Here is a 56962-nt window from a genome sequence, read left to right on the forward strand (position 1 = left end):
GACGCGCTCGCTCCGCACACGCGACTACGTCTACGCCTCGAAGGTCGCGGGCGAGCGGTCGTTCCGCGTCATCCTCGTCGAGATCATGCCGAACCTGCTGCCGCTGCTGGCGGCCCAGTTCCTCTTCGCGATCATCTTCGCGATCCTCGGCGAGGCCGGCCTGTCGTACCTCGGCCTCGGACCCAACTCGTCGATCACCTGGGGATCGATCCTCAACGACGCCCAGTCGGGGCAGGCGCTCGGACGTGGGGCCTGGTGGTGGTTCGTCCCGCCGGGACTCATGATCGCGCTCCTCGGCGCCGGCCTGTCGCTGATCAACTTCGCCATCGACGAGGTCATCAACCCGAAGCTGCGCAATGCACCCGAAGCCGCGCGCCGCGTGCGCAAGGCCGCCAAGACCAAGGGGGTCACCGCATGAGCGAGCCTGTGCTGACGGCGCGGAATGTGTCGATCGAGTATGAGGTGGATCCGCCGGTGAAGGCCGTGCGAAACGTCTCGCTGACGTTGAACCGTGGGGAGATCCTGGGCCTGGCCGGGGAGTCGGGGTGTGGGAAGACGACTCTCGCGTACGGCATGAACCGGTTGTTGAAGGCGCCGGCGTTGATGACGGGCGGAGAGATCGTGTTCCATGACCGGGACGGTCATGACATCGACATCGTGGGTTTGGATGGGGAGGGTCTTCGGGCGTTCCGGTGGGACAAGATCTCGATGGTGTTCCAGGGCGCGATGAACTCGTTGAATCCGGTGATCAGTGTGAGGGCGCAGATCTTCGACATCTTCGACACGCATCGTCCTGGGATGAGTAAGAAGGCGAAGACGGCGCGGGCGGAGGAGCTGCTCACGTTGGTGGGGGTGGATCCGTCCCGGTTGTCGAGTTTCCCGCATGAGTTGTCCGGGGGTATGCGTCAGCGGATGATGATCGCGATGGCTCTGGCGTTGGATCCGCAGGTGATGATCATGGATGAGCCGACGACGGCGTTGGATGTGGTCGTGCAGCGCGGCATCATCCGGGAGATCATGCGGTTGCGGGAGAAGCTCGGGTTCGCGGTGATCTTCATCACGCATGATCTGCCGATGTTGATCGAGATCAGCGACCGGATCGCGATCATGTTGCAGGGGCAGATCGTGGAGGAGGGGACGGCGGAGGAGATCTACCGTTCCCCGCAGCATGAGTACACGCGACGGTTGTTGTCGAGTTTCCCGTCGTTGAAGGGTGAGCGGGGCGATTTCGTGCGTACCGGTGTGAGCCAGGAGGGCGTCCGATGACCACCCATACGAATAGCACCGGGACGACGGTGCCGGGGACGGCGACGTTGGAGGCGCGGAACCTCGTCAAGGACTTCCACCTGCGTTCCGGGTTCAGGACGAGCATCCTGCATGCGGTGAAGGATGTGTCGTTCACGATCGAGGCCGGGAAGACGCTCGCTCTGGTGGGGGAGTCGGGGTCGGGGAAGTCGACGATCGCGCGGATGCTGATGAAGTTGGAGACCCCCACCAGTGGGGAGATCCTCCTCGACGGGAAACCGTCCGGGACTCGGGGGCGGGCGTTGGAGGCGTATCGCGCGGATGTGCAGATGGTGTTCCAGGACCCGTTCGCGTCGTTGAACCCGTTCCACACGATCGTGCATCACTTGGAGCGGCCGATCCGCCTGCATCACCCGCAGCTCTCCAGTGCGCAGGTGCGTGCCAGGGCGGTGGAGTTGTTGGAGCGGGTGCGGCTCAGCCCGGGGGAGAGCTTTGCGGAGCGTCGCCCGCATGAGCTGTCGGGTGGGCAGCGGCAGCGCGTCGCGATCGCACGGGCACTGGCCCCGGGGGCGCGGTTCATCGTCGCCGACGAACCGGTGAGCATGTTGGACGTGTCGATCCGGCTGGGCGTGTTGAACCTGCTTGCGGATCTGCAGCGGGAGGAGAACCTCGGGGTGCTGTACATCACGCACGACCTCGCGACCGCCCGGCATTTCTCCGATGAGATCATGGTGCTCTACAAGGGCGATGTCGTCGAGCGGGGCCCCGCGGACGAAGTCATCCTCAACCCGCAGCACGAGTACACCAAGACCCTCCTGGGAGCCGCGCCCGAGCCCGACAACCTCGGCCGCCTCCGCGACGAGGTCCGAACCGAACTCGGCATCAGCTGATAGCCGCACCGCACCCCGCTTTCGAATCGCGCTTTCGAATCGCGCTTTCAAATCGCGCTTTCGAATCGCGCTTTCGAATCGCGCGAATGGTCCCTTCCGAGTCCAGGATGGGACCATTCGCGCGATTCGAACGCGCGTCGAGCGAATCCGGCACCGACGGGCCGACCGGCTAGACTGAACCCACAACTGAAGACAGGCCGAATGACCCACGCGGGAGAGCCCCGGCGAACGCAGCCGGGCACCGAAGGAGCAAGCCTCCCCGCCAATCTCTCAGGTACGCGTACCGCGCGGTTCCGGCCACTCTGAAAAGCGATCCGTCTCATGTGCGGATCCGCCGACGGTGAAAACCCCGCCTCCGTGCACGGGTGAAGCTCTCAGGCCCATGACAGAGGGGGAGTTCCGAGGAACGGCGATGCCGCCGTTCCGCCCGACACAGCCCGGGAGAACTCCATGTCCGACCCCCGCTACACCCCGCTGCGCGAACGCCATGAGGCACTCGGCGCGTCGTTCACCGACTTCGGTGGCTGGCAGATGCCGGTGCGTTACACCTCCGACCTCGCCGAGCACCACGCCGTGCGCCAGAACGCGGGGATCTTCGACATCTCGCACATGGCCGAGTTCCTCGTCACGGGCGAGAAGGCGGCCGAGTTCCTCGACTTCGCGCTCGCAGGTCGCATCTCCGCCATGACGGTCGGCAAGGCGAAGTACTCGCTGATGCTGAATGAGAACGGCGGAATCGTCGACGATGTCATCGCGTATCGGCTCGCGGAGGACCGCTACCTCGTCATCGCCAACGCCGGCAACCGTGGCTTCGTGGACTCGGGATTCGCCAAGCGCGTGCGGGACTTTCCGTCGCTCGTCGAGCGGGCGTTTCCGCCGCTGGCTCCGGGGGAGGACCGCACCTTCGCCGGATTCCTGGGCGACCGCGGCGTCGATGTGGAGGATGTGTCCGACCTGTTCGCGCTGCTCGCCGTGCAGGGACCGGCCGCCGAGGCGATTCTCGCTGCGACGCCGGGCATCGACGAGCTGAGCACGCCCTGGGCGGAGCAGAAGTACTACGCCTGGGCGGACGCGCGCTTCCGCGGGGAGCCTCTGCTCATCGCACGCACGGGCTACACCGGGGAGGACGGCTTCGAGCTGCTGGTTCCTGCCGGCGACGCCGCAGCCCTGTGGGACGCTCTGCTGGCTGCCGGCGAACCGCATGGTCTCGTTCCTGCGGGCCTCGCCGCCCGGGACACGTTGCGTCTGGAGGCCGGGATGCCTCTCTACGGCCACGAGCTCAGCACCGACACCCGCCCCTCGCAGGCCGGACTCGGCCGTGTCGTCGTGACGGCGAAGGAGCACTTCGTCGGCAAGGAGGCGCTCTCGTCCTTCGAGGACTCGACAGAGGCATCGGAAGCGCCGGTCCTGGTCGGCCTCGTCGCCGAGGGCAAGCGGGCAGGACGCGCCGGATACGCCGTCGTCGACGAAGACGGATCCGTGCTCGGAGAGATCACGAGCGGCGCTCTCAGCCCGACTCTCGGCCACCCGATCGCGATGGCCTACGTGACCCCATCTTCCGCGGAAGAGGGAACCGCAGTATTCCTTGACGTGCGGGGAACCAAGATCCCCGCGACCGTGACCGCCCTGCCTTTCTATCGGAGGACCAAATGACCGACCTCGCCGCACTCCACTACACCGAAGAGCACGAGTGGATCGCCGCCGACGGCGACACCGTGACCATCGGCATCACCGACTACGCCGCCGAGAAGCTGGGCGACGTCGTGTTCGTCGAGCTCCCCGCCGTCGGCACCGAGGTGACCGCAGGTGCGGTCGTCGGCGAGATCGAATCGACGAAGTCGGTCGGCGAACTCTACGCGCCGGTATCGGGAACCGTCGTCGAGATCAACGACGCGGCCGTCGACGATCCGTCGCTGGTGAACGCCGCGCCCTTCGAGGGCGGCTGGTTGCTCAAGGTCTCCGTCGCAGCCGGTGCGCTGGACGGACTGCTCGACCGCGACGCGTACGTCGCACTCACGGAGGGCTGATTCACCAGTGGTCACTTTCGCCGATCGTCACATCGGACCCACGGATGCCGCGCAGCGCACGATGCTCGCGGCCCTGGGTCTCGACACCCCAGGGGCCGATGGCGCGCTGAACCCGGTCGAGGCGCTCATGCGCCAGGCCGTGCCCGCGTCGATCTACACCGGGCCGTCGTCCGACTCCCCGGACGCGCCTTCACACATCCCCTCTGCCGCGAGCGAGACCGAGGCTCTCGCCGAGCTGCGGGTGCTCGCCTCGCGCAACACCGTGAACCGACCCATGATCGGCCTGGGGTACTACGGCACCATCACGCCGCAGGTGATCCAGCGGAACGTGCTGGAGAACCCGTCGTGGTACACGGCCTACACGCCGTACCAGCCGGAGATCTCCCAGGGGCGTCTGGAAGCGCTCATCAACTTCCAGACCATGGTCGCCGAACTCACCGGGCTCACGACGGCCAATGCGTCCATGCTCGACGAGTCGACCGCGGTGGTCGAGGCGATGCTGCTCTCGCGGCGCGCATCGAAGTCGGCGTCGACCGTGTTCGCGGTCGACGCGGATGCGCTCCCGCAGACCAAGGCGATGCTCGCCACGCGCGCGGAAGCTCTCGGTATCGACATCGTCACGGTCGATTTCGCCGCGGGCGAGGAGCTGCCCGCCGACCTGTTCGGTGTCTTCGTGCAGTACCCCGGCGCATCCGGTCGCGTCTGGGACCCGTCGGCCGTGTTCGACGCCGCGCACCTCTCCGGCGCTCTCGCGGTCGCGGCCGCCGATCTGCTCGCTCTCACCCTCATCGCCTCTCCCGGCTCACTCGGCGCCGACGTGGCAGTCGGCACGACCCAGCGCTTCGGCGTGCCGATGGGCTTCGGCGGTCCGCACGCCGGCTACATGGCCGTCCGCTCCGGCCTCGAGCGTCAGCTCCCCGGTCGCCTCGTCGGAGTGTCGGTCGATGCCGACGGCAAGCCCGCGTATCGTCTCTCGCTGCAGACGCGCGAGCAGCACATCCGCCGCGAGAAGGCCACGTCGAACATCTGCACCGCCCAGGTGCTGCTCGCCGTCATGGCGTCGATGTACGCCGTGTACCACGGTCCGGACGGGCTGCGGGAGATCGCGACCCAGACCACGGCGAAGGCGGCGCTGCTGCGTGACTGGCTGACCGAGGCAGGGGTGGAGGTCGTGCACGCGGACTTCTTCGACACCCTGCAGGTGCGCGTGCCCGGTCGTGCGGCGGAGTTCGCCGCTCGGGCCCATGACGATCACGGGATCCTGCTGCACGTCGCCGACGCCGACACGGTCGGCATCGCCGTCGACGAGACCACGACCCTCGGCGAGCTGCACCACGTCACGGCTGTCTTCGGCGGCAAGAACGACCGCGCGTTCGGCATGTTCGGCGGGGACAAGCTGCGGGGGCTCCCGGAAGACCTGCTCCGTCAGGACGAGTACCTCACGCACCCGGTGTTCCACTCGCACCGCTCGGAGACCGCCATGATGCGGTACCTGAAGAGTCTCTCCGACCGAGACTACGCACTCGATCGCGGCATGATCCCGCTGGGCTCGTGCACCATGAAGCTCAACGCCGCCACCGAGATGGCTGCCATCACCTGGCCCGAGTTCGCCGGCATCCACCCGTTCGCCCCGGCGTCCGATGTGCAGGGCTACCTCGAGCTCATCGACCAGCTCGAGGGCTGGCTCGCCGAGGTCACCGGTTATGACGCGGTCTCGCTGCAGCCGAACGCCGGTTCGCAGGGTGAGCTCGCGGGTCTCCTGGCCATCCGCGGGTACCACCACGCGAACGGCGACACCCACCGCACCGTGTGCCTCATCCCCTCGTCGGCCCATGGCACGAATGCGGCATCGGCCGTGCTCGCGGGCATGAAGGTCGTCGTGGTCGCGACGGACGAGCTCGGCAACGTCGACCTCGACGACCTGCGCGCGAAGATCGCCCAGCACGCCGACGACCTCTCGGCTCTGATGATCACCTACCCCTCGACGCACGGTGTGTACGAGGAGCAGGTCGTCGAGATCACGGCCGCCGTGCACGACGCGGGCGGACAGGTGTACGTCGACGGGGCCAACCTCAACGCGCTGCTCGGCTACGCGCGCTTCGGTGACCTGGGCGGCGACGTCTCGCACCTCAACCTGCACAAGACCTTCGCCATCCCGCATGGTGGGGGAGGTCCCGGCATCGGTCCGGTGGCGGCGAAGTCGCACCTCGCCCCCTACCTTCCCTCGCACCCGCTCGCACAGCGCGCCGAGCACTTCGGCGGCTACACGTTCGATGGTGGTGTGATCTCGGCCGCTCCTTACGGTTCCGCGGGGATCCTGCCGATCTCGTGGGCGTACGTCCGCATGATGGGTGCCGACGGTCTTCGTCGTGCCACGGCGGCAGCCGTGCTCTCCGCCAACTACATGGCCGAGCGTCTGGGCGGCCACTTCCCGGTGCTCTACACGGGGGAGAACGGTCGCGTCGCGCACGAGTGCATCCTCGATCTGCGTCCGCTCAAGGAGGCGACCGGAATCACCGTCGACGACGTGGCCAAGCGCCTCATCGACTACGGCTTCCACGCTCCGACCATGTCGTTCCCCGTCGCGGGCACGCTCATGGTCGAGCCGACGGAGTCGGAGGATCTCGATGAGATCGAGCGCTTCATCGAGGCCATGATCATGATCAAGGCCGAGGCGGAAGCCGTGGCGGCGGGGCGCTGGCCCGCGGACGACAATCCGCTGGTGCATGCACCGCACACCGCGGTATCCCTCATCGCGGGGGAGTGGGAGCACCCCTACACGCGGGAGGAAGCCGCCTACCCCGTCCATGCGCTCGTCGCCGGCAAGTACTGGCCGCCCGTGCGTCGCATCGACCAGGCGTACGGCGACCGGAACCTCGTGTGCGCCTGCCCGCCGGTGGAGGCCTTCGCCTGAGCCGGTGCGCATCTGAGCAGACGGTGTCGCGCTTCCGTGCGGAAGCGCGACACCGTCCTGTGTTTCCCGGTGTTTCCAGGTGTTTCGCGGGTGTTACGGATGGTCACCACTCAGTAACAGTTCGTTAGCTGAAGGCGGCGGGGGGCCAAGCGGCGGGTTACGCTCAGGTATCCCTGCGTGCTCGATGATGAGCGCGCAGACTCAGCACTGTCCACAGGAGGACGAAAAGTGAAACGAAACAGGATTGCCCTCGCGGGCAGCGCTCTGCTCGTGGTCGGCGCCCTGGCGCTGGCCGGTTGCGCAGGCGGGAACGACTCCGGCGATGAGGGCTCCAAGGGCTCGGCGTCGGCGATCATCTCGGCGAACGGAGGCGAGCCGGAGAACGCGCTGATCCCGACCAACACCAACGAGGTCAACGGCGGCAAGATTCTCGACTCCGTCTTCGCAGGTCTCGCCTTCTACGACGGCGACGGTGCTCTCGTCAACGACATGGCCGAGTCGATCACGGTCGACGCGCCGAACAAGGTCACGGTCAAGCTGAAGGAGGGCAACAAGTTCACCAACGGTGAAGACGTCGTCGCCCACAACTTCATCGACGCGTGGAACTACGGTGCGCAGCTCTCCAACGCGCAACTGAACCAGTCCTGGTTCGCCGACATCGTCGGCTTCAACCCCGACGCAGACTCCGAGCTCACCGGTCTCACCGAGGTCGATGACCAGACCTTCACGATCGACCTGAGCAGTGACGTCGCCTCCGACTTCGTGACCCGCCTCGGCTACTCGGCGTTCTACCCGCTGCCCGATGTCGCCTTCGAGGACATGGACGCCTTCGGCGAGAACCCGATCGGCAACGGCCCGTACATGCTCGCCAAGGAGGGAGCATGGCAGCACGACGTCCAGATCGACCTCGTCAAGAACGATGACTACAAGGGTGAGCGCGTCGCTCAGAACGGCGGCCTGACGCTGAAGTTCTACACGGCTCCCGAGGGCGCGTACGCCGACCTGCTCGGCGGCAACATCGACGTCATCGACCAGATCCCCGAGGCTTCCCTCGCGGTCTTCGAGGACGAGCTCGGCGAGCGGGCGACCAACCAGCCCGCGGCCATCTTCCAGTCGTTCACCATCGGTGGGCAGCTCCCGCACTTCTCGGGCGAAGAGGGCACCCTGCGCCGCCAGGCCATCTCGCTGGCGATCAACCGCGACGAGATCACGAGCAAGATCTTCGCCGACACCCGCACCCCGGCGAGCGACTTCACGACGCCCGTCATCGACGGCTGGAGCGACAGCGTTCCCGGTTCCGACGTCCTGAAGTACGACCCGGAGAAGGCCAAGGAGCTGTGGGCGAAGGCTGACGCCATCTCCCCGTGGTCCGGCACCTTCCAGATCGCGTACAACTCCGATGGTGGACACCAGGTGTGGGTCGACGCGGTCTCGAACTCGCTGAAGAACACGCTCGGCATCGAGGCGTCGGGCGCACCGTACGTTGACCTCGCCACGCTCCGCGCAGCGGTCAACGCGCGTGACGACGCGGGCAAGCGCACGATCCAGACGGCGAACCGTTCCGGATGGCAGGGCGACTACCCCGCCGTCTACAACTTCCTGCAGCCGCTCTACGGCACGGGTGCATCGTCGAACGACGGTGACTACTCGAACCCCGAGGTGGACTCTCTGCTCGCAGAGGGTGCAGCGGCCACGAGCGCGGACGACGCGAACGCGGCTTACGAGAAGGTCCAGGAGATCCTCTTCAACGACCTCCCGGTCATCCCGCTCTGGTACCAGAACTCGATCGGTGGCTTCGGCGACTCGGTCGACAACGTCACCGTCGGCTGGAACTCGGTTCCGCTCTACTACGAGATCACCAAGGCCGAGTAGGCCCTTGGAGTGAACGGCAGCGAGGCGGTGGCGGCGACGTCACCGCCTCGCGTCGTGCACTCCGGCTGACTCCGACTCCACGAAAGGAGCAAGGATGCTCGCCTACACCCTGCGGCGACTTCTTCAGCTGATCCCGGTCTTCTTCGGTGCGACGCTTCTCATCTACGCGCTCGTCTTCCTGATGCCGGGTGACCCGATCGCGGCGCTCTTCGGTGACAAACCGCCGAGCCCGCAGCTGCTCGCCACGATCCGAGCGCAGTATCACCTGGACGACCCGTTCCTCGTCCAGTACTTCTACTACATCACCGGCGTCTTCAAGGGCGACATGGGAACGACGTTCTCCGGTGAGTCCGTGAGCACCGTGCTGGCACGCACGCTCCCCATCACGGGACGTCTGGCCATCATGGCGATCGCGATCGAGTTCACGCTCGCGATCATCATCGGAACGCTCTCCGCGCTCCGCAAGGGCAAGCTGTTCGACCACGCCTCGCTGATCGTCTCGCTCGTCTTCCTGTCGATGCCGATCTTCGTCATCGCCTTCCTCGCGCAGTACTTCCTCGCGATCAAACTGGGCTGGTTCCGTCCGACCGTCGGTGGCCAGAACGACTGGGGCGATCTGTGGCTTCCCGCCATCGTGCTGGGGCTGAGCCTGTACGCGACCAGCATGCGGCTCATGCGCGGGTCTGTGCTCGACACCCTCAACCAGGACTGGGTGCGCACGGCATACGGCAAGGGGCTGTCACGCAATCGCGTGATCCCCGTGCACGTGCTGCGCAACTCCCTGATCCCGGTGATCACCAACTCGGCGACGAACTTCGGTGTGCTCCTCGTCGGAGCGACCGTGACGGAGTACATCTTCAACATTCCCGGCGTGGGGCAGACCCTGTTCCAGGCGACGTTGAGGCACGAAGGACCGACGATCGTCTCCTTCGTGACGGTGTTCGTCATCATCTACGTTCTCGTCAACCTGCTCGTGGACCTGCTCTACGGGCTGCTCGACCCGAGGATCCGCTATGTCAAGTGACCGTCCCTCTCATTACGTCGCACCGGTGGTGGCCGAACAGCCGCCGACGGATGCCATCAACGTCAAAGGCAAGCCTGCGAGTCTCTGGCGGGACGCGTGGACCGATCTACGCCGTCGCCCGTCGTTCTGGATCTCGCTCGGCATCGTCGCGCTCATCCTGCTGATGGCCCTGTGGCCGACGCTCTTCACGCAGACGCCTCCGAACAACCAGTGTGAGCTCGGGAACTCCAATGCGGGACCGGCCGCCGGCCACCCCCTGGGCTACACGTTCCAGGGCTGCGACATCTGGTCGCGCATCGTCTGGGGCTCGCGCACATCGATCAGCGTCGGCCTGCTGGCGACGATCATCAGCTCGACTCTCGGTCTGATCATGGGTGCCTTCGCCGGCTACTACGGAGGATGGCTCGATGCCGTGCTCTCCCGCGTCGGCGACATCTTCTTCTCGATCCCCTACATCCTCGCGGCGGTCGTCGTGATGACGGTGTTCGCGCAGTACCGCAACGTCTTCACCCTCGCCCTCGCGATCGGTGGGTTCGCCTGGGCCGCGACGGCGCGTGTCGTCAGGGCGGAAGTGCTCAGAGTGAAACAAGCGGACTTCGTGATGGCGTCGGCCGCGCTGGGGAAGGGGCGTTTCGGCACCCTTCTGTCCCACGTGATCCCGAACGCGTTCGCTCCGCTGCTCGTACTGGCGACCCTGGCACTGGCCGGCGGTATCGTCGCGGAGGCGACCCTGAGCTTCCTCGGTGTCGGTCTCGGAAGCGACGTCATGTCCTGGGGCAACGACATCAGCCAGGCACAACGCTCGCTGCGTGTCGCGCCGATGGCACTGATCTATCCGTCGATCGCGCTCACCATCACGGTGCTCGCGTTCATCCTTCTGGGGGAACTCATCCGAGACGCCCTCGACCCGAGGGCGAGGACACGCCGATGAGTGAAGCAACGACCCCGCTGCTGAGCGTCCGCGATCTCACGGTCGCGTTCGACACGCAGAACGGCACACGACAGGTCCTGCATGGGATCAGCTTCGATGTCATGGCAGGGGAGACGGTCGCGATCGTCGGCGAGTCCGGTTCGGGCAAGTCGACGGCTGCGACGTCCATCATCAAACTGCTGGCCGGCACCGGAAAGGTCACCGGCGGGAGCATCACCCTGGACGGCGAGGAGCTCACGCACCTCTCCGAGCGGGAGATGGAGCGCATCCGCGGCAAGGCGATCGGCTACGTGCCGCAGGACCCGATGTCGAACCTCAACCCCGTCTGGAGCATCGGCTTCCAGGTCGAGGAGGCGGTCCGTGCCAACGGCCTCGCCCAGGGACGCGCGGCGGTCCGGGCTCGGGCGATCGAGGTGCTCCAGCAGGCGGGGCTCGCTGACGCGGCCAAGCGACTGCGCCAGTTCCCTCACCAGTTCTCGGGCGGTATGCGCCAGCGAGCGCTCATCGGGATCGGATTGGCCGCGGACCCCCGGCTTCTGATCGCGGACGAGCCCACCTCGGCCCTCGACGTCACGGTGCAGCGCGTCATCCTCGACCACATGGCGAGCCTGACCCGCGACCGCGGAACCTCGATGCTGTTGATCACGCACGACCTCGGACTCGCAGCCGAGCGCGCGGAGCGCCTGATCGTGATGCAGAACGGCACCATCGTGGAGTCGGGACCGAGCCGGGAGATCCTGCAGAACCCGCGGCATCCGTACACCAAGCGCCTCGTCGCCGCCGCGCCCAGCGTGGCATCGCAGCGCATCCAGGCCGTGGTCGAGGACCGCGGTGTGGAGACGCTCGAGGATCTCGCCGCCATCCCGCCCACGGTGCGCGTGGCCGGCCTCACCAAGGATTACCGCATCCGACAGGGCGGTTTCCGCAGCGAGATGTTCCGCGCCGTAGACGACGTGTCGTTCGAGATCCCGCGCGGGAAGACGCTGGCTCTCGTCGGCGAGTCGGGCTCGGGCAAGTCGACCGTCGCCAAGATGGTCCTCAAGCTGGAGGACCCGACGTCGGGGACGATCGAGATCGACGGCATGGACGTGTCCGGGTTCTCCCGCGCACAGTCCTTCGGTCTGCGCCGGCGCATGCAGCCGGTGTTCCAGGACCCGTACGGTTCTCTGGATCCGTTGCGCAATCTCGAGAACACCATCGCCGAACCGCTCGAGATCCACGGTGTGGGTGATCGCACTTCGCGTCGAGAGCGCGTGCGTGAGCTTCTGGATCAGGTGTCATTGCCGCAGGATCTGGCAACCCGCTACCCGAGCGAGCTGTCGGGTGGACAGCGCCAGCGGGTCGCGATCGCGCGTGCTCTGGCGCTCAAGCCGGACATCGTGGTGCTCGACGAGGCGGTCTCCGCTCTGGACGTGCTCGTCCAGGCGCAGATCCTCAGGCTGCTGGCCGACCTGCAGACGGAGCTGGGCCTCACCTACCTGTTCATCACGCACGACCTCGCGGTGGTGCGTGTCTCGAGCGATCTGGTCTGCGTCATGGAGCGCGGCCGGATCGTCGAGCAGGGCACGGTCGATGAGACCTTCGCGAACCCGAAGCAGGAGTACACGAGCCGTCTGCTCGAAGCGATCCCCGGTGCGTCCATCCCTCTGGGTGGCCTCTGATCGTGGCGATGCCGAACTCTCCCGAGGACGGGCGGACCTTCCGCTCGTCCTCGGGCACGGTCGTCATGGTCGTGAGCCTCGCTCTGGCGGTGTTCCTGCTCGGCGACGCCGTCGTGCGCGGAGGCTGGGGGCAGACGCTGCTCCTCGCACCGTGGGTGCTCCTCGGCCTGTGGATCATCTACGAGATCAGCTTCGTGTCGATGGTCCGCATCAGCGACGACGGGGCACTCGTCCAGAACATGCTGCGGCGCACCGAGTTCGGTTGGCACCGGGTCCGTGACATCGACCTGCAGTGGCAGCTGCGGTTCTCGCTCGACGATGACACGGAGCTCACCTGCTGGGGTGGACCGGCGCACGCGCGTCCGAGACGAAGCAAGATGCGCGACGAGGAAGTGCAAGTCTCCGCGTCGTTGCGCGGCCTGACGGACATCCGCGACCGCTGGCAGGCTGCTGCGGGTCACGCGGCGAGTGCGCCGATCCGTCGCTCCTGGGACGCCAGGGCGCTGTCAGCGCTCGGGATCATCGTCGTGTGGGCGGTCGTCGCCGTGATGATCGCCTCCGCAGGCTGAGATACTTCCCACTTCCCCGCACACGTGCCCCCTGCCGTCTCACGAGGACAGGGGGCACGTTGCAATACGGTTCGGGGCCGGTTCAGGAGTAGGAGAACCAGTACCCCGGCTGGCCGCTGCGGTGCACGCAGGAGCCGACGCTGTAGCCCTCCTGCATGAAGATCCGTCGTTCGGCCTGGCAATAGGACAGATCGGTGAACGGGCCGAACCAGCTGGCGGCCTGCGCTGCAGCGGCCCCGCCGAACACCATTCCCGTGACGAGGACGATGCCTGCGGCCGTTGCGGACAGTTTCTTCTTCATTCGAATCCCCCCGGATTGTCGTACCCACGTCGTCGTGGGTGCCCCGAGCCTAGGGGCGAGGTCCGACGGGTGTCAACGGATCGAGGCGACGGGCTGATGCCCGCCGCCTCGATCCTCGATGATGCTCAGTACGTCTGGAAGTACCAGCCTCCGGTGCCGGGGATGCAGGGGGCGGCCTTCCCCCCGCCCCTGACATAGTCGGTGCGATCGGCGTTACACTGCGCCGCCGACGAGTAGGGCCCGAAAACACTTGCCGATGCGGGCGCGACGCTGAGCAGCGTGATCCCTGCTGCGATGGCGATCGCGGCCCCCGCCTTGGTCATCCTGTTCATCTTCATGAGACTTCCCTCCGTTTTCCGTCGTTGGAAGCCTTCAGGCTAGAGCACTCCGTCAGCGAAGGGGGAGAGCCATCCCACCCGTCGTCACTCAGCCGGGGAGACCGAACAGCTCGGGCCACATCGCCGCGGCCCATGGATACCCGACGAACGCGGCCGCGTCGATCAGGAAGTGCGCGACGAGGAAGGGCATCAGCCGCCCGCTGCGGTGATACAGCCAGCCGAAGAGCAGCCCCATCGCGAGGTTGCCGACGAACGCCGGGTATCCCTGGTACAGGTGGTAGCTCGCCCGCAGGACCGACGTGGAGATGATGATCGTCCACGGACTCCACCCGAGTTGTCGCAGCCGTGTGAAGAGGTATCCGAGCACCACGAACTCCTCCTGCAGGGAAGCGCGGGCCGCCGCGAGCAGGAGAACCGGGACGGTCCACCAATACGCGTCTATCCCGGCAGGATCGATGGCCACGGTCAGTCCGAGCGCCCGGCCGGCGAGATAGAGACCGAGCCCGGGGATGCCGATCGCGAGCACGAGCAGGATGCCGCGGCCCGCATCCTTCGCGACACCGGTGCCATCCAGCCCCAGACGCGCCAGATGGGGGCGTCGCGACTGCCACAGCAGGAAGCACACCAGCACGACGGGGACGAGCGAGAACCCGATCGCGAGCACCTGGTAGATGAGGTCGAAGATCTCCCTGTCGCTCCGAGACGGGTTGAGCTTCGCCACCTGATCGGCGATCGGCACGTCGTCCGTGAGGCGGTAGGCCAGTTGGACGATCGCGTAGACCGCCGACTGGCCGAGACCCAGCGCCAGGACGATCGCGATCTCCCACCACAGTCGAGCACGGGAGGGGGCGGGGGAGAGGTCGGGGAGTTCCCACGGAGCCTGCGGTCGGGTCACGATCTCGATGCTACGACCTGCTTTTCAGGAACCGGCCCCGAGCTTGCGTTATCCTGGAACGTCGGCTTCCCGGCGAAACCCCACATCTTTTAGGACACCTGCATGGCGCACGCCCTCCGTTCTGACCTCCGCAACGTCGCAATCGTGGCGCACGTCGACCACGGCAAGACCACTCTCGTCGACGCCATGCTGCGTCAGACGGGTTCCTTCGGCGAACACGCTCACGTCGATGAGCGCGCCATGGACTCGAACGACCTGGAACGTGAGAAGGGCATCACGATCCTCGCCAAGAACACGGCGATCACCTACAAGGGCAAGCACGCCGGCGGCAAGGAGATCACGATCAACGTGATCGACACCCCCGGCCACGCCGACTTCGGTGGCGAGGTCGAGCGCGGCCTGTCGATGGTCGACGGCGTCGTGCTGCTCGTCGACGCCAGCGAGGGTCCGCTGCCGCAGACCCGCTTCGTGCTGCGCAAGGCTCTCGAGGCCAAGCTGCCCGTCATCCTCCTGGTCAACAAGACCGACCGTCCTGACGCGCGCATCGCCGAGGTCGAGGAAGAGGCGCACGACCTGCTGCTGGGTCTCGCGTCCGACCTGGTCGACGACGTGCCCGACCTCGACGTCGACGCTCTTCTCGACGTGCCGGTGGTCTACGCCTCCGGTCGTGCCGGCGCCGCCTCGCAGAACCGTCCCGCCGACGGCACGCTTCCGGACAACGACGACCTCGAGCCGCTCTTCGAAGCTATCCTCGAGCACGTGCCGGCGCCGGAGTACGACGACGAGCACCCGCTGCAGGCCTGGGTCACGAACCTCGACTCCAGCCCGTTCCTCGGCCGTCTCGCCCTGCTCCGCATCTTCAACGGCACCCTCAAGAAGGGGCAGACCGTCGCCTGGGTGCGCGCTGACGGCACGCACCAGAACGCGCGTGTCACCGAGCTCCTGAAGACCCGTGCACTCGAGCGCTACCCTGCCGAGTCCGCAGGCCCCGGTGACATCGTCGCCATCGCCGGCTTCGAGAACATCACGATCGGCGAGACCATCGCCGACCCCGAGGACGTCCGTCCGCTTCCGGCCATCACGGTCGACGACCCCGCCATCTCCATGACGATCGGCACCAACACCTCGCCGCTCATGGGCAAGGTCAAGGGGCACAAGCTCACGGCTCGCATGGTCAAGGACCGTCTCGACAAGGAGCTCATCGGCAACGTCTCGCTCAAGGTCGTCGACATCGGACGCCCGGATGCCTGGGAGGTGCAGGGTCGTGGAGAACTGGCCCTCGCCATCCTCGTCGAGAACATGCGTCGCGAGGGCTTCGAACTCACCGTCGGCAAGCCGCAGGTGGTCACGAAGAAGATCGACGGCAAGACCTACGAGCCGTTCGAGCACCTCACGATCGACACTCCGGAGGAGCACCTCGGCGCGATCACGCAGCTGCTCGCGAACCGCAAGGGTCGCATGGAGAACATGACCAACCACGGCACCGGCTGGGTGCGCATGGAGTTCATCGTCCCGTCGCGCGGCCTCATCGGCTTCCGCAGCGAGTTCCTGACCACGACCCGCGGCACCGGTATCGCGAATGCGATCTCGCACGGCTACGAGCCGTGGGCCGGCTCCATCACGACGCGTCAGAACGGCTCGATCGTCGCTGACCGTCAGGGTGTCGTCACCCCGTTCGCGATGATCGCTCTGCAGGAGCGCATGTCGTTCTTCGTGCAGCCCACGCAGGAGGTCTACGAGGGCATGGTCATCGGCGAGAACTCGCGCGCCGACGACATGGACGTGAACATCACCAAGGAGAAGAAGCTCACCAACATGCGTGCAGCGAGCTCCGACACCTTCGAGTCGATGACGCCTCCGCGCCAGCTGACGCTGGAGGAGAGCCTCGAGTTCGCCCGCGACGACGAGTGCGTCGAGGTGACCCCCGAGGTCGTGCGCATCCGCAAGGTGAACCTCGACGCGAACACGCGTGCACGCGAGACCGCGCGCCTGAAGCGCCAGGACGCGAGCGTCTGAGAACAGCCTCGGACACGCTCCGAGTGAGAGGGCCCCGTGCCGCCGAAAGGCGTGCGCGGGGCCCTCTTCTCATGTAAATCCCAGGTGAGGGATTGTTTTCGTTCAGGTTCATCGTTCAGAGTGGTTCACTTGCGCCTGGGACGAGCTCCCGATGAGTCTCCTTAAAGGGCGTACGACAACCCGAAAGTCGAACCCAATGCTTCAGAAGACCCGTGCGCTTCGGCGCGCCTCCGCGGCGGCATCAGCCCGTAACGCGGCCCACCGTCCCATGACCATCCTCGGCGTCGCATCGGCGACGCTGGTCGGCATCACGCTGAGCGTCGGTCTGGCCTCCACCCCCGCGGTGGGAGCCATGAGCCCTGCTGCGGCCGTCACCGCACCCGCACTGGCGGGCGCTCAGCCGCTGGCAGAGATCGCGGAGGATGCCTCCGCCACTCTGGCACAGGCGAAGGACGCGGTCACCGCAGCCGAGACCCTGAGCGCTGAGGTCGCCGCCGCCGGCCTCGATGTGGGAGCAGTGACTTCCGTCGACACCTCCGATCTCGAAAGCGACATCGAGAAGCTCGATGACACCGAGGTGACGCCGGTGCTGCTCGTAGGCGTCCTCGCCGACAAGGCGCAGGATGAGACCGCGAGCGTGGTCGCCGACACCGCGGAGCTGCGCGGGGCGCTGACCGCCGCCCAGCAGAAGCAGGCCGAGGAGGAGGCAGCGCGGGTCGCAGCGGAGCAGGCGGCGGCCCAGGCCGCCGCGGAACAGCAGGCCGCAGCCGCGCTGGCTGCAGCGAACACTCCCGAGGGGGCGAAGGCGGCCGCACAGCAGATCATGTCGAGCACGTACGGATGGGGCGGTGACCAGTTCTCCTGCCTGAACTCCCTGTGGAACAAGGAGTCCGGCTGGAACTACAAGGCGTACAACCCCAGCGGTGCCACCGGCATCCCGCAGGCGCTCCCCGGAAGCAAGATGGCCTCCGCCGGCTCCGACTGGCAGACGAACGCGGCCACGCAGGTCGCGTGGGGTCTCGGGTACATCTCGTCGGTGTACGGCACTCCCTGCAGCGCATGGTCGCACTCCCAGGCGATGAACTGGTACTGATCCCCTCCGCAACGCTGCACATGCTCTAGGTGAAGGCGGTCGTCGAGCGCTACGGTGACTCTGACGGCTGGGGGACGTCACGGATCCGAGGAGGAGATGTGCTCGACCCCCCAGCATGGCACGGCGTCCCGCAGGAGGCGTCCACCGGCGCGCTGCCGGGGTGGGACCGCGTCGAGGAGGTGGTGCGCGATGCTCACGCCCGCTACGCCGACGAGCGCCGCGGGAGCGTCGCGGACTACATCCCGGTGCTCGCGGAGGTCGATCCGGAGCTGTTCGGTCTGGCGGTGATCGAGGTCGGCGGCGGGCTGCACGACGCCGGTGATGCGTTGCATCCGTTCTCGATCCAGTCGATCTCGAAGATGTTCGTGTACGCCCTGGCCATCCAGGAGCACGGCCATGAGCGCGTGCGCGAAGTCGTCGGGGTGAACAACACCGGCCTGGCCTTCAACTCCGTGATGGCGCTGGAGCTCAACGACGGCCACCCGATGAACCCCATGGTCAACGCGGGGGCGATCGCCACGACAGCGCTCATGCCCGGTGCGACACCCGTGGAGCAGTGGGAGCGGATGCGGGAGGGGCTCTCGGCGTTCGCCGGCCGGCCGCTGAGCCTCGACGGCGTCGTGTACGCCTCGGAGGCCGCGACCAACGACCGCAACCGTGCTCTCGGACGCCTACTGCGCAGCTACGGGCGACTCGCGGGTGACCCGGACGAGGTGGTCGATGTGTACACGCGCCAGTGCGCGCTCGGGGTCACGGCTCACGACCTCGCGGTCATGGGCGCCACACTCGCCGACGGGGGAGTGAACCCCGTCACGGGCGAGCGGATCGTCTCGGCGGACGTGTGCCGCGACACGCTCGCGGTCGTCGCATCGACGGGCCTCTACGAACGCTCCGGCGACTGGCTGTTCGAGATCGGACTCCCCGCGAAGTCCGGAGTCGCGGGAGGCATCGTCGCGATCGCGCCGGGAAAGGGCGCCGTCGCGGGGTTCTCTCCTCGACTCGACGAGGCGGGCAACTCCGTCCGCTCGCAGATGGCCATCGGCTACCTGTCGCGGGCGCTCGGGCTGAACCTGTTCGCCTCGTCGGCCGTCCCCCATCCTGCGTCTTCTCCCGCCTCGCCCTCCGCACCCCTGGAGCTGTCATGACCCAGATCCCCGCACCGCAGACCCCGATCAAGACCTCGTGGCTGCCGATGGTCAGCCTCTTCCTCGCGCAGGTGCTGATGTCGTTCAACGTCGCCGCGCTGCCGATCTCGCTCGGGGGCATGGTGAGCGAGTTCGGAGTGCCGCCGACGGTCGCGAGCACGACCATCGTCATGTACGGCCTCGCCGTCGCGGCGCTCGTGATGACCGGCGCGAAGCTCGGGCAGCGGATCGGCTGGGTCGTGATCTTCCGGATCGTGATCGCGTTGTTCGCCGGTTCGTCGATCATGATGATCCTCGCTCCCACCGTGTGGTGGGCCATCGCGGGGCAGGCCGTGGCCGGGGCGGCTGCCGCGATCATCGTGCCGTCGATCGTCGCTCTCATCGCCGAGAACTACCGGGGGCCTCAGCAGGCGACCGCCATCGGCGCCATCGGTTCGGCGCGCGCGATCTCGGGCGTCAGCGCCTTCCTGATCGGAGGGACGCTGGGCACGTTGGTGGGCTGGCGACCGATGTTCTTCATCGTGCTCGGCATCGCCGTGGTGGTGTTCGCCCTGAGCTTCACCCTGCGGGGGGATCGCGGCGACGCGTCGATCCGCATCGACCTCGTCGCCTCGTTGCTCATCGGCGCGGCGATCGTGCTGCTGACCCTCGGGTTCAACAACCTGAACTCGTGGGGTGCCGTGGCGGCGACGGCCGATGCCCCCTTCGCGGTGCTCGGCCTCTCGCCGGCCCCCGTGTTCATCGTGGTCGGCCTCGTGCTCGGCCAGGCGTTCTTCCTGTGGACGAGGAAGCGGATGGCGGAGGGAAAGGTGCCCCTGATCGACCTGAGCGTCCTCGGATCCTCTCGCGAGCGCGCCGCCGTGTACGCGATGTTCATCGTGGTGGCGCTGGAAGCGTGCGTGAACTTCACGATCCCGCTCTACATCCAGATCGTGCAGGGGAGGACGCCGTTCGACACCTCGATGGCCATGATGCCGTTCAACTTGACGGTCTTCGTCACCGCCACCCTCGTGGTGCGGCTGTACAAGCGGTTCCCACCGCGCACGATCGGCGTCGTCGGGTTCATCCTCACCACGGCGGCCCTGGTGTGGCTGTCGTTCGTGGTCAACAACAACTGGGAGACGATCCCGACGATCCTGGGCCTGATCGTCTTCGGCATCGGGCAGGGGGCGCTGGTGACCCTGGTGTTCAACGTGTTGGTGACGGCGGCTCCGGCCGAGCTCGCGGGGGATGTGGGGTCGCTGCGAGGCACCACGCAGAACCTCGCTTCGGCGGTGGGCACCGCGCTGGCCGGAGCGCTGCTGGTGTCCCTCCTCGGCCTCAGCGTCGGTCGTGCGGTCGTCGAGCATCCCGAGCTGCCGCCGTCCCTCGTCGCCCAGGTCGACATGGACAACATCAACTTCATCAGCAACGACGATCTGCGCGCCGCGCTCGAGGCGACGGACGCGACGCCCGAGCAGATCGACGCCGCGGTGGTGGTGAACGAGGAGTCGCGCCTGGGCACTCTCAAGCTCGGACTCCTTCTGCTGGCGGGGATCAGCGCGCTCGCGATCCTTCCGGCTTCCCGGCTACCGCAGTATCGGCCGCACGAGATCCCCGATCCGTCGCCGGTCTCGGGAGGGGAGTGAGGCTCAGCGCAGCTCCGAGATGAGCACGGCTCTGGTGCCCGCCACGGTCGCCTCGAAGACATGGGGCGCATCGCCGGCGTAGGTCAGGTAGTCGCCGGGGTCTAGGAGGACGGGATTCTCCGCCGGGCCGATGCGCGCCTGGCCGGCCATCAGGACCACGTGCTCGATCGTCCCGGGGTGATGGGGATCCGACCGGCGTGCGTCGCCCGGCTCGGCCTGGATCAGGTAGACGTCGCGGCGTGCGCCGGGCGGGCTCGCAGACAGCAGGGTCGCGCTGTAGGCGGCAGCGGAGGACGGCACCCCGGACAGATCGTCTGCGCGGATCAGCTTCGGTGCGTTGGACTGCTGGTCGACGAGCACGGCGAACGGCACCCCCAGTGCGACGCCGAGGGCCCACAGCGTCTCGACGCTGGGGTTGCCCGAGCCGCTCTCGAGCTGGGACACCGTCGCTTTGGAGACCCCGGCCCGTCGAGCGAGTTCGGACACCGACAGGCTCGCCGCCTCACGTTCCCGGCGCAGGGTGCGGGCGATGCGCGTACGAAGTTCCTCCATACGTTCATCATGTCAAACGATCGTTCGCTTGACTATGCCGCAGAACGTGTTCAGAATTATGACCATGTGTTCACTGAAGCGAACGGCAGCTCTTGGGCGGCGCGATGACCGCGGAGCGTGAGGTCTGGCGTGAGGCACTCGGCGTGGTGCTGGCGACCAGTGCGTACGGGGTCTCTTTCGGCGCGCTCGCCGTGGCGTCGGGGCTCGACGTCTGGCAGACCTGTGTGCTGAGTCTGCTGATGTTCACCGGGGGGTCCCAGTTCGCCTTCGTCGGCGTCTTCACCGCTGGGGGATTGTCGGCACTGCCTTCCGCGATCGCCTCGGCTGCGCTCCTCGGTGTCCGCAACGTCGCCTACGCCATGCGGATGTCACCCATCATCGGGGGCGGACCGGCTCGCAAGGCCGCAGCTGCGCACTTCACGATCGACGAGTCGACGGCCGTGGCGATCTCGCAGGGTGATCCTCGGCTGCGGCGGGTCGGCTTCTGGGTGACCGGGATCGGCATCTTCGTCGGGTGGAACATCACCACCCTCGTCGGGGCGCTCGTGGGCGACGTGCTCGGCGACCCCAGGACATGGGGACTGGATGCGGCCGCAGCCGCGGCGTTCCTCGCTCTCCTCTGGCCTCGGCTCCGGCAGCGGCAGGCCGTCGCGGTCGGCGTCGCAGCGGCTGTCGTCGCCGCGGCCTTCACGCCGTTCCTGATGCCGGGCCTTCCGGTTCTGGTGGCTGCGGTCGTCGCGATCGCCGTCGGCTGGTTCGACTGGTGGGGTCGTCCCGCGGCCTCGACCGACGGTGGAGCGGACCGGGGTGCGGGGGCGGCCTCGTGACCGTGTGGAGTGCGATCCTCCTCGCCGCCCTGATCTGCCTCGCCCTCAAGGCGGCCGGATACCTGGTGCCCCCTCGGGTGCTGGAGGCGCCGCGCACCGCCCGCATCTCCGATCTGCTGACAGTGGGTCTGCTCGCGGCTCTCGTGGCCGTGCAGACCCTCGGCGACGGTCAGGCGATCACGGTCGATGCTCGCGTGCCCGCGCTGCTGGTCGCCGGCGGCCTCCTGTGGCTGCGGCAGTCCTTCCTCGTGGTCGTCGTCGCGGCGGCGGCGGTCGCAGCCCTGTTGCGTCTGTTCGGGATCGCCGCATGACCCACCTCCCCGATCCCGTCCGGCGGGGGCTCGTCGGTAAGATCGACAGGTGCGCGTGAGCTGGGTGTCGAGAGTGTTGTCGTGGATCGCTGCCGCCCTCGTCGGCGGTGTCTACGGCGTCGCCGGCACCATCAGTCACAGTGTGATGTGGGGCCCCATCCCCATCGGCATGATCATCGCGGCCATCGCGTGCGCTGCCATCCTCATCGCCGTCCGAACCCTCACGCATGACAGGGGCGCCGCTGTCGCGGCCGGACTCGGGATGATCGGCATGCTGGTGCTGATCTCCGGGGAGGGGCCGGGCGGATCCGTCGTCGAGCCCGCCTCGTTCCTCGGGCAGATCTGGACCTATCTGGTCGCCGGAATCGTCCTGCTCGTCGTCGCCTGGCCCTCCGTCCGACGCCTCCCGGTGCGCACGGAGGCGCCTGCCGCGCAGGAACCCGAGCCGCGCGAGTCGTAGACTGAGGGGGTGACGTATGTGATCGCCCTCCCGTGCGTCGATGTCAAGGATCGCGCCTGCATCGACGAGTGCCCCGTTGACTGCATCTACGAGGGCGAACGCTCGCTCTACATCCACCCGGACGAATGCGTGGACTGCGGCGCCTGCGAGCCCGTGTGTCCCGTCGAGGCGATCTACTACGAAGACGACCTGCCCGATGAGTGGCAGGACTACTACAAGGCCAACGTCGAGTTCTTCGACGAGATCGGGTCGCCCGGTGGCGCCGCCAAGGTGGGTGTCTACTCGTTCGATCACCCGATCGTCGCGGCTCTGCCGCCTCAGGGCGAGTAGGCGCTGGCTCCGTGAGCGTCCGCGATCTCGCCGACTATCCGTGGGATGCCGTCGTCCCGTTCCGTGAGCGCGCGCAGCAGCACCCGGACGGACTGATCGACCTCTCGGTCGGTTCTCCGGTCGACCCCACCCCCGACATCATCCGCCGCGCCCTGGCCGAGGCCACGGATGCGCATGCCTATCCGCAGACGGTGGGCACACCCACCCTGCGGGAGGCGATCGTCGAGTGGTACGCCCGGCGCAGGGGAGTGCCCGACCTCCGGGTCGACAACGTGCTCCCGACGATCGGGTCCAAGGAACTCGTCGCGCTGCTGCCCACACTGCTCGGTCTGGGGGCCGGAGACATCGTCGTCCACCCGCGCGTGGCCTACCCGACCTACGAGGTCGGGGCACGCGTGGTTGGAGCGACGCCCCTTCCCGCGGACGATCCAGCCGACTGGCCGGAGGGCGCCAAGCTCATCTGGATCAACACCCCGGGCAACCCGGACGGACGCACCTGGACCGTCGATGAGCTCGCCGCTGCCGTGCGTCGTGCTCGTGAGCTCGGTGCCGTGCTCGCGAGCGACGAGTGCTACGCCGAGCTGGGCTGGGACGGCGTCTGGGCGACCGAGTCGGTCCCGTCGGTCCTCGACCCGCGGGTGACGGGCGGAAGTCGTGCGAACTTGCTCAGTGTCTACTCGCTGAGCAAGCAGTCGAACCTCGCCGGCTACCGTGCGGCGTTCGTGGCCGGGTGCGCTCGTGTCGTCGGCGAGCTTCTCACTGCCCGCAAGCATCTCGGGCTGATGCCCCCGGCACCGGTGCAGCACGCGATGGCGGTGGCGCTCGCGGACGACGAGCACGTCGCCGTCCAGAAGGCTCTCTACCGCACCCGCCGCGATGCCCTGCGTCCCGCGCTGGAGGCCGCAGGCTTCCGCATCGACGGTTCGGAGGCCGGGCTCTACCTCTGGGCGACCGAGGGGCGCGACTCCTGGGAATCGATGGGACGACTGGCCGATCTGGGCATCCTCGCCGGTCCGGGTCCGTTCTACGGCGGTGAATCCGGGCAGCATGTCCGCCTGGCCCTCACCGCATCGACGGCTCATGTGGCCGAGGCCGCGCGCCGTCTCACTGTGGCCGATATGTAGATTCCCTCCTCGGAGGGGGCGTCCCTTTGGCGGATGTCACAGTAGGCCTGTGCGACTACTAGGCTGTAAAGGCGATTCGGTCGTGACCCGACCTGGCGCCTGAGCGCCGTGAGATCGCCAGTTCAGGCTTGATCAAGATCTTGTTCGAACCCACCGCGACGAGCGGGGGCGGACACTACGAGGAGGTCCGCGTGAGTGCAGCGGCAGACCAGACGGCGAAGCTGACGATCGGCGACACGACCGCTGAATTCCCGGTGCTGCGCGGCACGGCGGGGCACGACAGCATCGATTTCTCGACGTTGACGCGGCAGACGGGCTACACCGGCCTGGACTACGGTTTCGTCAACACGGCGTCGACGAAGTCGGAGATCACGTACATCGACGGCGACAAGGGCATCCTGCGGTACCGCGGATATCCGATCGAGCAGCTCGCGGGTTCGACGAGCTACCTCGAGGTCGCGTGGCTCCTCATCTACGGCGACCTGCCCTCCGCCTCCGAGCTGGCGGAGTTCGACGAGAAGATCCGCCGGCACACCCTCCTGCACGAAGACCTCAAGCGCTTCTTCTCGGCGCTTCCGCACACGGCGCACCCGATGTCGGTGCTGTCCTCGGCGGTCGCGGCGCTCTCGACCTACTACGAGGGTCAGACCGACCCGCACAACCCGGAGCACGTCGAGCTGAACATGGTGCGCATGCTCGCGAAGCTCCCCGTGATCGCGGCCTACGCGCACAAGAAGAGCGTCGGCCAGGCCTTCCTGTACCCCGACAACTCCCTGAGCTTCGTGGACAACTTCCTGAAGCTCAACTTCGGCGTTCACAGCGAGGAGTACGAGGTCAACCCGGTGATGTCGAAGGCTCTCGAGCTGCTCCTCATCCTGCACGAAGACCACGAGCAGAACGCGTCGACGTCCACGGTCCGCCTGGTCGGTTCGACCGGGGCCAACCAGTTCGCATCCGTGTCCGCCGGTATCCAGGCTCTCTCCGGTCCGCTCCACGGCGGGGCGAACGAGGCCGTGCTGACCATGCTCGGTCAGATCCGCGACTCCGGGCAGAGCGTCTCGCGCTTCGTCGAGCGGGTGAAGAACAAGGAAGAGGGCGTGAAGCTGATGGGCTTCGGGCACCGGGTCTACAAGAACTACGACCCCCGTGCCAAGCTCGTCAAGGACGCGGCCGACGAGGTGCTCTCGTCGCTGGGCGTCACCGATCCGCTCCTCGACCTCGCCAAGGAGCTCGAAGAGCTGGCGCTGGCCGACGACTACTTCCGGGAGCGTCGCCTGTACCCGAACGTCGACTTCTACACCGGCGTCATCTACAAGGCGATGGGCTTCCCCACGCGCATGTTCACCGTTCTGTTCGCGATCGGTCGTCTGCCCGGTTGGCTGGCCCAGTGGCGCGAGCTGCAGCTCGACCCCCAGACGAAGATCGGTCGTCCGCAGCAGCTGTACACAGGATCGCCGGAACGTCAGTTCCCCACGCGCTGAGCGCGTGACGAGAAAGCGCCCCTCCCGCCGTAGCGGAAGGGGCGCTTTCTTCTTCGCCGTGCAGCGGGGTCAGCGACCCTGCGAGCCGCGACCGCCCTGGCGGGACTGACCGCTCTGCGTGGAGTACCCGCCACCCTGGCCTGCGCCGGGACGGGGGCGACGACGGCGACGCGACGGCGGGTTGGCCGCGCTGTTCCTCTCGCCGCCGGCCGGACGCTGCTTCGAGGACTGACGCTGCTGCTGCTGCGGTGCCTGCACCGGTGCCGGGCGCACGTGCGGCGCGCGCTCGGGGACGAGCTCGGCGACCGCAGCGGCGGTGACGTCCTCGAGCGGCGCCGTGATGGCGGCCTTGCGCAGAAGATCCTTGACGTCGCGGCGCTGCTCAGGGAGCACGACCGTGACGACGGTTCCGGCAGCACCGGCGCGGGCTGTGCGGCCGGAACGGTGCAGGTATGCCTTGTGCTCGACCGGCGGGTCGACGTGGACGACGAGGTCGACGTTGTCGACGTGGACGCCGCGCGCGGCGACGTCGGTCGCGACGAGCACCCGCACGCCGCCGTCCTCAGGGGCGGTCGAGAACGCACCGAGGTTGCGCTCGCGCGCGTTCTGCGAGAGGTTGCCGTGCAGGTCGACGGCGGGGATCCCCGCGGCGGTGAGCTGCTTCGCCAGCTTCTTCGCCTGGTGCTTGGTGCGCGTGAAGAGGATGCGCCGACCGGTGCCGGAGGCGAGCTCGCGCACGAGAACGGTCTTGTTGTCGGTGGAGTCGACGACCAGCACGCGGTGCGTCATCTCGCCGACGGGAACGCTCTCCTCATCGACCTCGTGGCTGACCGCGTTCGAGAGGAAGCGGCGCGCCAGGGTGTCGATACCGCGGTCCAGCGTCGCGCTGAACAGCAGGCGCTGTCCGCCGGCAGGCGTGGCCGTGAGGATGCGGGTGACGCCGGGGAGGAAGCCGAGGTCGGCCATGTGGTCGGCTTCGTCGAGCACGGTGACCTCGATCGCGCTGAGACGGAGGACCTGCTGCTTCATGAGGTCTTCCAGGCGGCCGGGGCAGGCCACGACGATGTCGACACCGCCGCGCAGTGCCTGCTCCTGCGGGCGCTGGCTGACGCCGCCGAAGACGGTCGTGACGCGAAGGCCGGCGGCCTCGGCGAGAGGAGTGATCGTCGCGGCGATCTGAGTCGCGAGCTCACGGGTGGGGGCGAGGACGAGACCACGCGGCAGGCCGGCGCGGCGCTGACCGCCGGAGGCGGCGAGGCGGGCGACGAGGGGGAGCGCGAAGGCGATGGTCTTGCCGCTGCCGGTGCGTCCGCGACCCAGGAGGTCGCGTCCGGCGAGAGAGTCGGGCAGCGTGTCGCGCTGGATGGCGAACGCCTCGGTCTTACCCGAGTCGGCGAGAACGGCGGCGAGCTCGGCGGGAACGCCGAGTTCAAGGAAAGTAGACATGCAGAAACTCCGTCAGCGCACGAATGAACGGCGCGAGATAGGGGGTGAGGTGGGCGACGGCGCGGAATCGCGCATCGGTTCGCCGTTCGAAAGGCCAGCTCGTGCTGGTGGTGGGAGCGGTTCCGCTCGCTTCGGTCCTCGGAGACCCCGTGACGACGACGATGTTGGGTACCGGCGGTACACGCAACGGAGTCAGTCTACCAGTGCATGCATGAGCTCGGCTGCATGTCGGCTCCTGCGCGGGTCGCCGAGGCCACCTGCGTGCACTGACACCCGCCGCCCGGGGTTCTCAGGCGTGCAGGGCCTCGTTCAGCGTCACCCCGACGCCGGCGCGGCGGACGGCCTCGACGGCACCGCTGAGCGAGTTGCGGCGGAACAGCAGTCCGTCCTGACCGGAGAGCTCTCCGCCCTTCACCGTCCTCCGCCCGCCATCGGCGGTCACGGGGCCGTCGACCAGGACGATCTTCGTGCCGGCCGTCACATAGAGGCCTGCTTCGACGACGCAGTCGTCACCGAGGGAGATGCCGATGCCGGCGTTGGCGCCCAGCAGCGTGCGCGCGCCGATCGCGACGCGGTGCGTCCCTCCGCCCGAGAGCGTGCCCATGATGGAGGCGCCCCCGCCGATGTCGCTGCCGTCGCCGACGACGACCCCCTGGGAGATGCGGCCCTCCACCATCGACGCGCCGAGCGTTCCGGCGTTGAAGTTGACGAAACCCTCGTGCATGACAGTGGTGCCGGGGGAGAGGTATGCGCCGAGGCGCACGCGGGAAGCATCCGCGATGCGGACACCGGTCGGCTGCACGTAGTCCGTGAGACGGGGGAACTTGTCCAGACCCTGGATCTGGATGCCCGACCGCTGGAGGAGCGGACGCAGGCGGGCGGCGTCCGAGGGCAGGACGGGTCCCGCGTTGGTCCAGGCGACGTTCGGGAGATGAGCGAAGACGCCGTCGAGGTTGACATCGTTGGGGCGCACCACCAGGTGGGAGAGCGCGTGCAGACGAAGATAGGCGTCCGCGGTCGAAGCCGGTGCGGCGTCGAGGTCGATCTGCAGCTGCACGACCTCCACCGTGACGTTGCGTCGCTGGTCGGCTCCGGTGAGATCCGCGAGCGCGGTGACGGCGGCCTCATCCGCCTCCGCGGTTCCGGTCCGCACCTCGGGGTACCACGCATCCAGGACGGTGCCGTCTCCGGCGATCGTGGTCAGTCCGATACCCCATACCGTGCGCGCGTCGCTCATCCCTCCACGCTATCGCGCCCGCAGCGCGGTGACTGCACGCATGACGGGTAAGTAGTCTTGACCCATGGTGCTCGATCTGACCGCGTCCTCCGTCGACCTCACCCGTGCGATCTGCGATATCCCCAGCGTCTCCGGAGACGAGAAGACGCTCGCCGACGCCATCGAGGCGGCCGTCACGCCGCTGGGGCACCTGCAGGTCTTCCGCCACGGCAACACCGTCATCGCGCGCACGGATCTCGGTCGCGCGCAGCGCGTCGCGATCGCCGGGCACATCGACACGGTGCCCATCAATGCCAACCTCCCCACCCGCGACATCGAGATCGACGGTGTGCCGTACCTCTGGGGTCGTGGGACCGTCGACATGAAGGCAGGGACCGCGGTGCAGCTGAAGCTCGCTGCGGAGCTGGTCGAACCCGCGATCGACATCACCTGGATGTGGTACGACAACGAGGAGGTCGAGGCGTCGAAGAACGGCCTCGGGCTGCTCGCCGCCGTCCGCCCCGACCTGTTCGAGGCCGACTTCGCGATCCTCGGTGAGCCCTCCAACGGCGAGGTCGAGGGCGGATGCAACGGCACGATGCGGGCGATCGTGCGCACGTCGGGCGTCCGGGCGCACAGCGCGAGGGCATGGATCGGGGAGAACGCGATCCATCGTGCCGCGCCGATCCTCACCCGGCTCGCCGAGTACCGGGCCAGGGAGGTGCCGGTCGAGGGGCTGCTGTACCGCGAGAGTCTGAGCGCCGTGCGCATCGCAGGTGGCGTCGCGGGGAACGTCATCCCCGATGCCTGCGAGGTCGAGGTCAACTACCGCTTCGCGCCGAGCAAGTCCGCCGCGGAGGCCGAGACACATCTGCGCGGAGTCCTCGCGGGGTTCGACGTCGAGATCACCGACGCCGCCGAGGGTGCGCGTCCCGGCCTCGACGCGGAGATCGCGAAGCAGTTCGTCGCCGCCGTCGGTGCGGAGCCGCGGCCGAAGTACGGCTGGACGGATGTCGCCCGCTTCTCCGCTCTGGGGATCCCCGCCGTCAACTACGGTCCCGGCGACCCGCACCTGGCCCACCACGATGAGGAGCGCGTGCCGCTCGCGCAGATCGACGCCGTGGAGCGGGGCCTGCGCGCATGGCTCACCTCGCACTGAGCGCAGCGCGCCGTTGGGCGAAGGCGCCGATCGCGCTGCGCGTCGCGCTGATCTACCTCGGGGCGCGGGTCGTGACGACGGTGCTCCTCATCATCGCCGCATCGCTGTCGACCTCCTCCTCGCGCTTCGGCGCCGGGGCGGGCCTGATCGATTTCGTGCTCGGCTGGGACGCGCAGTGGTACTGGCTCGTCGCCGAGAACGGGTACCCGACAGAGCTGCCGCTCACGGATGCGGGCGACGTCGCCGAGAATGCCTGGGCCTTCATGCCGGTGTTCGCATATGCGGCCAAGGGGATCGGTCTCGTGCTCGGTTCCTGGGGAGCAGGCGCCCTCCTCCTCTCTCTCGGGGTCGGATACCTGGCGTGCCTCGTGCTGCACCGGCTGCTGCGCGAGCGCATCGGTGATTCCGCTGCGCTGTGGGCAGTGGTCTTCTTCGCGGCCGGCCCGATCGCGGCGATGTTCCAGGTGGGATACGCCGAGACGCTGTTCCTCCTGCTGCTCTTCCTCGCCCTCGACATGACGGCGCGGCGGAAGTACGCCTGGCTGTATCTGCTCATCCCGGCGATGGCCTTCACCCGCCCCGGCGTCCTCGCCTTCGCGCTCTATCTGGGATTGCACGGCGTGGTGCGCTGGATCCGTCGCCGCGACGATCCGTTGGTGGGGAGGGAGATCGCACACATCCTCGCGCTCGGGGCGCTCGCGACCCTCTGCGGATTCGCCTGGCAGGTGATCGCCGGCATCGCGACAGGGGACGCGGGGGCGTATCTCGCGACCGAGCTCGCCTGGCGTCAGCACTGGATCACCGGCGGCGTCGAAGGGTTCATCCCTTTCGAGGGGTGGATCCAGGCGTCGCAGTTCTGGTTCGGTCTCTGGGGCTTGCCGCAGTGGTGGGGGCCCATCGCCCTGGTGCTCATCGTGGCAGGTGCCGCCGCAGTGCTCCTGCTCTCACCGCAGGTACGGGCGCTCGGCGTCGATCTTCGCCTCTGGAGCGCGAGCTATCTGCTCTACCTGCTCGCCGTCTTCTTCCCCCAGTCGAGCACCTTCCGCCTGCTGCTCCCGCTCAGTCCGTTGTGGGGCGCGGTCGCCGTGCCGCGGTCTCGGCTCTGGCGTCTCGGCGTCCTGGCGGCATGTCTGGTCGGTCAATGGGTCTGGATATATCACGTGTATGGGCTCGGGAACACGTTCTGGCAGGTCCCGTGACCGTGGAGCTCGACCCAATTGTTGCTCCGTGACCTCCAGGTCCCGGTGACACCCGATAAACTCATCCCATACCACCGGAGGAAAGGGAGCCACGATGGCAGCGATGAAGCCGAGGACCGGAGACGGGCCTATGGAAGCCGTGAAGGAAGGACGACTCATCATCGTGCGCGTTCCACTCGAAGGCGGCGGCCGCCTGGTCGTCTCCGTGAACGACGCCGAGGCCAAGGAGCTTCACGACGTGCTTGGCGCCGTCGTGGCACCGGCCTGATCGACCAGGGATCCGCGTCAGCGGATCCGAAAGGGCGGTGGTTCCTCGGAACCACCGCCCTTCTTCCTGGGTCGGCACCTGCGTGGTCGGCGCCGCCTCCATCGGGAATCCGTGCGATCAGCCGCGCTCTGCGAGGCTGATCAGCTGCAGCAGGCCTTCGCCCGCGGGGGAGAGCGTCGCGAGCACGGCCGAAGACTCCTGCGTCTCCTGCACGAGGGATCGGTAGGCGGCCGTGATCTCGTCGCGCTGCACCGGGTCGGCGACGCGGCCGCCCGCCAGGACACGCGGCACGAGCACGAGGCCACCGGTGCGTGCGAGACGCAGACCGTGCTCGACGTACTCGATGACGTGCTCGGGGTCGGCGTCGACCAGCACGATGTCGTAGGAGTTCTCGTTCATGCGCGGGAGCACGTCGATCGCACGCCCCGTGATGAAACGTGCTCTCGTGGAGGGGATCTTCGCGTCGGAGAAGGCCTGCCGCGCGGCGGCGAGGTGCTCCGGTTCGTTGTCGATCGAGGTGAGCACGGCCTGGGGCGCGCCGCGGAGCAGCCAGAGTCCGGAGACACCGGCACCGGTGCCGATCTCGACGATCGACCTGGCGCCGGTCGCGGCGGCGAGCACAGCGATCTGAGAGCCGACGGACGCGCTGACGGGCATGGCCCCGAGCTCGAGCGCGTGCGCACGGGCGCGAGCGATGGCGTCGGGTTCCACGATGGACTCGCGCAGAAAACGCGCGTTCGCGTCATGCTCGCTCATGGCCTGTATCTCCCTGCCTGCCTGTGATCTTCTCCAGCGTATTCGGTCCGCGAGTGCGGGGACCGCAGGCGCGGCGGTAGCCTGTAGAGATGACGTTCGGGCTCACCTTCGAGAAGCTGTTGCTGATCGGCCTCATCGCGGTTCTGATCATCGGCCCCGAGCGTCTCCCGCGCGCAGCGGAGAGCTTCTCCCGCATGGTCCGCAAGGCCGGCGAGTACCTTCGTGCGACCAAGTCGAGGGTGCGCGAGGAGATGGGCCCCGAGATCGACGACGTCGACTGGCGCAAGCTCGATCCCCGCCAGTACGACCCGCGTCGGATCATCCGCGATGCCCTCATGGAAGAGCCGCAGCCGGCGACCCCGATGCAGGCCACAGCGACGATCGCGGAGCCGGTCGCAGGCTCCATCGCCCCCACGCGCGCGGTCCCGCAGGAGTTCAGTGCGACCAACCGCCCGCCGTTCGATCCCGAGGCGACCTGACCCGGTCGCGACGTCAGGGGTCCGCGGGAGAGGGCTAGGAGATCCGGGAGCGGAGAGCGGCGATGTCGTCGTCCGTCAGCAGCTCGCGGGGTATCGCGGTCGCGGCCGAGGTGTCGCGCAGCTTCAACAGCACCGCGTCCCTTCCCACGTGCATCCTCTGGAACGTGCGGTACGCGATGTCGGAGCGACGTCGCCCGCTTCCCATCTGCAGACCCTCGTCTTCCAGTGACACCCACACGCGTGTCCCGACGGGCATCGCGATCCGCACGGCGGTGCGCGCCCCCGACACCGACATGAACACGGCGAAACCTGCGAGCGCGACAATGAGCACGGGCATCCAGCCTGCCCCGTAAGGTCCCTCTTCCCCCGGAGCCACCGGCGCGGTGAGGTTGACGACGCTGAAGACGAGCGCCGCCGCGAGTGCGACCCACATGACGATGGCCGCAGGACGGGTCAGCGAGTAGATCGCGGCGTCGCGTGCCATCCGTCGCAGCAGGCTCTCGTCGACGGTCAGGGAACGTGCAGGCATCCGAGCATCCTCCCAGTCCCTAGCGGATCGACATGGGCAGGGATCGGCCGGAGAGACCCCTGCCCCGGTGCGCGAGCGCGCTCGCGAGGCCGCGGATGGTCACGGCTGCGGCATCGTCCGTGTCGTCGGAGACGATCGGCCGTCCGGTGTCTCCGCCTTCGCGCAGGGCGGGGCTCAGCGGGATGGATGCCAGCAGCGGGACCGCGGCTTCCGGTTCGGAGAGTGCTTCGGCGACGGCCGCGCCGCCTCCGGAGCCGAACAGGTCGACGACAGTGCCGTCGGGGAGGGTGTACGCCGCCATGTTCTCGATGACGCCGATAACGCGCTGGCCCGTCTGCCGGGCGACGAGTCCGCTGCGGATGGCGACGTCGGCGGCGGCGGTCTGCGGCGTCGTGACCACGAGCACCTCCGCATGGGGGAGGAGCTGGCCGATCGAGATGGCGATGTCGCCCGTTCCCGGTGGCATGTCGATCAGCAGCACATCGAGGTCGCCGAAGAACACGTCGGTGAGGAACTGCGACACCGTGCGGTGCAGCATCGGACCGCGCCACGCGACGACGGATTCGCCGTCGCGGAGGAACATCCCGATGGAGATCGTCTTCACGTCGTGTGCGACAGGGGGGAGCATGAGGTCGTCGATGCGCGTCGGCTGCGTGCCTGCCGGGATGCCGAGCAGGCCAGGGATCGAGAAGCCGTGCACATCGGCGTCGACGAGCCCGACGGAGAGACCCTGCGCGGCGAGGGCGACCGCGAGGTTGGCCGTGACCGTCGACTTGCCCACGCCGCCCTTGCCGCTGGAGACGAGGATCACGCGGGTGAGGGAGTCGGGGCCGAACGGCATGTGCCGTGCCGGCCTGCCCGCGCGGAGCTTCTCCGTGAGCGCCTTCCGCTCGGTCGGAGTCATCACGCCGACCTCGACCTCGACCTCGGCGATACCGGGAACGGACGCTGCAGCCTCGCGCACATCCGTCTCGATCCTGGCAGCGGCGGGGCAGCCCACGATCGTCAGGACGATGCCGACGTGTGCGCGATCACCCTCCACCGAGATGTCGCGGACCATGTCGAGATCGCCGATGGGACGACGCAGCTCGGGATCCGTCACAGCGGCGACGGCGGATCGGACGCGCTCCACCGCCGTCACGATGCGGAGCCGGATCGGGTCTTCTCAGGAGACTCTTCGAGCTCGGCGAGAAGAGCCTTGAGCTCCTGACGGAGCACGTCGCGCGTCACGACCTGCGAATTGCGCTCCTCGAGCGACATCCGTAACGCCACGATCTCGCGGGCGAGGTACTCGGTGTCGGCGAGGTTGCGCTCTGCACGCTGGCGGTCCTGTTCGATCTGCACCCTGTCGCGGTCGTCCTGACGGTTCTGCGCGAGCAGGATGAGGGGTGCCGCATAGGAGGCCTGCAGCGAGAGCATGAGCGTCAGAGCCGTGAACCCGAGCGCGGCGTCGTCGAAGCGCAACTCGTCCGGCATCAGGGTGTTCCACACGATCCACAGCACGCAGAACAGGGTGAGGATCAGGAGGAACGCCGGCGTCCCCATCGCCCGCGCGACCCACTCCGTGAAACGGCCGAAGCGGTCGCGTGAGGTCGCCCTGGGGCGTGTGGTCGTGCGCCCTGGCGCGTCGAGGCGGGGGGAGCGGGGCATCAGCGCACCTCCTTCGCCGGAGCGGCGGCGTCGTCATTGTCGTGCGAGCGCCAGTCGTCGGGCAGCAGGTAGTCGAGCACGTCGTCGATGCTGATCGCTCCGACCAGGCGGTGCGCCGCGTCGATCACCGGGAGCGACACCAGGTCGTAGCTGGCCAGGAGGCGTGCCACCTCGGCGGCGGAGGCGGTGACGGGCACGGGTTCGAGACTGTCGTCGAGGATCGCGCCGAGCCGTTCATGCGGCGGGTAGCGCAGCATCCGCTGGAAGTGCACGAGCCCCAGCAGGCGCCCCGTCGGCGTCTCGAACGGGGGGAGCGTCACGAACACCGCGGCGGCCAGGGCCGGATGCAGCTCGTGGCGGCGGATCAGCGCGAGCGCTTCGGCCACGGTGGCATCGGCGGACAGGATGATCGGTTCCGGGGTCATCAGACCGCCGGCAGTGTCCGGGCCGTAGCGCAGCAGCATCCTGACGTCTTCGGCCTCCTCCGGCTCCATGAGCTCGAGGAGCTGCTCCAGACGGTCCGGTGCCAGCTGCGCGAGGAGGTCGGCCGCGTCGTCCGGCTCCATCTGGTCGAGGATGTCGGCCGCGCGCTCGTCTCCCAGGCGATCGAGGATGTGCACCTGCTCGTCTTCGGGCATCTCCTCGAGGGCATCCGCGAGGCGGTCGTCGGAGAGCTCCTCCGCGACCTCGATCATGCGCTGCTGCGGGAGATCGAGGAGGGTGTTGGCGAGGTCGGCCGCATGCAGCTCGGAGTACGAGGCGACGAGCTGCTCCGCCGACTGCGACTCGCCGGGAGCGCGCTGCTCCGTCACCTCGCTCCAGGCGGCGAAGGTCGTCGGGCCCTTCGCGAAGGGAGAGGCGCTGGTCTTGGGTCGGCGGAGGAACAGCTGGCTGATCGCCCACTCGCCGAGCCGGTTGGGCTCGATCGCGATGTCCTCGATCACGGCGGTGCCGCTGCCGTCGACGAAGCTCACCCGTCGCCCGAGCATCTCCGCCAGCACGCGGACCTCACCGGCGCGGGGGGAGAAGCGGCGCACGTTGATCAGGCCCGTGGTGATCACCTGGCCGGAGCGGATCGAGGTGACGCGTCCGATCGAGAGGAACACATGTCGTCGCCCCGGGATCTCCACGACCAGGCCGATGACGCGGGGTGCCGCGGTACTTCGATACACGACGACGACATCCCGGACCTTGCCGAGCCGGTCGCCGACGGGATCGAAGACGGCGCACCCGGCGAGGCGCGCGGCGAATACCCGTTGTGTGCTCACCTCTCCAGAGTAGTCGGCGGCTCAGGTCTCCGGCGGGATGGCCGCGCCTCGGGCCGTCCATCGGTGCGCGTGGAAGAATAGCCGGATGAGCATGCTGAACCGGCCCGCGAGCGGCACAGACACCGGCGAGATCGTCGCGTCGATGCGCGACTACGAGAGCGCGCAGAAGACGGTCTCGAAGCTGATCGCGGGGGAGGTGCCCGCGCGCGACATCGCCATCGTCGGACAGAGCGTGCGCACGGTCGAGCGGGTGACCGGCAAGCTCGGCTATGCCGCCGCAGCGCGCTCCGGCGCGATCAACGGCGTGCTGATCGGTCTCTTCCTCGCCGCGATCCTCGTGCTGGGCAACCCCGAGGTGCCGATCCAGCTCTTCCTGGGCTTCGTGCTCATCGGCGTCGCGGTCGGAATGCTCCTGAGCCTCATCACCTATGCGATCGTGCGTCGTCGCCGAGACTTCGCCAGTGTCACGCAGTTCGCCGCCGATCACTACGAGGTCACGGTGCTCTCCTCCTCGCTGGGCAAGGCCCGTCAGGTGCTCGGGGCCAACAAGGTCGCACCGGTGCGTCCCCCCGTCAACCTCGATGAACCGCCCCGCTACGGCGAGCGGATCACTCCTGGGGCGACGGTGCCGGAAGCCACGCCGGCGCCCGAGCCCGCCCCTGCGCCCGAGGCACCCGTCATCCCGCCGCGCCCGGCAGACCCGGTGGCGGAGCCGGTGGAGCCGGAGCACACTCCCGATCCCGCTCCCGACCCCCGCCCGGACTCCGACGGACTCCAGGGCGAGCGGGCATGACATCGGTGCCGGTTTCCGCCGCCTGATGGTCGAGATCCAGGTCGAGCTGCCGACCGGACCCGCGGCGGTGTCCGCCGACTGGGCCCCCGGCGACAACGGCGCGACGGTGATCGTCGCGCACGGCGCCGGGACGGGCAAGGACCATCCGTTCTTGACGGGCTACGTCGATGCGCTGAGCGAGAGCGGCTTCTCGACTCTGCGGTTCAACTTCCCCTACGTCGAGCAGGGACGACGCATGCCCGGTCCCGCCCCGCATGCGATCGCCACCTGGAACGCCGTCGTGGCCTTCGCCCGCTCGGCCGACCCCGCGGCGACCGTCTGGGCGACGGGGAAGTCGTACGGCGGGCGGATGGCGTCGATGGCGGTCGCAGAAGGGCTGCGTGTCGATGGGCTCGCCTACCTCGGCTACCCGCTTCATCCGCCGGGGCGGCCCGAGAAGCCGCGCATCGAGCATCTGCCGGACATCACGGTGCCGCAGCTCTTCGTCGAGGGGACCAACGATCCGTTCATCCAGCCCCTCTCGCAGTTCGAGGAGGCGGTCGCGAGCTGTCGGGATGCGCGCGTCGTCTGGGTCGATGGCGGCGGGCACACCTTCGAGGTCAAGGGGCGGAAGCGCCCGGCGGAGCAGATCGGAGCGTCACTCGCGCCGATCGTCGCGGAGTTCGTCCGCGCTCGCCGGTCCGGCTGAGAGCGGTCAGTCGATGAGCGCGGAGAGACCTGCATCGGCCAGCAGACGTCGCACCGTCGAGATGCCCAGTGCGCTCATGATCGGGTTCGAGGCCTCGTAGTACCAGCCGAGCCCGAGCGCCTGCTGGAGCGCCCATGCCGCGCCCCGGTGCCATTCGACGTCGTCCGCGCCGACGTCGTCACGGAGGATGCGCCGTGTCGGTGCGTCGAAGAGATGCCAGGCCGCGACGAGGTCGAGGGCAGGATCGGCGGGTCCGAAGCTTCCGCCGTCGAGCACGCCGGCCAGTCGCGTCTCATCCGCACGCTCGGCGACCAGGAGATTGAACGGGGTGAGGTCTCTGTGGCTCATCACCTCCGCGATGGGAGACGGGAGCTCCCGCAGCGCGCCCCAGAGCCTCTCGGCGCGTGGCGCATCGAACAGGTGCGCGCTCCTGGCGAGGCAGTGCGCGACCCACTCGTCGTGATCGCCGAGGCGACCGCCGCGACCGTTGCCGTCGAAGGTGCGTCCGCGGAGGTCGACGGCGCGCAGTGCCAGGATCAGCGAGGCCAGGTCGCGCGCCAACGCCGGGGCGGCGGCGGAGCGCGCAGGGTCCGCCGTCTCGCCCTCGACCCAGGTCTGCATCGCCCAGGCCGAGGGGAACTCCGGCGACGGCGCGGCGATCCCGTACGGTCGCGGCGCGGGGTAGGGACTGGCGGCGGCGAACTCGTCGAGAGCGGCGGCCTCGCCCGCGAGCTCGGTCTCCGTCGCCCCGAGTAGCGGGAACCGGGCGACGTGTTCCCCGCCCACGCGGATGATCCTGTTCACGGTCCCCGTGAGAGGCACGGCTCGCACCGGCTCTCCGCGCAGTTCGGGGAACCGCCGGGCGATCAGGCGTGCCGCCGCCGCCGTGTCGAGCGCGAGTTCCCCTTCATGCATCCGACGAGGTCAGCTCTGCAGGCGTGCGATCCACGCCTCGACCTCGTCGGCCGTGCGCGGGATGCCGGCCGAGAGGTTCACCGGACCGTCCTCGGTCATCACGATGTCGTCCTCGATGCGCACGCCGATGCCGCGGAGCTCGGCGGGCACGGTGAGATCGTCGATCTGGAAGTACAGCCCCGGCTCGATCGTGAACACCATGCCCGGTGCGAGGATGCCGTCGTAGTACATCTCGCGGCGGGCCTGCGCGCAATCGTGCACGTCGATTCCGAGGTGGTGCGAGGTGCCGTGCACCATGTAGCGCCGGTGCTGACCGCCCTTGTCGGCGTCCAGAGCCTCTTCCGCTGTGACGGGGAGCAGACCCCACTCGGCCGTGCGCTCGGCGATGACCTTCATCGCGGCACCGTGCACATCGCGGAAGCGCACCCCGACCTTGGCAGCGGCGAAGGCGGCATCCGCTGCTTCGCGGACCGTCTCGTAGACGCGGCGCTGCACCTCGGTGAACGTGCCGGAGACCGGCAGGGTGCGGGTGATGTCGGCGGTGTACAGGCTGTCCGCCTCGACGCCGGCGTCCACCAGGATCAGATCACCGGGAACCACGGTCCCGTCGTTGCGGGTCCAGTGGAGGTAGCAGGCGTGCGGCCCCGATGCGGCGATCGTGTCGTACCCCTCGCCGTTCCCGTCCTCGCGTGCGCGGCGGTGGAAGACACCCTCCACGACGCGTTCGCCGCGGGCGTGCGCCGTCGCAGCGGGGAGCTCACGGATGATGTCGTCGAAGCCGTTCGCCGTGATCTCGACCGCGCGGCGCATCTCTGCGATCTCGAACTCGTCTTTGATGAGACGCAGCTCGGAGACGAAACGGGTGAGCGCCTCGTCCTCGTCGAGCACGAGCTCGCCCTCGACCGCCTCGAGCTCGTCGAGGTGCGCCGTCGTGATCTGGAGGTCGGCGGCGACGCCGGCGAGGGAGGGGCGCGGTCCGATCCAGAACTCGCCGACCGTCGCGTCGGCGTAGAACTCCGTGGTGGTGCGGTCGGCACGCTCGCGGAAGAAGAGCGTGATGTCGTGACCGTTCTCGGTCGGCGCGAAGACGAGGACGGAGTCGGGCTCGGCATCGGAAGCCCACCCCGTCAGGTGCGCGAAGGCGGAATGCGCCCGGAAGACGTAGTCGGTGTCGTTGCTGCGCTGCTTGAGCGAGCCTGCCGGGATCACCAGACGCTTGCCGGGGAACGCGGCGGAGACGGCGGCGCGGCGGATGGCTGCGTATGAGGCCTGCGCACGCGGGGCAGGGAGCGTCTCCGGACGCTCGGCCCAGCCGGTGGAGATGGTGTCGAGGAAGCCCTGCGGGAACGGCTGCTTGCGGTTCGTCGTGCCGTTCTCGGCAGACGCTTCGACGGTGGGCTCTGCGATCGTGTCGCGCTCTCCTGTGCTCATCCCTCCAGTCTGTCACCTGGCGGGCAGGCGTGGGACTCAGCCGGCGGGCTCGAGCTGCACGACGAGGGCGCGGTGGTCGCTTCCGCCGGCATCGTCGAGCACGACGGAACCGCTCGGCGACCAGTTCTGCGACGTCATCACATGATCGATGGGTGCACCGGCGAGGGCGGGCAGCGAGCTCGGCCACGTGCCCGTGAGTCCGTTCCCGGTGCGGGCGGCCACATCGCGGCAGTATCCGATGTCGCCGCCCTCAACTCCGAGCGGAGCCATGTGATCGACGGTGGCGTTGAAGTCGCCGGCGAGGATGAAGTCACCCTGCGGGCACTGATCGGCGATCCACTGCAGATCGCTCCGCCACTGCTGCATCTCCTCCATACGGGGGGCCACCGCGTGCACCGCGACGATCGTGGGGCCGGTCCCATCGGTCGGCATGAGCACGACGCTGGGAACGGAGCCGGTGTTGCTCGTGCCGTCCTTGGCCGATTCGATCACGGAATACTCGCCGAGGTCCGGAGCGACGAGCACGGTGGTGTGCCAGGACTGCGGGCCGTCCTGCACATCCGGCCGGAACTGCACGTGATGCACCCACATCGGATGTCCCTGCTCGCGCAGCATGATGGCGATGCGCTCGCCGACGGCCTCGGTCGTCTCCGGGAGCGCGACGATGTCGGCTCCCTGATCGAGGATCCGCTGCGCGATCACCTCCGCGGAGACGGCCTCGCCCGCGGTGTTCCAGGTGAGCACGCGCACACTGCCGTCGGTCTTCTCCGGGAGCGCGGATGATCCGAAGCCGCGCACGGCTCCGATGGCCGCGGTCGCACCCGCGCCGAGCAGCGCCACGATGAGGATCGATGCGGCGAACCCCCTCAGTGGGCGGGCGAACAGGAGGAGGAGCGCCAGGGCCGCGACGACGAGGAATCCGCCGAGTACGAGACCGCGCGCCGATACCAGCTGCGCGAACGGGTACGTCTGTTCGAGACGGAAGAACTGCGGCCACACCACGATCGCCGTCGCGATCGCGAGAAGCACGGTGAAGAGGATCCCCAGGAGACGAAACATCCCCTCCAGCCTAGGAGCGCCGCCTGGGAAGTCCCTGCCTCGACATCCGTGCCGAGCCTGAGCGGGATGGGGCGCGCCTGAGCGGGCCTGGGGCCGCGGATGCTCGGTACGCTCGGAGGATGGCCACTTCGTCCCCCGGGTTCGCCGGTCCCGCCGACCTGCACCTGCACTCCAACCATTCCGATGGCACGGAGTCGCCGGCCCAGGTGGTGGCCCAGGCGCATGCGCACGGGGTGCGTACTCTGGCGCTGACCGATCACGACCGCACCACGGGGTGGAGCGAGGCCGGAGATGCGGCTGTCGAGCTCGGTATGACGTTCATCCCGGGGATGGAGCTCTCCGCGAAGCACGAGTGGCGGAGCGTCCACGTGCTCGGGTACCTCTTCGACCCGGAGGACGAGGCGCTGCGTGCGGAGACCGATCGCATCCGCGGCGATCGGATCGGCCGGGCCGAGCGCATCGTGCGCAACATCGGGCGGGACTACGACCTGCAGTGGGACGACGTGGTCGCGCAGACAACGCGGGATGCCACCGTGGGGCGCCCGCACATCGCCGACGCCCTCATCGCGCGCGGCATCGTGCGGGACCGGACGGAGGCCTTCGACGGCATCCTGCACCCTCGCGAGGGCTACTACGAGCCGCACTACGCGCCCGATCCGCTGACGGCGGTGCGTCTGATCACGGACGCGGGGGGAGTGGCGATCATCGCCCACCCCGTGACGGCGGGTCGCGACCGCATGATGCCCGTGCCGTTCATCGAGCGACTCATCGCCGCGGGGCTCGGCGGATTCGAGGTCGAGCATCGGGAGAACACGGAGTCGGGCAAGCGGGTGCTGCGTGAGATCGCCGCGAAGCACGACCTCATCGTCACCGGATCGAGCGACTATCACGGCACCGGCAAACCGAACCGCCCTGGCGAGAACACGACCTCCGAGGAGATGGTGTCCAGGCTCATAGCACGAGGCACCGGCATCGCCCCGCGTTTTCCCTGACCCTCGGCGTTCTGTCGGCGACTTCCCTGCGGGCTGTCGAACCGGACCGATACCGTCCGAGGCATGCAGCGAGCGACTTCCCTGGAGCGGCGCGTCGACGCGTGGGCTCACCGGCTCCTCCGTGACGCCCCGTCGAACGGTGTCCGCGCCGGCCTCATCGAGTTCTCGGTGTTCGTGGTCAAGCAGGCGTGGGCGTGCATCTTCGGTGGAGCGCTCCTGGTCCTCATCGTCGCCGCGCGCCTGTGGTATCCCGACGACGCGGCGCTGGCCCGCAACGACGCGCTGACGATCGCTGCGGTGCTGATCCAGATCGCGATGCTCGTCTTCCGCTTGGAGAGCGGCCGTGAGCTGTGGGTCATCGTCCTGTTCCACATCACCGGCACCGTGATGGAGCTGTTCAAGACCGATGTGGGTTCGTGGGCGTATGCCGCAGACGGGATCCTCCGAATAGGCGGGGTCCCGCTGTTCAGCGGCTTCATGTACGCGGCGGTCGGGTCGTACATGGTCCGCGTCTACCGGCTGTTCGATCTCGGGTTCACGCGGTATCCGCGACGCTGGATGACGGCGATCCTCGCCGGGGCGATCTACGTCAACTTCTTCACGCACCACTGGTGGTGGGATGCGCGGTGGGTGCTGCTCGTCGGAGTGGTGCTGCTGTGGCTGCCGACCGTGATGCACGCGCGCGTCTGGCGGCGTACGATCCGCCTTCCCCTGCTGGCCGTCTTCGCGGGTGTGGCGGTGTTCATCTATCTCGCCGAGAACATCGGCACCTGGGCGGGCGCGTGGGCCTATCCGGATCAGGCCGGAGGGTGGCAACCGGTCTCGCTGAGCAAGCTGAGCTCGTGGTTCCTGCTGATGATCATCTCGGTCGTCCTGGTGGCCTGGGTGTATCCGCCGCAGGTTCCCGGAGCGCTGTTGCGTACGACGGGGAGCGGAACCGCCAGGAGAGTGCAAGGGGGCGGCGAGGGTCGCGCCTGACGTCGTCGCCCGTGCATGCGAGAGGGCGCATGGTTCGGGGGATTTCCCGACCCATGCGCCCTCTCGGTGTGACGACTCAGGCTCCCGCGACGGGAGCGGCCCCTGCCCCGGAACCCCCGCGGCGACGGCGGCGACGGCGTGCGGGAGCCGGCTTGCCGTCGTGGTGCTCCTTACCAGCGCCATCGTGGGTCCCTGCGCCCTCGGCTCCGCGATCGGACGATGGCGCGGTCTCTCCCTCGCCGCTGGACGACGACGCGGCGCCCTCGGCGAACGTCGAGCCCACGGGCGTCGAGCTGTTGCGGCGACGCCGGCGACGACGGGTACCGCTCTCGTCGGTGCCCTCCGCCGCGGCGTCGGTCGCCCGCTCGGGGCGACGGCTGCGCTCGGTCTTGACGGACTCCGTCTTAGGCGCCGACACCAGGCGGCCCTTCGTGCCCTGGGGGATGTCGAGGTCCTCGTACAGGTGCGGGCTCGACGAGTAGGTCTCGATGGGCTCGGGCTGACCGAACTCGAGGGCCCGGTTGATGAGGGCCCACTTGTGCAGGTCTTCCCAGTCGACGAAGGTGACCGCGATCCCGGTCTTGCCCGCGCGGCCGGTACGGCCTGCGCGGTGCAGGTACGTCTTGTCCTCGTCCGGAATGGTGTGGTTGATCACATGGGTGACGTCGTCGACGTCGATGCCTCGAGCGGCGACATCGGTCGCGACGAGCACATCCTTCTTCCCCGCCTTGAAGGCGGCCATCGAACGCTCACGCTGGTCCTGGCCCATGTCTCCGTGCACGCCGCCGACGTTGAAACCGCGGTCGCTCAGCTCGTCGACGAGCCGCTGCGCCGCACGCTTGGTGCGGGTGAAGATCACGGTCTTGCCGCGCCCCTCCGCCTGCAGGATGCGGGCGATGACCTCGTCCTTGTCCATGGAGTGAGCGCGGTACACGAGGTGCTTGATGTTGGCCTGCGTGAGGCCCTCATCGGGATCGTTGGCGCGGATGTGGATCGGGTTCGACATGAAGCGACGCGCGAGGGCGACGATCGGACCGGGCATGGTCGCGGAGAACAGCTGCGTGTGGCGGATGGCCGGCACCTTCTGGAAGATCTTCTCGATGTCGGCGAGGAAGCCGAGGTCGAGCATCTTGTCGGCCTCATCGAGCACGACCTCGGTCGCGTTCGAGAGGTCGAGCAGGCGCTGGCCGGCGAGGTCGATCAGTCGGCCGGGGGTGCCGACCACGATCTGCGCTCCCGCCTTCAGCTGGTCGATCTGGCCCTCATAGGCCTTTCCGCCGTAGATGGCGACGACGCTGGTGGAGCGGTTGCTGGTGAGCAGGTCGATGTCCTCGTACACCTGCACCGCGAGCTCACGGGTCGGCACCACGATGAGCGCCTTGACGCCGTGCTCCGGGTCCTTGCCGAGACGCTGGACGACCGGGATGCCGAAGCCGAAGGTCTTGCCGGTTCCCGTCTTGGCCTGACCGATGATGTCCTGGCCGGGAAGGCCGAGGGGGATGGTCTGCTCCTGGATGGGGAACGCGTCCACGATGCCCTTGGCGGCGAGTGCGTCGACGATGTCCTGATCGATGCCGAGATCGGCGAAAGTTGTCACTTTGTTCAGATTGCCTGTCCGGCGACCCTGCGGGATCGCCACGTTCACGGATCCACGCCGTCTCTTGTGCCACAGGCGCGGGGCCCCGCTCCGACGGCGGGGACACGCCCAGCCTACCCGAGGGGTGCCGCAGGCCGGGAAGAGGGCTTCCGCACGAGTATTGTGAACGTCGTGGTGGACTCGGGAGGACGACCTCGTGGTTAAGTGGTTCTGGCAGCGCGATGCGGCGCCGCGACGCACCCTCGCCTTGCGCGGCAGGGGAGAGCAGGGAGATGCGACGCGCATCGACTTCGCCGAGCTCGCCCCCGAGCTGAACCGCTTCCTCGGACAGGCCGCCTATCTGCAGCTGGGCTACTTCGAGACGCTGACGCGTCTCATCCGCGCCACACCCGAGCTCTCCGAGAAGGAGTCGCTCTCGCGCGCAGCCGGAGCCGCGCTCACCAAGCACCGCGGGATCGTGGAGCTCATCGCGGAGCGGGGGGACGACCCGACGCAGCTGATGCTGCCGTTCCGGGAGAACCTCGATGCGTTCCGTCGGAAGACCATCGGCGCCCGCCCTCGCGAGACGCTGCTCGCCGTCTACATCACCGCAGGGATGTTGGACGACTTCTACCTCGCGCTCGCCTCCAGCTACGGGGAGACCGGGCACCGCGTGGCGCAGATCCTGCGCGAGGACGATGCCAGGCACGAGATCGTCGCCATCGTGCAGGAGACCATCGAGAGCGATGAGGAGTGGCGGTCGCTGCTGTCGATGTGGGCCCGCCGTCTCGTCGGCGACACCATCCTCGTCTGTCGCTCGGCGCTACGGCCGGAGCGTCTCGACGTCGACGAGGAGCGGATCGAGCCGGTGTACACCGAGCTCATGGGCGCTCACGCACGGCGCATGGACGCCATGGGACTCGCGTCCTGACCCGACATCGCCACACGCGCGGTCGGTTCGAGGCGGTCAGATTCCGACGGCGGTCAGATTCCCAGCGCGACTCGCTTCTGGGCGTCGGCGCGCTTGCGCATCCCGGTGATCGCCACGGTCGCCAGTGCGGCGACGATGGGGGCTCCGAGGACGCTCGCGAGCCACAGCCAGATGCTGTCCTCGCCCACGCCCGCCCACTGCAGGGCGGTGTACAGGACCGCAGCCACCGCGGTCGCGATGGCGGGGGTCAGAGCGACACCGCGCAGCTCACGACCGCCGATCAGGAAATGTGCGGCGATCCCGAGAGCGCACGCGCCGATGAGTGCGAGGAGGATGTACATCGTCGGGTCAGGCGACGAAGCCGACGCGGCGGGATTCCTCGGTGCCCAGCTCGATGTACGCGAGGTTCGCGGTCGGGACAATGTAGGAGTTGCCCTTCACGTCGGCGAAGCTCACGTGCGACGCGCTCTGCTCGAGGGCGGTGGCGACCTGGGTGCGCACCTCTTCGGCGCTTGCGCCGGTGTCGAAGCTCAGTTCACGGCCGGTGTTGATGATGCCGATGCGGATTTCCACGCGTGCTCCTTGAAGTTCGGGGACTGCGCCAACTCTACCCCGGGAGTACAGGCCGGGATCGGCCGTCGCGGCCTGTTTCGCCATGAGCGCACAGGGGGAAGGCACCATGGCTGCGGGCGGCCTCAGGCGGGTGGGGACGGTGATGTCCGCGCGTCCGGATAGCGTTGATGTCATGACACCGGATTCCGCTCAGCGTGCTGTGATCGCCGCGGAGTCGCACGCGTCCGGTGTCATCATCGGCGCACCGGGAACGGGGAAGACCCGCACCCTCATCGACCGCGTCGTCCACCTTCTCGATGCAGACGCCCTGCGCCCCGAAGAGGTGCTCGCCCTCACCCCGAACCGTCAGGCGGCGACGGCGCTGCGCGACCGGATCGGAGTCAGGATCGGGCAGGCCACGCCGGGTCCGCTCGCGAGATCGCTCGGCTCGTTCGCCTTCCAGCTCGTGCGGGGGGCGATGGTGAAGGAAGGGTCCGAGCCGCCGGCGCTGTTGACGGGCGCGGATCAGGACCGCATCATCGCCGAGCTCCTCGCCGGTGACGCGGAGGACATGCGCATCCCGTGGCCGGAGAGCCTGAGCGCGTCGGTTCGGGCGTCGAAGGGATTCCGCTCCGAGCTGCGCGCTTTCCTCGCCGAGTGCACCGAGCTCGGGGTGGACGCTGCGGAGCTTCGTGCATCGGGCAACGCCGTGTGGGCGGCGACGGCGGAGTTCCTCGTGGAGTACCGAGCCGTGCTCGACGCCCTCAGATCCGCACATCGCGATGCCGCCGACCTGCTCAGCGAGGCGAGCGCCATCCTGCACACGGCCGATCCGGCGACTCTCGGCCCGTTGGCACCGCTGCGCGTGGTGCTCATCGACGACGCTCAGGAGCTCACCCGCGGCGGCATATCGGTCGTGAAGGCCCTGCGGAGTCGGGGGATCGCCGTGCTGGCGTTCGGCGATCCGGATATCTCTTCCGGCTCCTTCCGCGGAGCCAGCCCCGAGCTGTTCGCGCAGCTCGCCGGGGTGCTGGGGGATGTGCACGTGCTCGATGGCCCCCATCGTCAACGTCCGGCGCTCACGGCGCTCACCCGCACTGTGACGCAGGCGATCGGCGTGTCGGGGCGGGTCGAGCATCGGCGGGCGCCTGTGCCGGCGACGGCCGATGACGTCGACGCCGGAGTCTCCACGTTCATCGCCCCGTCTCCCTACGAAGAGCTCGATCGCATCGCCGGTGTCATGCGCGAATGGCACCTCTCCGAAGGGATCCGGTGGGATCGGATGGCGGTCATCGCCCACGACACCCGGCAGGTGACCACGCTCGAGACCGAGCTCGCCGCCAGGGAGATCCCGACGCGCGCAGCCGGTGTGCAGCGCCCGCTCGGCAGCGAGGGGATCGTGCGCGACATCGTCGGCATCGTTCGTCTGGCTCTCACGCCCGTCGAAGAGCGCACCTCGACCGCGCTCGAGGAGGCGCTGCGCACCCCGTTCGGGGGGATGGACGCCATCGGGCTGCGGCGCCTGCGCGCCCGGCTCCGACACGTCGAGCTCGAGCAGGGCGGCTCCACCCCCGCGCGGGAGCTGCTGCGGCAGGCGATGGCGAATCCTGCCCACCTCACTCTCATCGACGCTCCGGAGTCGCGCACTGCGGAGAGGTTCGCCGAGACCATCCAGGCTCTCGCCAGCGGTGCGGATGCCGGCGAGACGATCCACGACCTGCTCTGGCGGGTGTGGGACCAGGCCCGAGCCGTCGACGGGCGTCGACTTCAGGTCGCCTGGCGCGAGATCTCGCTGCTGCCGACGGGGGCGGAGACCGCGCGTTCGCTCGACGCGCTCGTGTCGCTGTTCGACGCGGCCAAGCGCTTCGTCGAACGCACCCCCAACGAGAGGCCGGAGGTGTTCGTACGGGACATCCTCGACAGCGAAGTTCCCGAGGACTCGCTGTCGACTCCCGATCGGCCGGGAAAGGTCACGCTGCTGACCCCTGCGACGGCGCTCGGCACCGAGTTCGATGCGGTCGTCGTCGCCGGCGTGCAGGACGGCATCTGGCCGAATGTGCGCCTTCGCGGTGGACTGCTGCAGACGTGGCGTCTGCCCGACGCGATCCAGGCCGTCCGCACGGGGATGGCGATCGAGCCGCCGGGCGTCCTCGACCGGCGACGAGCTGCGCTCCACGACGAGTTGCGTCTGTTCGTCCGTGCCGTGTCACGTGCGCGCGATCGGCTCCTGATCACTGCGGTGGACGACGACGATCTGACTCCCAGTCCGTTCTTCGGCTTCCTGCCCGCTCCCGAGCCGCCTGAGCGGCATGCCTCGGCGGAGCATCCGCTCACCCTGCGAGGCCTGGTCGCACGGCACCGACGCGCCCTCACCACGACATCCGCCGAACCCGTGCGGCGAGTCGCCGCTGCGCAGCTCGCCGTCCTCGCCCGCGAGGGGGTCCCGGGTGCGGACCCCGCCGAATGGTACGGAGTGACGCCCGTCTCCACCGATGCGCCGCTGCGCGACCTCGCGGTCACGGGTGCGCGGGTCTCGCCCTCGAAGATGGAGTCCTACGAGGAGTGCGGTCTCAACTGGGTCGTCTCGGCACTCGGCGGCGACACCGTGATGCCGCCGACGGCGGGCATAGGCACGATCGTGCACGAGGCGATGGAGCGGGTTCCCGACGGAGACCTGGAGCAGATGCGGGCGATCGTGGCCGAGCAGTGGCCGGAGCTCGACTTCGAGACCGAATGGATCGGACGCAAGGAGCGACGCCGTGCCGATCTGCTCGTCGACAGGCTGCACGCCTACCTGGGCGACGTCCGTCGGGAAGGCGGAAGGGTGATCGGCAGCGAGGTCGAGTTCCGCTTCGCCGTCGACGTGGCGGGGGCGAGCGGCGAGGACGAGGATGTCGTGCCGACCGTGCATGCGGTGGGGGAGAGCAGGGCGAATCAGGCGATCATCCACGGCTACATCGACCGGGTGGAGGCCTACCCCGCCGGCGCGGGTGAGCATGCGGCGGCGCGAGGCCGCGGATGGCAGCCCATGTCGGGCGGTCCGGAGGGCCCGACGGTCGTCGTCGATCTGAAGACGGGCAAGAGCGATCCGGAATCCGACTCCGGCGTGCTCGAGCATGCGCAGCTGGCCGCCTATCAGATCGCGGTGCAGCAGGGACTCGTCGAGGGGGCGCCGCCGGCTTCACTCGCCGGAGCGCGGCTCGTGATCGTCTCGAAGACCCTCGCGAAGAGCGACTACCGCATCGCCCATCAGCACACGCTCGACGACGAGTCGCGCTCGGCCTTCCTGATGCGCGTATCGGATGCGGCGCGTGGCATGTCGGCTTCGAGCTTCACAGCGCAGGTCGAATCGCACTGTGCCGACACCCAGCGTCGGGTGCATCCCTGCCGTATTCACACGGTGCCGGCGGTGAGCTCGTGACGGGGGAGAACGGCGCATGGTGGAGCGCCGGCGCCTCGATCTCCGCTACCGACATCGCCGCGGCGCTGGGCCAGCCTTCGCCGACCCCCGCCCAACAACGTGTGATCGAGGCGCCCCCGGAACCTGCGCTCGTGGTCGCGGGTGCCGGCAGCGGGAAGACCGAGACGATGTCGGGGCGCGTCGTGTGGCTCGTCGCCAACGGGCACGTGCGCCGCGACGAGATCCTCGGCCTCACCTTCACGCGCAAGGCTGCGGGTGAGCTCGCGGAGCGGATCGGCCATCGGCTCGCGGTCATCGACGAGTACGGTCGTCGTGGACTCCTGCCCCATCTCCCGGCGATCGTGGCGGACGGATCACTGCGCAGGGTGGAGGAGGCGGCGCCCGGCCGCCAGCGCGAGGTGGTCCGTGCACACGTGCTCGACGAGCTCGCCGACCAGCGCGGGACCGGGTGGGACCCGGTGATCCCTCGGGCGGCGGAGGACCTGATGATCCGGCCTCGGGTCTCGACCTACAACGCCTTCGCGGACGGCATCGTCCGCGAGCACGCTGCACGCATCGGGCGAGACCCCGACGTGGCGATGCTCAGCCAGGCGGCCTCCTGGATGCTCGCGCGCGAGGTCGTGCTGCGTAGCGATCTCCCTGAGCTGGAGAACATCGACTTCGCGCTCGGCACGGTCATCGATGCGGTGCAGCGGCTCGCCGGAGACGCCCTCGACCACCGTGTGGACCTGGATCTCGCCGAGCGCATCGCCCGGGAGCAGGCCCTCGCCTTCGAGCCCTACCGGAGCAACGGCGATGTCGAGAAGGCGGCCGTGAACCTGCTCAGTCTTCCGACGCTGTCGAGCCTGGTGCGCGACTACATCGCGGAGAAGCATCGTCGCGGCGTGCTCGACTTCGCCGATCAGGTCGGCGGCGCGTACGACATCGTCGAGTCGGCGCCCGATGTGCGCGCCGAGCTCCGCGAGCAGCATCGCGTGGTGCTGCTCGACGAGTATCAGGACACGTCGGTCATCCAGACCCGCTTCCTCGCGGAGCTCTTCCATGACTCGGCGGTGATGGCCGTGGGCGACCCGCACCAGTCGATCTACGGCTGGCGAGGGGCGAGCGCCGACAATCTCTACGCGTTCTCCGGCACGTTCTCGAGCACGGGCGCGGCGCATACCTACAGCCTCATGACCAGCTGGCGCAACGACCGCCGTATCCTCGGGATCGCGAACCGGGTGCTCGAGCCGCTCCAGCGGCCCGGGCTCGACGTGCCCCCGCTCGAACCCCGTCCTGGGGCGGGAGAGGGCACCGTGACCGTGGAGTACCCCTTCACGGTCGACGAGGAGGCAGCAGCCGTGGCGGAGTGGTTCTCCGAGCGTCGAGCGGCACACGATGCTCGCGACACGGCAGCGGCACACGCGACGAAGCCGCACACCGGCGCGATCCTGTTCCGCTCGAAGCGGCACATGCAGACGTTCGCGGCTGCGCTTGCAGCCCGGGGGATCCCGCATCGGATCCTCGGTCTCGGCGGACTGCTGGCGACGCCGGAGGTCGTCGACGTCGTCTCGACGCTCCGCGTGGTGCACGACCCCACGGCGGGATCGGCGCTCATCCGACTGCTCACCGGGCCGCGATTCGGCGTGGGGGTGGCCGACATGGCGGCGCTCTACGACCTCGGGCGCACGCTCTCGGAGCGTGACCCCGCGATGGCTCCGCTGCCTGAGGAGATCCGTTCGCGGCTGCGCGGGTCGCGGGGCGCCGACGAGGCGGTGTCGATCATCGACGCCGTCGACGTGGTCAGGGCCGTGCGCGACGACTACAGACTGCTCGAAGCGATCACCCCGGACGGGCGGGCACGCGTGCGCGCCGCGGGCGAGATGCTGGAGCGTCTGCGACGAGCGTCCTCGCAGCCGATCCCGGAGCTGATCCGCCTGATCGAGCTCGAACTACGGCTGGACATCGAGTTGGCGGCGAACGAGACCAGAGGGCCTGCCCGGATCGCCGCGACGCAGCTGCGCGCGTTCTCCGACGAGGTCAGGGCCTTCCTCGCCGCCGACGACCGGGGGAGCATCGGCAGTCTGCTGGCCTGGCTCGACAAGGCGGAGAGCACGGACGAGCTCATGCCTCGGCCGGAGCCGCCGGAACCCGGCGTCGTGCAGCTGCTGACGATCCACGGCTCGAAGGGCCTGGAGTGGGATGCCGTCGCCGTCGTCCGACTCGTGGTCGACGAGCTTCCGAGCCGTGTCTCCGACACCTCAGGGTGGTTCGGGTTCGGCGTCGTTCCCTTCGCTCTGCGCGGCGACCGAGATGCGCTACCCCGCTTCGAGTGGGACCCCGTCGGGGCGATGGGCGACGAGACCGACCCCGTCAAGCGTCAGAAGCTCGCGCAGGCATCGCTCTCCGGCGGCGCGACCAAGGCGAATCCGCAGGGGGGCGCGATCAAGCGCTTCAAAGACGCGTACCGGGCGTATCAGCAGCAGGAAGAGCGACGTCTGGCGTATGTCGCGGTCACCCGTGCGCGGACCGATCTGCTCTTGAGCGGCTCCCACTGGGCGGGGCAGAAGTCCCCGCGCACGCCGAGTCCCTATCTGCTCGAAGCCATCGAGGCGCAGGGGTTCGAGGAAATCGATCAGGTCGATCCGGACGACAATCCGTACGAGGGCCCCGGTTCCACGCTCCGCTGGCCCCTCGACCCGCTGGGCGCTCGGCGGGGTGTCGTGTCCGCGGCGGCAGCGGCTGTCGAAGAGGCCACGCTCCGGGGAACGGCAGAACCCTCGGTCGAGCTCGCTCGTCTGCTCGCCGAGCGTGCGGCCAGACAGCGCGGTGCCGATGCGGAAGCGCCGACGCGCGTGCCGGCCTCGAGGTTCAAGGACTACGTCACCGACTTCTCCGGAACCCTCTCGTCGATCGTCAGGCCGATGCCGGAGCGGCCCTACCGGCAGACCCGCCTCGGCACGCTGTTCCACGCCTGGGTGGAGCAGCGGTCCGAGCTCGTGGGCGTCGGCAGCCGTGTGGATGAGGCGCTCTGGGAGCTCGATGAGGAGGAGGCGCCGATCGAGGCCGAGCACCTGACGAGGGCGTCGGGGGAGGGGCGCGGAACGACCGCCGACGCCGCCGACCTCGCCGTGCTGCAGGCGACGTTCGAGCGCAGTGAGTGGGGCGGGTTGCAGCCCATCGCCGTCGAGATCGAGATCGACTTCGCGCTCGGCGCAGGCCTCTCCTCGGACGAGGCGGCGGGCGGTCACATCGTCATCTGCAAGCTCGATGCCGTGTACCGGCGCGCCGACCGCGGCGGCCGCGTCGAGATCGTCGACTGGAAGACCGGCAAGGCCCCGCGCACCGCCGCCGAGCGGGAGGAGCGCATGCTGCAGCTCGCGCTCTACCGTCTCGCGTACCACCGCAGATTCGACGTACCGCTGGAGGAGATCGATGTCGCGCTGTACTACGTGGCCGACGACCTGATCATCCGCGGCGATCGGATCTACTCGGAGGAGGAGCTCTTCCAGCGCTGGAGTGCCGCCCGCGCGGCGCGCTGAGCCTCCTCGGAGTCGTCCTCGTCGTACGCGGTCTCCGCGTGCGACACGGAAGCGCCGTGCCTGTCCGCGGCATCGGTGCTGTGGCTGCCGGCGAAGATGCTCCGAGCCTCGGAGAGGTCCTCGGTCTCGAGATCGAGCATCCCGGCGCGGTGGGAGCTGTCGTCCCGCTCCTGTCCCTGGCCGTCGGCACCGCTGCGAAGCGGTTCGACGACATCGGTGGAAGTCGCGTCGGTCGCGCCCTCCTCCGATTCGGCCGGAACGTCGATCCACAGCTCCTCGGGGTTGTAGGCGTCGGTCTGCATCGACGTGTCGATCTCGGTCACGGCGTCTCGGGGCACGCGGTCGAGTGCGTCCATGGCAGAGTCGACTCCGGCGCTGCGGGCATCGATCACGCTCAGGTCATCGGTACGCAGACCCTCGGCGAGAGCCTCGAGCAGCGCGGCCGCGTCGTCGACGATATCCGGTCGATGCATGGCGTCGCCGTGCACGAGCCACCGTGCGAACTCGAGCTCGGCGAGCAGACGAGCACGCACTTCGAGGCCGGCGTCCGGTGCGCGGTCGAGTGCGCCGGAGTACGCGGCGTGGACATCGTCGGACGCCTCGGGTGCCGCGGAGAGCCACGACAGATCGACCGCAGGATCACCGATCGACAGTCCATGCCAGCCCAGGAGCCCGATGACTTCGGGGCCGCGTTCGGGGTCGTCCTCGAACAGGAAGGACGTCGACTGCAAGCCGCCGAGCACGACGGTGGACTCGAAGCGCCACAGGTCGTCGTCGGCGACGGCGTCGCGCCATCGCACGGTGAGACGTGCGGGAACCCTCCCCGTCGATGCGGCCGTGTCGATCAGGCGATCCAGCTCGGCGCGGCTTTCCTCGGCCGTGCGTGTGGCCAGTCCCGCCCCGCGGACCACCGAGGTGGGCATGCTGTGCACCGCGGCGATCGCTGACCCCATCGACGGGGCAGCCCCGCGCCCCGCCGGCACGTGGGCCGCGTCGATCTGGAACCCGGGCAGCAGCTCGGTGACGAGCGCGCGTCCCTCGCCGAGTCGGGTCTCCCCGATGTAGGCCGGCACCCGGAACGGCAGCATCGCTCGAGCGCCGTCGGTGAGAGCGCGAAGCGCGATCGCCTCGGCGGCGAGTTCGCGCGCCGTCTCGTCGTCGTCTGCGACGCGGATCGCGAGCTCACGGCCATCAGCCAGGGTGGCGATGGCCGAGTCGAACCGGCCCTCGCCGTCCGCGCTCAGACCACGGGCACCCGTGACCTCCGCCCCGGGCAGTGCGGCGGTCACTGCCGCGGCTAGAGTGAAAGGAGAGCGTCCCATGCCCCCAGGTTAGGTCGGCTCAGGGGCGGTCCCGCCTCCGCCACGCCCGTGAAAGAGGGAGTCGATGACCATTCAGCGCCCGTCCCTCGACCGTGCGGCCGAACTCCGAGAAGAACCGGATGTGCTCGCCCGTCTCCGCGACGACCCGGCGACGCGCGTCATCGTGGTCCGTGAAGGTCGTGTCAGAGTCGTCGACTCCGCACTCGTGCGCGTCGCACCCGATGCCGTCGTGGAGGCGAGCTGGGCGCTTCTGGGGCGCGATCTCGACGGCACCCTGCTGCTCCTCGCGGCCGCCCCGCCGGAGAACGATGCTCTCGACACGGCGCCGGACGAGATCTGGCTGGGACTGCGCGATCTGGGTGGTCGCATCGACGGCCAGGAATCCGAGCTGCTCATCAGCGCGATCGCGCTTGCCGGCTGGCTTCAGGACGCGGCGTTCTGCCCCACGTGCGGAGGGGAGACCGAGCTCCGACAGGCGGGCTGGTCCCGGCGCTGTCTCGTTTGCGGACGGCAGCACTTCCCCCGCACCGACCCCGCCGTGATCGTCGCCGTCGAGAGCAGGGACGGCCAGCGCCTGCTGCTGGGCGCCAACGCGAACTGGGGCGGGCGGATGTTCTCCTGTTTCGCGGGGTTCACGGAAGCGGGGGAGTCCCTCGAATCCACCGCCTACCGTGAGATCGAGGAGGAGTCGGGTGTGCGTCTGTCCGCCCTCCGATACGTCTCCTCGCAGCCCTGGCCGTTCCCGCGGTCGCTCATGGTCGGCTTCCGCGCCGTCGTCGACGACGAGACGACCGCGCGCGCCGACGGCGAGGAGATCATCGAGGTCCGCTGGTTCACACGTGCCGAGATCGGATCCGCGCTCGCCGGAGACGGACCGGTCGGGCTTCCAGGACCGGCATCGATCGCTCGGGCGCTGATCGTCGACTGGTACGAGGACAAGGCGTGAGCGCACTCGATGCCCTCGATGAGCGGCAGCGGGCGGCGGCATCCGTGCTGCGAGGTCCCGTCGTCGTGCTCGCGGGAGCCGGAACAGGCAAGACCAGGGTGATCACCCACCGCATCGCCCACGGTGTCGACACGGGGGCCTACTCGCCGTCGCGTGTGATGGCCGTGACCTTCACGGCGAAGGCTGCGGGGGAGCTCCGCGGACGGCTGCGCGCGCTCGGCGTCGAGGGCGTCGCCGCTCGCACCTTCCACGCGACGGCACTCGCGCAGCTGAACTTCTTCTGGCCCACTCTGGCCGGCTCGCCCGCGCCGTCGATCATCGACAACAAGGTGCGGATGCTCGGGCAGGCTGCCGATGCGATCCGCCTCCGGCCCAGCACCGCGACGCTGCGGGACATCGCCTCGGAGATCGAGTGGCGCAAGGTCTCGATGCTCTCGATCGACCAGTACGCCGCGCTGGGTCGGCCGGTCTCCGGGGTCGACGCGACGCAGCTGGTCGAGCTGATGCGCGGGTACGAGGCGCTCAAGGACGACCGCCGTCAGCTCGACTTCGAAGACGTGCTCCTGGCCTGTGCCGGCATGCTCGAGGCCGAGCCGCGCGTGGCCGCGTCCGTCCATGAGCAGTACCGTCACTTCACGGTCGACGAGTTCCAGGACGTGTCTCCGTTGCAGAACCGTCTGCTCGAGCTGTGGCTCGGGGACCGGCACGACATCTGCGTCGTGGGTGACGCCAGCCAGACGATCTACTCGTTCGCCGGGGCCGAGCAGCGGTTCCTCCTCGAGTTCGAGCGCCGTTACCCCGACGCCACGGTGGTGCGACTGGAGACCAACTACCGCTCGCAGCCGCCGATCCTCACCGCGGCGAATGCGCTGATGCGGGGTCGTCCCGGCGCGCTCGAACTCGTACCCGCGCGCGAGCAGTTCACTGCGGACGCGCCCACGATCACCGCGTACGACACCGAGGGCGAGGAGGCTGCGGGGATCGCCGCCGGCATCTCCGCCCGTATCGAAGCCGGCACCTCTCCCGACGAGATCGCAGTGCTCTATCGCGCTCATGCCCAGTCCGCCGTGCTGCAGCAGGCGCTCGCCGCCGAGGGCATCGCGACCACGGTCCTCGGGGGGACGAGGTTCTTCTCGATGCCGGAGGTCCGCCAGGCGATCCTCGCCCTTCGCGCTGCGGCCGTCGCCCCGACTGAGCAGGGTTTCCTCGCCGGAGTGGAGCGCGTGCTCCGCGAGCTCGGACTCACGGAACAGCCGCCCGCTGCCGGAGGAGCGCAACGGGACGGGTGGGAGGCCCGGCGAGCGATTCTGCGGCTCGCGGAAGAAGCCGGTCCCGACTCGGACCTGCGCAGTTTCAGCGACGCCCTGATGGCGCGGGCGAAGGATCAGCACGAGCCGACGATGCGCACGGTCACCCTGTCGACTCTGCACGCGGCCAAGGGCCTGGAGTGGCCGCACGTCTACCTGGCCGGGTGGGCGGAGGGGTCGCTGCCCATCTCCTACGCGACGACGTTCGAGGCGGTCGACGAGGAGCGCCGCCTGGCGTACGTCGGTGTCACGCGCGCCGCGCGGACGCTGGCGCTGTCATGGTCGAGATCGGCGGGTCGGGGAGAGCGCGCACCGTCTCGGTTCCTCGCCGAGATGGGAACCACGGGCCGCGGCACCGGCATTCTTCGTGAAACGTCACCGAACGCCACGCGAGCGAGCCGTCAGCGCTGACCCGCACCGTGCGTCCGATGGCCGTGGCGTCGTCGGCGAGAAGCACAGCCGCGAGTCGCCCGGCCTCGGCGACCTGCGCAGCCCTGATCGGACCGGAGTCTCGGCCGATCATCTGTGCGTGCAGCAGCGGCCAGGCCGGCTCGAGGTCTCGGGCATGGGCGTCGCGACATGCGAGGCACGCCGATGCGCCGGGAACCACGAGCGGCCCGACGGTGACCCTGCCCGGCTCGAACGACACGGGCAGGTGCGCGGTGTCCTCGCGCAGAAAGCGGGCGAACTGCAGCGCGGCGGTCGCTCCGTTCACGAGCACGACACCGACACCGGGTCGCCGACCGATCTCGACCAGGGTGATTCCTTCGTCCGTCAGCGCTTCCCGCATGCGATACTCGCCGCGGCCGTCCGAGAGGCCGATGCTCTCCACCCAGGCCGATCGGGCGGGCGCGGGGTCGTCGACCAGGAGCGCGTCGAGTCGAGCGAGAAGCATCCGTGCCGCCTCCCGCGGTGCGCCGGCCGCA

52 protein-coding genes and 1 riboswitch (1 of these 53 only partly in view) are annotated in these 56962 nt (G+C 68.7%); of the genes, 34 read left to right on the forward strand and 18 right to left on the reverse strand.

Going from position 1 to position 56962, the window contains the following annotated elements:
* The 11 genes from HDC31_RS06030 to HDC31_RS06080 form a co-directional block, all read left to right on the forward strand.
* Positions 1 to 418: the end of an ABC transporter permease gene (locus HDC31_RS06030; RefSeq protein WP_058631909.1), read on the forward strand. The gene continues 563 nt to the left of window position 1, outside the view; only the last 418 of its 981 coding nucleotides appear in the window; its start codon lies beyond the left edge, outside the window; it ends in the stop codon at positions 416 to 418.
* Positions 415 to 1266 carry an ABC transporter ATP-binding protein gene (locus tag HDC31_RS06035; protein ID WP_113681678.1) on the forward strand — a complete coding sequence of 284 codons (852 nt, stop codon included), beginning with the start codon at positions 415 to 417 and terminating at the stop codon, positions 1264 to 1266. Before HDC31_RS06030 ends, HDC31_RS06035 begins: the two co-directional genes overlap by 4 nt.
* Positions 1263 to 2135, forward strand: a complete 873-nt coding sequence (locus HDC31_RS06040; RefSeq protein WP_113681679.1) for an ABC transporter ATP-binding protein — start codon at positions 1263 to 1265, stop codon at positions 2133 to 2135. The genes HDC31_RS06035 and HDC31_RS06040 overlap by 4 nt, the downstream gene beginning before the upstream one ends.
* 201 nt (positions 2136 to 2336) lie before the next feature.
* Positions 2337 to 2431: riboswitch (glycine riboswitch) on the forward strand.
* A gap of 154 nt (positions 2432 to 2585) precedes the next feature.
* On the forward strand, positions 2586 to 3788 hold the full coding sequence (locus HDC31_RS06045; protein ID WP_113681680.1) for a glycine cleavage system aminomethyltransferase GcvT: 1203 nt from the start codon (positions 2586 to 2588) through the stop codon (positions 3786 to 3788).
* Positions 3785 to 4162, forward strand: coding sequence for a glycine cleavage system protein GcvH (gcvH, locus tag HDC31_RS06050; protein ID WP_046749583.1), 378 nt, complete (start codon positions 3785 to 3787; stop codon positions 4160 to 4162). Before HDC31_RS06045 ends, gcvH begins: the two co-directional genes overlap by 4 nt.
* Before the next feature lie 61 nt (positions 4163 to 4223).
* The gene (gene gcvP, locus HDC31_RS06055; protein WP_218867623.1) at positions 4224 to 7076 is read left to right on the forward strand and encodes an aminomethyl-transferring glycine dehydrogenase; all 2853 of its coding nucleotides are present in this window, start codon (positions 4224 to 4226) and stop codon (positions 7074 to 7076) included.
* A gap of 228 nt (positions 7077 to 7304) precedes the next feature.
* A complete protein-coding gene (locus HDC31_RS06060; protein ID WP_046749582.1) occupies positions 7305 to 8948 on the forward strand; it encodes an ABC transporter substrate-binding protein in 1644 nt (547 codons plus the stop codon).
* Between the two features lie 94 nt (positions 8949 to 9042).
* Complete coding sequence (locus HDC31_RS06065; protein ID WP_179515908.1) at positions 9043 to 9972, forward strand: ABC transporter permease; 930 nt, start codon at positions 9043 to 9045, stop codon at positions 9970 to 9972.
* Positions 9962 to 10903, forward strand: a complete 942-nt coding sequence (locus HDC31_RS06070) for an ABC transporter permease (RefSeq protein ID WP_179515909.1) — start codon at positions 9962 to 9964, stop codon at positions 10901 to 10903. The genes HDC31_RS06065 and HDC31_RS06070 overlap by 11 nt, the downstream gene beginning before the upstream one ends.
* Positions 10900 to 12564: an ABC transporter ATP-binding protein gene (locus tag HDC31_RS06075; RefSeq protein ID WP_113681682.1), complete on the forward strand. Its 1665-nt coding sequence runs from the start codon at positions 10900 to 10902 to the stop codon at positions 12562 to 12564. The genes HDC31_RS06070 and HDC31_RS06075 overlap by 4 nt, the downstream gene beginning before the upstream one ends.
* A gap of 8 nt (positions 12565 to 12572) precedes the next feature.
* Positions 12573 to 13133 carry a PH domain-containing protein gene (locus HDC31_RS06080; protein ID WP_113681686.1) on the forward strand — a complete coding sequence of 187 codons (561 nt, stop codon included), beginning with the start codon at positions 12573 to 12575 and terminating at the stop codon, positions 13131 to 13133.
* Positions 13134 to 13215: 82 nt separating this feature from the next.
* Here the strand turns inward: HDC31_RS06080 and HDC31_RS06085 are convergent, their stop codons facing one another.
* The 3 genes from HDC31_RS06085 to HDC31_RS06095 all read right to left on the reverse strand — a co-directional run bounded on the left by HDC31_RS06085 (position 13216) and on the right by HDC31_RS06095 (position 14667).
* Complete coding sequence (locus HDC31_RS06085; RefSeq protein WP_046749578.1) at positions 13216 to 13434, reverse strand: hypothetical protein; 219 nt, start codon at positions 13432 to 13434, stop codon at positions 13216 to 13218.
* Positions 13435 to 13559: 125 nt separating this feature from the next.
* On the reverse strand, positions 13560 to 13772 hold the full coding sequence (locus tag HDC31_RS06090; protein WP_046749577.1) for a hypothetical protein: 213 nt from the start codon (positions 13770 to 13772) through the stop codon (positions 13560 to 13562).
* An 88-nt stretch (positions 13773 to 13860) separates the two neighbouring features.
* Positions 13861 to 14667 carry a CPBP family intramembrane glutamic endopeptidase gene (locus tag HDC31_RS06095; protein ID WP_179515910.1) on the reverse strand — a complete coding sequence of 269 codons (807 nt, stop codon included), beginning with the start codon at positions 14665 to 14667 and terminating at the stop codon, positions 13861 to 13863.
* A gap of 102 nt (positions 14668 to 14769) precedes the next feature.
* On the opposite strand from HDC31_RS06095, the gene typA reads away from it, so the two are divergent.
* The 4 genes from typA (at position 14770) to HDC31_RS06115 (ending at position 20549) form a co-directional block, all read left to right on the forward strand.
* Positions 14770 to 16683, forward strand: a complete 1914-nt coding sequence (gene typA / locus HDC31_RS06100) for a translational GTPase TypA (protein WP_046749575.1) — start codon at positions 14770 to 14772, stop codon at positions 16681 to 16683.
* A 196-nt stretch (positions 16684 to 16879) separates the two neighbouring features.
* On the forward strand, positions 16880 to 17776 hold the full coding sequence (locus HDC31_RS06105) for a hypothetical protein (protein ID WP_052748831.1): 897 nt from the start codon (positions 16880 to 16882) through the stop codon (positions 17774 to 17776).
* 98 nt (positions 17777 to 17874) lie between these two features.
* Positions 17875 to 18921, forward strand: a complete 1047-nt coding sequence (gene glsA / locus HDC31_RS06110; RefSeq protein ID WP_147251352.1) for a glutaminase A — start codon at positions 17875 to 17877, stop codon at positions 18919 to 18921.
* Positions 18918 to 20549 (forward strand): MFS transporter, encoded by a 1632-nt coding sequence (locus tag HDC31_RS06115; protein ID WP_058633177.1) that lies wholly within the window; start codon positions 18918 to 18920, stop codon positions 20547 to 20549. The genes glsA and HDC31_RS06115 overlap by 4 nt, the downstream gene beginning before the upstream one ends.
* Positions 20550 to 20552: 3 nt before the next feature.
* Here the strand turns inward: HDC31_RS06115 and HDC31_RS06120 are convergent, their stop codons facing one another.
* Positions 20553 to 21101, reverse strand: coding sequence for a helix-turn-helix domain-containing protein (locus tag HDC31_RS06120; RefSeq protein WP_046749572.1), 549 nt, complete (start codon positions 21099 to 21101; stop codon positions 20553 to 20555).
* A 104-nt stretch (positions 21102 to 21205) separates the two neighbouring features.
* Between HDC31_RS06120 and HDC31_RS06125 the strand changes: the two genes are divergently transcribed.
* From HDC31_RS06125 to HDC31_RS06150, 6 genes are all read left to right on the forward strand, one after another.
* Positions 21206 to 21928: an AzlC family ABC transporter permease gene (locus HDC31_RS06125; RefSeq protein ID WP_179515911.1), complete on the forward strand. Its 723-nt coding sequence runs from the start codon at positions 21206 to 21208 to the stop codon at positions 21926 to 21928.
* Positions 21925 to 22239 (forward strand): AzlD domain-containing protein, encoded by a 315-nt coding sequence (locus tag HDC31_RS06130; protein ID WP_046749570.1) that lies wholly within the window; start codon positions 21925 to 21927, stop codon positions 22237 to 22239. The genes HDC31_RS06125 and HDC31_RS06130 overlap by 4 nt, the downstream gene beginning before the upstream one ends.
* Positions 22240 to 22288: 49 nt before the next feature.
* Positions 22289 to 22699 (forward strand): histidinol dehydrogenase, encoded by a 411-nt coding sequence (locus HDC31_RS06135; RefSeq protein WP_179515912.1) that lies wholly within the window; start codon positions 22289 to 22291, stop codon positions 22697 to 22699.
* Positions 22700 to 22708: 9 nt separating this feature from the next.
* On the forward strand, positions 22709 to 23029 hold the full coding sequence (gene fdxA, locus HDC31_RS06140; RefSeq protein ID WP_045263079.1) for a ferredoxin: 321 nt from the start codon (positions 22709 to 22711) through the stop codon (positions 23027 to 23029).
* 11 nt (positions 23030 to 23040) lie between these two features.
* Positions 23041 to 24153: a succinyldiaminopimelate transaminase gene (gene dapC, locus HDC31_RS06145; RefSeq protein ID WP_113681684.1), complete on the forward strand. Its 1113-nt coding sequence runs from the start codon at positions 23041 to 23043 to the stop codon at positions 24151 to 24153.
* A 191-nt stretch (positions 24154 to 24344) separates the two neighbouring features.
* A complete protein-coding gene (locus HDC31_RS06150) occupies positions 24345 to 25634 on the forward strand; it encodes a citrate synthase (protein WP_179515913.1) in 1290 nt (429 codons plus the stop codon).
* A gap of 69 nt (positions 25635 to 25703) precedes the next feature.
* On the opposite strand, the gene HDC31_RS06155 is transcribed toward HDC31_RS06150, so the two are convergent.
* Both HDC31_RS06155 and dapD read right to left on the reverse strand, forming a co-directional pair.
* Complete coding sequence (locus HDC31_RS06155) at positions 25704 to 27080, reverse strand: DEAD/DEAH box helicase (protein WP_179515914.1); 1377 nt, start codon at positions 27078 to 27080, stop codon at positions 25704 to 25706.
* 289 nt (positions 27081 to 27369) lie between these two features.
* Positions 27370 to 28317 (reverse strand): 2,3,4,5-tetrahydropyridine-2,6-dicarboxylate N-succinyltransferase, encoded by a 948-nt coding sequence (dapD, locus tag HDC31_RS06160; protein ID WP_113682000.1) that lies wholly within the window; start codon positions 28315 to 28317, stop codon positions 27370 to 27372.
* Between the two features lie 64 nt (positions 28318 to 28381).
* On the opposite strand from dapD, the gene dapE reads away from it, so the two are divergent.
* The 3 genes from dapE to HDC31_RS06175 all read left to right on the forward strand — a co-directional run bounded on the left by dapE (position 28382) and on the right by HDC31_RS06175 (position 30922).
* Positions 28382 to 29455 carry a succinyl-diaminopimelate desuccinylase gene (gene dapE / locus HDC31_RS06165; RefSeq protein ID WP_046749565.1) on the forward strand — a complete coding sequence of 358 codons (1074 nt, stop codon included), beginning with the start codon at positions 28382 to 28384 and terminating at the stop codon, positions 29453 to 29455.
* Entirely contained in the window at positions 29437 to 30654 is a 1218-nt protein-coding gene (locus HDC31_RS06170) for a hypothetical protein (protein ID WP_113682001.1), read from the forward strand. Before dapE ends, HDC31_RS06170 begins: the two co-directional genes overlap by 19 nt.
* 94 nt (positions 30655 to 30748) lie before the next feature.
* Positions 30749 to 30922, forward strand: a complete 174-nt coding sequence (locus HDC31_RS06175) for a DUF3117 domain-containing protein (protein ID WP_071328210.1) — start codon at positions 30749 to 30751, stop codon at positions 30920 to 30922.
* Positions 30923 to 31039: 117 nt separating this feature from the next.
* Here HDC31_RS06175 and HDC31_RS06180 read toward each other — a convergent pair whose 3' ends face one another.
* Entirely contained in the window at positions 31040 to 31678 is a 639-nt protein-coding gene (locus tag HDC31_RS06180) for an O-methyltransferase (protein ID WP_058633170.1), read from the reverse strand.
* Between the two features lie 89 nt (positions 31679 to 31767).
* Here HDC31_RS06180 and HDC31_RS06185 point away from each other — a divergent pair, with 89 nt between their 5' ends.
* Positions 31768 to 32157, forward strand: coding sequence for a twin-arginine translocase TatA/TatE family subunit (locus HDC31_RS06185; protein WP_061018124.1), 390 nt, complete (start codon positions 31768 to 31770; stop codon positions 32155 to 32157).
* A 34-nt stretch (positions 32158 to 32191) separates the two neighbouring features.
* Here HDC31_RS06185 and HDC31_RS06190 read toward each other — a convergent pair whose 3' ends face one another.
* Genes HDC31_RS06190 through HDC31_RS06205 form a run of 4 tightly spaced genes read right to left on the reverse strand, consistent with a single transcriptional unit; the run spans position 32192 to position 35604 of the window.
* Positions 32192 to 32686 (reverse strand): YcxB family protein, encoded by a 495-nt coding sequence (locus tag HDC31_RS06190; protein ID WP_046749561.1) that lies wholly within the window; start codon positions 32684 to 32686, stop codon positions 32192 to 32194.
* Positions 32687 to 32705: 19 nt separating this feature from the next.
* Positions 32706 to 33827, reverse strand: coding sequence for an Mrp/NBP35 family ATP-binding protein (locus tag HDC31_RS06195; RefSeq protein WP_113682002.1), 1122 nt, complete (start codon positions 33825 to 33827; stop codon positions 32706 to 32708).
* Positions 33824 to 34336, reverse strand: a complete 513-nt coding sequence (locus HDC31_RS06200) for a DUF1003 domain-containing protein (protein WP_045263089.1) — start codon at positions 34334 to 34336, stop codon at positions 33824 to 33826. Before HDC31_RS06200 ends, HDC31_RS06195 begins: the two co-directional genes overlap by 4 nt.
* Complete coding sequence (locus tag HDC31_RS06205) at positions 34336 to 35604, reverse strand: magnesium transporter MgtE N-terminal domain-containing protein (RefSeq protein WP_046749559.1); 1269 nt, start codon at positions 35602 to 35604, stop codon at positions 34336 to 34338. Before HDC31_RS06205 ends, HDC31_RS06200 begins: the two co-directional genes overlap by 1 nt.
* Positions 35605 to 35689: 85 nt before the next feature.
* Between HDC31_RS06205 and HDC31_RS06210 the strand changes: the two genes are divergently transcribed.
* Complete coding sequence (locus tag HDC31_RS06210) at positions 35690 to 36397, forward strand: general stress protein (protein ID WP_179515915.1); 708 nt, start codon at positions 35690 to 35692, stop codon at positions 36395 to 36397.
* 25 nt (positions 36398 to 36422) lie between these two features.
* Positions 36423 to 37085, forward strand: coding sequence for an alpha/beta family hydrolase (locus tag HDC31_RS06215; RefSeq protein ID WP_058631851.1), 663 nt, complete (start codon positions 36423 to 36425; stop codon positions 37083 to 37085).
* Between the two features lie 6 nt (positions 37086 to 37091).
* Here the strand turns inward: HDC31_RS06215 and HDC31_RS06220 are convergent, their stop codons facing one another.
* Genes HDC31_RS06220 through HDC31_RS06230 form a run of 3 tightly spaced genes read right to left on the reverse strand, consistent with a single transcriptional unit; the run spans position 37092 to position 40490 of the window.
* Positions 37092 to 38000: a phosphotransferase gene (locus tag HDC31_RS06220; protein WP_179515916.1), complete on the reverse strand. Its 909-nt coding sequence runs from the start codon at positions 37998 to 38000 to the stop codon at positions 37092 to 37094.
* 9 nt (positions 38001 to 38009) lie between these two features.
* Positions 38010 to 39431 (reverse strand): aminopeptidase P family protein, encoded by a 1422-nt coding sequence (locus HDC31_RS06225; protein WP_058631832.1) that lies wholly within the window; start codon positions 39429 to 39431, stop codon positions 38010 to 38012.
* A gap of 36 nt (positions 39432 to 39467) precedes the next feature.
* The gene (locus HDC31_RS06230) at positions 39468 to 40490 is read right to left on the reverse strand and encodes an endonuclease/exonuclease/phosphatase family protein (protein ID WP_058631833.1); all 1023 of its coding nucleotides are present in this window, start codon (positions 40488 to 40490) and stop codon (positions 39468 to 39470) included.
* A 119-nt stretch (positions 40491 to 40609) separates the two neighbouring features.
* Between HDC31_RS06230 and HDC31_RS06235 the strand changes: the two genes are divergently transcribed.
* Positions 40610 to 41482, forward strand: a complete 873-nt coding sequence (locus HDC31_RS06235) for a PHP domain-containing protein (RefSeq protein ID WP_113680308.1) — start codon at positions 40610 to 40612, stop codon at positions 41480 to 41482.
* A 63-nt stretch (positions 41483 to 41545) separates the two neighbouring features.
* A complete protein-coding gene (locus HDC31_RS06240) occupies positions 41546 to 42460 on the forward strand; it encodes a DUF817 domain-containing protein (protein ID WP_046749552.1) in 915 nt (304 codons plus the stop codon).
* Positions 42461 to 42536: 76 nt separating this feature from the next.
* On the opposite strand, the gene HDC31_RS06245 is transcribed toward HDC31_RS06240, so the two are convergent.
* A complete protein-coding gene (locus HDC31_RS06245) occupies positions 42537 to 44057 on the reverse strand; it encodes a DEAD/DEAH box helicase (protein ID WP_179515917.1) in 1521 nt (506 codons plus the stop codon).
* Between the two features lie 196 nt (positions 44058 to 44253).
* Here HDC31_RS06245 and HDC31_RS06250 point away from each other — a divergent pair, with 196 nt between their 5' ends.
* A complete protein-coding gene (locus HDC31_RS06250) occupies positions 44254 to 44967 on the forward strand; it encodes a ferritin-like fold-containing protein (protein ID WP_058631835.1) in 714 nt (237 codons plus the stop codon).
* 53 nt (positions 44968 to 45020) lie between these two features.
* Here HDC31_RS06250 and HDC31_RS06255 read toward each other — a convergent pair whose 3' ends face one another.
* Together HDC31_RS06255 and HDC31_RS06260 are read right to left on the reverse strand one after the other, a co-directional pair.
* Positions 45021 to 45308 (reverse strand): hypothetical protein, encoded by a 288-nt coding sequence (locus HDC31_RS06255; protein WP_046749550.1) that lies wholly within the window; start codon positions 45306 to 45308, stop codon positions 45021 to 45023.
* A gap of 7 nt (positions 45309 to 45315) precedes the next feature.
* Complete coding sequence (locus HDC31_RS06260; protein ID WP_045263100.1) at positions 45316 to 45540, reverse strand: DUF3107 domain-containing protein; 225 nt, start codon at positions 45538 to 45540, stop codon at positions 45316 to 45318.
* A gap of 172 nt (positions 45541 to 45712) precedes the next feature.
* Between HDC31_RS06260 and HDC31_RS06265 the strand changes: the two genes are divergently transcribed.
* Together HDC31_RS06265 and HDC31_RS06270 are read left to right on the forward strand one after the other, a co-directional pair.
* On the forward strand, positions 45713 to 48940 hold the full coding sequence (locus tag HDC31_RS06265) for an ATP-dependent DNA helicase (RefSeq protein WP_179515918.1): 3228 nt from the start codon (positions 45713 to 45715) through the stop codon (positions 48938 to 48940).
* Complete coding sequence (locus tag HDC31_RS06270; protein ID WP_258546568.1) at positions 48937 to 52461, forward strand: ATP-dependent DNA helicase; 3525 nt, start codon at positions 48937 to 48939, stop codon at positions 52459 to 52461. The genes HDC31_RS06265 and HDC31_RS06270 overlap by 4 nt, the downstream gene beginning before the upstream one ends.
* Here HDC31_RS06270 and HDC31_RS06275 read toward each other — a convergent pair.
* Entirely contained in the window at positions 52407 to 53783 is a 1377-nt protein-coding gene (locus HDC31_RS06275; RefSeq protein ID WP_218867320.1) for a phosphotransferase, read from the reverse strand. The two genes, HDC31_RS06270 and HDC31_RS06275, sit on opposite strands and share 55 nt — an antisense overlap.
* 64 nt (positions 53784 to 53847) lie before the next feature.
* Between HDC31_RS06275 and nudC the strand changes: the two genes are divergently transcribed.
* Positions 53848 to 54729 carry an NAD(+) diphosphatase gene (nudC, locus tag HDC31_RS06280; RefSeq protein ID WP_061016601.1) on the forward strand — a complete coding sequence of 294 codons (882 nt, stop codon included), beginning with the start codon at positions 53848 to 53850 and terminating at the stop codon, positions 54727 to 54729.
* The gene (locus HDC31_RS06285) at positions 54726 to 56447 is read left to right on the forward strand and encodes an ATP-dependent helicase (RefSeq protein WP_113681867.1); all 1722 of its coding nucleotides are present in this window, start codon (positions 54726 to 54728) and stop codon (positions 56445 to 56447) included. The genes nudC and HDC31_RS06285 overlap by 4 nt, the downstream gene beginning before the upstream one ends.
* The last annotated feature ends 515 nt before the right edge of the window (positions 56448 to 56962 follow it).

Source organism: Microbacterium sp. JAI119 (assembly GCF_013410135.1).
Classification (GTDB): domain Bacteria; phylum Actinomycetota; class Actinomycetes; order Actinomycetales; family Microbacteriaceae; genus Microbacterium; species Microbacterium oxydans.

Bases quoted from the DNA above. Each gene is read 5' to 3' on its own strand.
- HDC31_RS06200 (WP_045263089.1), bottom strand. From the start codon at position 34,336: ATGCCCCGCTCCCCCCGCCTCGACGCGCCAGGGCGCACGACCACACGC.
- HDC31_RS06090 (WP_046749577.1), bottom strand. From the start codon at position 13,772: ATGAAGATGAACAGGATGACCAAGGCGGGGGCCGCGATCGCCATCGCA.
- HDC31_RS06170 (WP_113682001.1), top strand. From the start codon at position 29,437: ATGGCTCACCTCGCACTGAGCGCAGCGCGCCGTTGGGCGAAGGCGCCG.
- HDC31_RS06220 (WP_179515916.1), bottom strand. From the start codon at position 38,000: ATGCATGAAGGGGAACTCGCGCTCGACACGGCGGCGGCGGCACGCCTG.
- typA (WP_046749575.1), top strand. From the start codon at position 14,770: ATGGCGCACGCCCTCCGTTCTGACCTCCGCAACGTCGCAATCGTGGCG.
- HDC31_RS06040 (WP_113681679.1), top strand. From the start codon at position 1,263: ATGACCACCCATACGAATAGCACCGGGACGACGGTGCCGGGGACGGCG.
- dapD (WP_113682000.1), bottom strand. From the start codon at position 28,317: ATGAGCGACGCGCGCACGGTATGGGGTATCGGACTGACCACGATCGCC.
- HDC31_RS06230 (WP_058631833.1), bottom strand. From the start codon at position 40,490: ATGTTTCGTCTCCTGGGGATCCTCTTCACCGTGCTTCTCGCGATCGCG.
- HDC31_RS06070 (WP_179515909.1), top strand. From the start codon at position 9,962: ATGTCAAGTGACCGTCCCTCTCATTACGTCGCACCGGTGGTGGCCGAA.
- nudC (WP_061016601.1), top strand. From the start codon at position 53,848: ATGACCATTCAGCGCCCGTCCCTCGACCGTGCGGCCGAACTCCGAGAA.
- HDC31_RS06155 (WP_179515914.1), bottom strand. From the start codon at position 27,080: ATGTCTACTTTCCTTGAACTCGGCGTTCCCGCCGAGCTCGCCGCCGTT.
- HDC31_RS06235 (WP_113680308.1), top strand. From the start codon at position 40,610: ATGGCCACTTCGTCCCCCGGGTTCGCCGGTCCCGCCGACCTGCACCTG.
- HDC31_RS06210 (WP_179515915.1), top strand. From the start codon at position 35,690: ATGAGCATGCTGAACCGGCCCGCGAGCGGCACAGACACCGGCGAGATC.
- HDC31_RS06075 (WP_113681682.1), top strand. From the start codon at position 10,900: ATGAGTGAAGCAACGACCCCGCTGCTGAGCGTCCGCGATCTCACGGTC.
- HDC31_RS06045 (WP_113681680.1), top strand. From the start codon at position 2,586: ATGTCCGACCCCCGCTACACCCCGCTGCGCGAACGCCATGAGGCACTC.
- HDC31_RS06190 (WP_046749561.1), bottom strand. From the start codon at position 32,686: ATGCCTGCACGTTCCCTGACCGTCGACGAGAGCCTGCTGCGACGGATG.
- HDC31_RS06080 (WP_113681686.1), top strand. From the start codon at position 12,573: ATGCCGAACTCTCCCGAGGACGGGCGGACCTTCCGCTCGTCCTCGGGC.
- HDC31_RS06180 (WP_058633170.1), bottom strand. From the start codon at position 31,678: ATGAGCGAGCATGACGCGAACGCGCGTTTTCTGCGCGAGTCCATCGTG.
- HDC31_RS06240 (WP_046749552.1), top strand. From the start codon at position 41,546: ATGCAGCGAGCGACTTCCCTGGAGCGGCGCGTCGACGCGTGGGCTCAC.
- gcvP (WP_218867623.1), top strand. From the start codon at position 4,224: ATGCTCGCGGCCCTGGGTCTCGACACCCCAGGGGCCGATGGCGCGCTG.
- HDC31_RS06125 (WP_179515911.1), top strand. From the start codon at position 21,206: ATGACCGCGGAGCGTGAGGTCTGGCGTGAGGCACTCGGCGTGGTGCTG.
- HDC31_RS06065 (WP_179515908.1), top strand. From the start codon at position 9,043: ATGCTCGCCTACACCCTGCGGCGACTTCTTCAGCTGATCCCGGTCTTC.
- HDC31_RS06255 (WP_046749550.1), bottom strand. From the start codon at position 45,308: ATGTACATCCTCCTCGCACTCATCGGCGCGTGCGCTCTCGGGATCGCC.
- HDC31_RS06175 (WP_071328210.1), top strand. From the start codon at position 30,749: ATGGCAGCGATGAAGCCGAGGACCGGAGACGGGCCTATGGAAGCCGTG.
- HDC31_RS06115 (WP_058633177.1), top strand. From the start codon at position 18,918: ATGACCCAGATCCCCGCACCGCAGACCCCGATCAAGACCTCGTGGCTG.
- HDC31_RS06225 (WP_058631832.1), bottom strand. From the start codon at position 39,431: ATGAGCACAGGAGAGCGCGACACGATCGCAGAGCCCACCGTCGAAGCG.
- gcvH (WP_046749583.1), top strand. From the start codon at position 3,785: ATGACCGACCTCGCCGCACTCCACTACACCGAAGAGCACGAGTGGATC.
- HDC31_RS06120 (WP_046749572.1), bottom strand. From the start codon at position 21,101: ATGGAGGAACTTCGTACGCGCATCGCCCGCACCCTGCGCCGGGAACGT.
- HDC31_RS06185 (WP_061018124.1), top strand. From the start codon at position 31,768: ATGACGTTCGGGCTCACCTTCGAGAAGCTGTTGCTGATCGGCCTCATC.
- HDC31_RS06105 (WP_052748831.1), top strand. From the start codon at position 16,880: ATGCTTCAGAAGACCCGTGCGCTTCGGCGCGCCTCCGCGGCGGCATCA.
- HDC31_RS06215 (WP_058631851.1), top strand. From the start codon at position 36,423: ATGGTCGAGATCCAGGTCGAGCTGCCGACCGGACCCGCGGCGGTGTCC.
- dapE (WP_046749565.1), top strand. From the start codon at position 28,382: ATGGTGCTCGATCTGACCGCGTCCTCCGTCGACCTCACCCGTGCGATC.
- HDC31_RS06035 (WP_113681678.1), top strand. From the start codon at position 415: ATGAGCGAGCCTGTGCTGACGGCGCGGAATGTGTCGATCGAGTATGAG.
- HDC31_RS06085 (WP_046749578.1), bottom strand. From the start codon at position 13,434: ATGAAGAAGAAACTGTCCGCAACGGCCGCAGGCATCGTCCTCGTCACG.
- HDC31_RS06275 (WP_218867320.1), bottom strand. From the start codon at position 53,783: ATGGGACGCTCTCCTTTCACTCTAGCCGCGGCAGTGACCGCCGCACTG.
- HDC31_RS06265 (WP_179515918.1), top strand. From the start codon at position 45,713: ATGACACCGGATTCCGCTCAGCGTGCTGTGATCGCCGCGGAGTCGCAC.